This window comes from Plantibacter elymi (nom. nud.) (genome assembly GCF_900177795.1).
GTDB lineage: Bacteria > Actinomycetota > Actinomycetes > Actinomycetales > Microbacteriaceae > Plantibacter > Plantibacter elymi.
In genome coordinates this window covers 114,552-172,222 of record NZ_FXWJ01000002.1, presented here as the reverse complement: position 1 = coordinate 172,222, position 57,671 = coordinate 114,552, and the positions used below count along the sequence as shown (strand labels likewise).

Sequence of the window (57,671 nt, the reverse complement as noted above, 5' to 3'; positions counted from 1 at the left end):
CGGCGCCGTGCGAGAGTTCGTGCGTGCTGGGCATCAACCAGCCCGCAGTGACCATCAAGCAGGTCGAGGTCTCGATCATCGATCAGGCGTTCGCCAACGGATGGGTCGAGTCCCACCCGCCGGAGCGACTGACCGGCAAGACGGTCGCCGTCGTCGGTTCCGGTCCGGCCGGTCTCGCCGCAGCCCAGCAGCTGACGCGTGCGGGACACACGGTCGCGGTCTACGAGCGTGACGACCGCATCGGCGGCCTGCTGCGCTACGGCATCCCCGATTTCAAGATGGAGAAGAAGCACCTCGACATCCGGCTGAAGCAGATGCAGGACGAGGGCACCCGGTTCCGCGCCGGCGTGAACATCGGGGTCGACATCAGCTGGGACGAGCTCCGCGCCCGCTACGACGCCGTCGTCATCGCCACCGGCGCCATGGTGCCGCGCGACCTCCCGATCCCCGGTCGTGACTTCTCCGGGGTCCACTTCGCGATGGAGTACCTCGTGCAGGCCAACCGCGTCGGCGCCGGAGACACGGTCGCCGATCAGATCACGGCGGAGGACAAGCACGTGGTGGTCCTCGGCGGCGGCGACACCGGTGCCGACTGCATCGGCACGGCGCACCGGCAGGGTGCCGCCTCCGTCACGAACCTCGCCATCGGCACGCAGCCGGCGGGGGAGCGACCCGAGCACCAGCCGTGGCCCATGATGCCGACGCTCTTCGAAGTCGCGAGTGCGCACGAAGAGGGCGGCAACCGCGAGTACCTCGTGTCGACCGTCGAGTTCCTCTCCAACGAGGCCGGCGAGGTGCGGGCGATCCGCGTCGCCGAGACGGAGTTCGTCGACGGCCGTCGCGTGCCGAAGAGCGGGACCGAGCGGGAGATCCCGGCCGACCTCGTCCTCCTCGCGCTCGGATTCACGGGCCCGGAGGGCGAGACCCTCGAGTCGCAGTTCCAGCTCCCCTTCACCGGGCGCGGCAACGTGGCACGGGAGCACGATTACCAGACCAACCAGCCCGGCGTGTTCGTCGCGGGCGACGCCGGTCGTGGCCAGTCCCTCATCGTGTGGGCGATCGCCGAGGGCCGCGCTGCGGCGTCGGCCGTCGACCAGTACCTCGAGGGCGAGACCCAGCTTCCCTTCCCGGTCCGTCCCACGGACCAGCCCATCTCCCTCTAGGCTTTCAGGCGGACGACAAGCGTCGGACGCATCATGCCGAGCAGTGAGTACCGAAGCGCCTCGTGCGCAGAAACCATGGAGAACACACACACATGAGACGAGCCAAGATCGTCGCAACGCTGGGGCCTGCAGTCTCCAGCTATGAGAACATCCGGGCCATCATCGATGCGGGGGTCGATGTCACCCGGATGAACCTGAGCCACGGCAGCTACGACGTGCACGATGCCATCTACGCCAACGTGCGCAAGGCCACCGAGGACTCCGGCCGTGCCGTCGCCGTCCTGGTCGACCTGCAGGGCCCGAAGATCCGCCTCGGCAAGTTCGAGGGCGGCCCGTACGACCTCGCCGTCGGCGACATCTTCAAGATCACCATCGAGGACATCCTCGGTACCAAGGAGATCTCCTCGACGACGTTCAAGGGCCTGCCCCAGGACGTCAAGCCGGGCGACTTCCTCCTGATCGACGACGGCAAGGTCAAGGTCGAGGTCGTTGAAGCGGACGACACCGTCGTGACCACTCGCGTCATCGTCGCCGGCCCCGTGTCGAACAACAAGGGCATCAACCTCCCCGGTGTCGCCGTCAACGTCCCCGCGCTCAGCGAGAAGGACGAAGCGGACCTCCGCTGGGGGCTGCGTCTCGGCGCCGACCTCATCGCCCTGTCCTTCGTGCGCGACGCGGCCGACATCGACCGCGTCCACGAGATCATGGCGGAGGAGGGCCGGAAGGTCCCCGTGATCGCCAAGATCGAGAAGCCGCAGGCCGTCGAGAACCTCGAGAGCATCGTCGAGGCGTTCGACGCGATCATGGTCGCCCGTGGCGACCTCGGTGTCGAGCTCCCGCTCGAGGCCGTCCCGATCGTGCAGAAGCGCGCGGTGGAGCTCGCCCGTCGTATGGCGAAGCCGGTCATCGTCGCGACGCAGATGCTCGAGTCGATGATCTCCAGCCCCATCCCGACCCGCGCGGAGACCTCCGACGTCGCGAACGCGGTGCTCGACGGTGCTGACGCGGTCATGCTCAGCGGCGAGACGAGTGTCGGCGCCTACCCCGTCATCACGGTCCAGACCATGGCCCGGATCGTCGAGTCCACCGAGATCCACGGCCTCGACCGCGTTCCGCCGCTCGGCACGAAGCCGCGCACCCAGGCCGGAGCGATCACGCTGGCCGCCGTCGAGGTGGCGGACTTCGTCGAGGCGAAGTTCCTCTGCGTCTTCACGGAATCGGGGGAGTCGGTCCGCCGCATGGCCCGTCTCCGCAACCGGATCCCGATCCTGGCGTTCACGCCCGACCCGGCCATCCGTCGTCGGATGGCGCTGAACTGGGGCGTCGAGTCCTTCGTCGTCGAGCGCGTGACGCACACCGACCAGATGGTCGCCCAGGTGGACGAGGTCCTCGTCGCCACGGGCAAGGCCGCCGTCGGTGAGCCGGTCATCATCATCTCCGGTTCCCCTCCCGGAATCCCCGGGACGACGAACGACATCCGCGTCCACAAGGTGGGCGACGTCCTCTAGTCGTCGACAGCAGCGAAGGCCGTGGTCCTCCCGTACGAGGACCACGGCCTTCGTCGTCCGCCGGGTGTGCGGTGGCACCGCGATTCCGGACGTCGTGGGTCTAGCCTGATGCCCATGAATCGTTCCGTCCTCGTCGACGACACCCTCCGCAGCGCCGTGGGCCTGGACCCGGGAGGAATCGACCGTGAGGCGACCGGGTCGGCGGGACTCCTGGCCTCCCGATTCGCTGTCCTGGAGCTCGCCGCGGTCGCCGTCGGCGCCGTGGAGGATGCCGCCGACCGACTCCGCATCGCCCTCGGATACGAGCCGATGCACACGGCTCTCGGCCTCGAGCGGATCGCCGCGGCCTACCAGAGCGACCGCCTGTTGCGGATCGACGGAGCAGCCGTGGACGCGTTCGCGCCACTGTCCGGCTTCTTCGCCGCGGCCGACGGCTGGGTGCGCACGCACGCGAACTACCCCCACCATCGTCGCCGCCTGAGCGCCATGCTCGGGATCGGCGACGAGGCCACCCGCGCAGAGCTCGCCTCGGCGATCGTCTCCCGCTCGGCTCTCGACCTGGAATCGGAGGCCGCCGGGGTTGGCGCACTGCTCGTCGCCGTCCGGAGCGCTGCCGAGTGGTCGTCCACACCGCAGGCCTCGGTCGGTGACGGACCGCTCGTCAGGCGCCACGGTGGCTCCGCCGGCTCGAGGATCGCCTCGTGGGTGCGGCCGACGCGCCGGCAACCCTTGCGCGGCCTCCGCGTCCTCGACCTGACGCGGGTGATCGCCGGTCCGGTGTCCACGAGGACCCTCGCGCTCCTCGGCGCGGACGTCCTGCGTGTGGATCCACCGCAGGTCCCCGAGATCCCGTGGCAGCACACCGACAGCGGCCAAGGGAAGCGGACGGCGATCCTCGACGCGTCGACACCGCGGGGCCTCGCGACACTGCAGACGCTGAGCGACGAGGCCGACATCCTGGTGACGGGGTACCGCCCACACGCCCTCGAGCGCCTCGGGCTGCGACGTCGCGACGGTCTGGTCACGGGCTCCGTCGACGCCTGGGGTACGACGGGGCCCTGGGGTGATCGACGCGGTTTCGACAGCCTGGTCCAGGCCGCCACGGGCATCGCGCTGGTCGAGGGCGAGGACGGTGCCCCGGGTGCCCTGCCGGCTCAGGCGCTCGACCACAGCGCGGGATACCTGCTGGCGGCGGCCATCGTCGACGACGTGGCGAGGGTCGTCGGCGGCGGTGATGCCGGCCGGTCGTCGGTGTCGCTCGCGCGCGTCGGTGCGGCGCTGCAGCGGTTACCGCGAACCGAAGATCGTCAACCGCCCGACCTCCCGGGAGCACGGTGCCTGGTCACCCACGGTGTGGTGGTGACGGCCCGCCCCGCGCTCAGCGCCTTCGACGACCACGCGTCCCCGGCGGCGGTCCTGGGGAGTGCCGAACCGCAGTGGACCCCGCGCAGCTGATCCCGGCACACTCCGCGCCGGGAGATGACCGCCGTCCGGTCGCTCGCCTACCCTGGAGGTATGCGCCTCATCCTCATCAGACACGGTCAGACCTCGTCCAACGTCGCCGGCCTGCTCGACACCGCGATCCCCGGGGCCGTCCTCACCGAACTCGGCGAGACGCAGGCGGCCGCCCTCCCCAAAGCGCTCGTGGGGGAGCGCATCGACGCGGTCTACGCCTCCACCGCGGTGCGGGCGCAACAGACCGCCGCACCTGTCGCCGAAGTCAGCGGGCTTCCCGTGATCGTCCGTGACGGACTCCGGGAGATCAGCGCCGGCGACAACGAGATGCTCGGGTCGCCCGAGGCCGTCCAGGTCTACATCGACACCATCGTGGCGTGGGCGATGGGCGACCTCGACACCCGGATGCCGGGCGGCGAGAACGGCCACGAGGTGTTCGCGCGCTTCGACGCCGTGATCGAGGAGCTCGAGGGCTCCGGACTGGAGAGCGTGGTGATCGTGAGCCACGGAGCGATGCTCCGGTCCTGGCTCGGGCTGCGCGGGGCGAACGTCGACGGACACTTCATCGGCACGCACCCCATCACGAACACGGGCGTCATCATCGTCGACGGGGACACGACGACCGGTTGGCGGGTCGACACGTGGACGGGCGACGCCGTCGGCGGACCGGAGCTGACGACGGAGGCCGACGGTCCGGCCGCCGCAGTCGAGCGCGGCTTCTGATCAGTTCGCGTCGTCGGCCGAGGTCGCGTCGTCCGTGAGGAACGGTCCGGGCTCCTCGCCGGGCTGACCCGGCAGTGACCCGACGAGACGGTCGAGCTCCGCGGCGTCGACGTCGATGCCCTGGTCGCTGAGACGGTCCGCCAGCGCTGACCGGACGTCGAGGTCCGGGGTGAGGGACCGGTCTGCTGCGACCTGCACGAGGATGCCCTGGAGCCGGTCGTCGGTGCTGGCGTCGTGGACGTCCTGGCGCGGGTCGGTGTGCTCTGCGGTCATGGTGTCGGGTCCCATCGTGTCGGACGACGTGAGGTACGCCGTGCTCTCGACGGTACGCTACGGCGTCGCCGACATCTCCCGCAGGGGCTTGACGATCGAGGGCGGTTCACGAGTCTTCGGAGCCTGGACGGGCTGAAGGGAGTACCGGTGGTGGGACTCGAACCCACACGTCTTTCGACAAAGCATGTTGAGTGCGCCCGGAGGGCTTTCTCACTCATCGCGGTACCGGTGGTGGGACTCGAACCCACACGTCTTTCGACAAAGCATTTTGAGTGCTCCGCGTCTGCCATTCCGCCACACCGGCGCGTCCGCCGCACGGCGAACAGCAACCTGCATCAGAGTACCGTAGGATTTGAGGGTGACCGAGCAAGAGACCCCTCCCGCAGCCCCACGGCGCGTCGTCGTCGCTGAGGACGAATCCCTCATCCGCCTCGACATCGTCGAGATCCTCCGCGACAACGGTTTCGAGGTCGTCGGCGAGGCCGGCGACGGCGAGACCGCTGTCGCACTCGCGACGGAACTCCGTCCGGATCTCGTGATCATGGACGTCAAGATGCCTCAGCTCGACGGCATCTCCGCGGCCGAGCGCATCGGCAAGGCGCACATCGCCCCGGTGGTCCTCCTCACGGCCTTCAGCCAGAAGGAGCTCGTCGAGCGGGCGAGCGAGGCAGGCGCCCTCGCCTACGTCGTGAAGCCGTTCACGCCGAACGACCTCCTTCCCGCGATCGAGATCGCCCTCTCGCGCTACCAGCAGATCATCACCCTCGAGGCCGAGGTCGCCGACATGGTCGAGCGCTTCGAGACCCGCAAGCTCGTCGACCGGGCGAAGGGCCTCCTCAACGAGAAGATGGGCCTCACCGAGCCCGAGGCGTTCCGCTGGATCCAGAAGGCCTCCATGGACCGTCGCCTCACCATGCACGATGTCGCGCAGGCCATCATCGAGCAGCTCAGCGCCAAGAAGTAGCGCTCCTCCCTCGTCGCAAGAGCGGCCCGTCCCCTCGGGGGCGGGCCGCTCTGCTCTGTCCGGTGCCGGGCTCGTCAGCCGGTCGACGCGTCCTTGATGAGGTTCGTGATGCGGATCGTGGAACACCGTCGTCCCTGCTCGTCGGTGACGGCGATCTCGTGCACGGTGAGCGAGCGACCGAGGTGGATCGGGGTGCAGACACCCGTCACGATGCCCTCGGTGGCGGACCTGGTGTGCGTCGCGTTGATGTCGATGCCGACCGCGAGTTTGCCCGGGCCCGCGAAGAGGTTGGCGGCCATCGAGCCGAGGGACTCGCCGAGCACGACGTACGCCCCGCCGTGCAGCAGCATCGCGGGTTGGGTGTTGCCTTCGACAGGCATGGTGGCGACGGATCGCTGCACCGTGAACTCGGTGAACTCGATGCCCATCTTGGCGGCGAGTGCGCCGCTGCCCCTCGTCCGCAGGAACTCGAGTGCGTCGTCGGTCTCGTTCGTCATGTCCACCTTCGGATCGGGCCTGAGCCGTGTCGGCACCGGCTTGTAGGCTGGGCGCGTGTCGGAATCAGAAAAGCCTACCCTCCTCGTCGTCGACGGCCACTCGCTCGCATTCCGGGCGTTCTACGCCCTGCCGGTCGACAGCTTCCAAACCCGCGACGGTCAGCACACGAACGCCATCCACGGCTTCATCTCCATGCTGATCAGCCTGCTCAAGAACGAGAACCCGAGCCACATCGCCGTGGCCTTCGACATCTCGCGTCGTTCCTTCCGCACCCGCGAGTACCCCGAGTACAAGGGCACCCGCGGTGAGACCCCGCCGGAGTTCAAAGGGCAGGTGCCGCTGCTCGAAGAAGCGCTCAAGGCGATGAACATCACGACGATCAGCAAAGAGGACTACGAGGCCGACGACATCCTCGCCACCCTCGCCAAGCAGGGCGCTGAGGAGGGCTTCCGGGTCCTCGTGGTCTCCGGCGACCGCGACACCATCCAGCTCGTCACCGACGACGTCACCCTGTTGTACCCGTCGAGCCAGGGCGTCTCCGCGCTCACCCGGTACGACGGCGCGAAGGTCTTCGAGCGGTACGGCATCCGGCCCGAGCAGTATCCGGAGATCGCGGCCCTCGTCGGCGAGACGAGCGACAACCTCCCGGGTATCCCGAAGGTCGGCGAGAAGACCGCCGTGAAGTGGCTCAACCAGTTCGGTTCCCTCGAGCAGATCCTCGAGCGCGCCGACGAGATCACCGGCAAGGTGGGGGAGAGCCTCCGCGAGCACAAGGAGAACGCGGTCCGCAACCGCCGACTCAACCGGCTCCTCACCGACGTCGAACTGCCCGTCGGACCGAAGGACCTCGAACGCCGACCGATCGACGCGGACGCCGTGGCGGCCGTCTTCGGGCGGCTCGAGTTCCGCACGCTGCTCGATCGGGTCCTCAAACTCGACGGACTCGAGGCCAACACGGATGTGTCCGCGCCGCAGGCGGGCGGCGTGGTCATGCCCCCGCAGAAGGAGCTGCTCGACGAAGAGCTCGAGGCGTGGATCACCCGTGCCGTCGCCGCACATCCCGCCGGGATCGGTCTCCACCTCGACCTCGACGGAGGCCTCCCGGTCGCAGCCGGCCTCGCGACCCCCACGGAGATCGTCTCGCTCGCCTGGCGTCCCGGTGAAGCCGACTACGCCCCGCTCGAAGCGTGGTTGGCGAGCGACGCCCCGAAGATCATGCACGACGCCAAGCCACAGCTCCAGGCGGTCACGCGCGCCGGCCTGACGGTCGAGGGACTCGGCTACGACACCGCGGTCGCCGGTTGGCTCCTGCGTCCGAGCGGCGGCGACAAGACCATCGCCGACCTCATCACGCGCTATCTCGACGAGACGATGCCCGTCGCCGATCCGAACCAGCTCGTCCCCGAGACCGACCCCGTGGGTGCCGGCGGCACCGCCTGGTACGCCCTCCGTGTCGCCGAGGCGACCCGCACGGCACTCGACGCCGGGTCGCTCGGCGTGCTGCTCGACATGGAACTGCCGGTCCTCCAGGTGCTGGCCCACATGGAGCTGACCGGCGTGACGGTCGACCACGACATCCTGAGCGGCCTGTCCGAGCAACTCGGCAACCGGGCGGCGGAGCTCGCGAGCAACGCGTATGAGCAGATCGGCCGCGAGGTCAACCTCGGCTCACCGAAGCAGCTGCAGGAGGTCCTCTTCGACCAGCTCGCCATGCCGAAGACACGCGCCAACAAGACGGGCTTCTCGACGGACGCCGGCGCCCTGGCCGATCTCCAGGAGAAGAGCCCGCACCCGTTCCTGGGGCTCCTCCTCGAGCACCGTGATGCGACGAAGCTCCGCCAGATCGTGGAGACGCTCGACAAGGCGATCACGCCCGACGGCCGTATCCACACGACGTACGTGCAGATCGGGACCAGCACCGGTCGGATCTCCTCGACCGACCCGAACCTGCAGAACATCCCCGTGCGGACCGAGGAGGGACGCCGCATCCGTGCCGCCTTCCAAGCCGGCTCCGGGTACGAGACCCTGCTGACCGCCGACTACTCGCAGATCGAGATGCGGATCATGGCGCACCTCTCCGGCGATGCCGGCCTCATCGAGGCGTTCAAGTCCGGCGAGGACCTCCACCGCTTCGTCGGTGCGCGCATCTTCGGCGTCGCCGCCGAGGACGTGACCCCCGCGATGCGGAACAAGGTCAAGGCGATGTCCTACGGACTCGCCTACGGTCTGAGCGCGTTCGGGCTCTCGAAGCAGCTGCGGATCTCGAGCGCCGAGGCGAAGCAGCTCATGGTCGACTACTTCGAGCGCTTCGGTGCGGTCCGCGACTACCTGCGCAACGTCGTCGAGCAGGCGAAACTCGACGGCTACACCGAGACGATCTTCGGTCGTCGCAGACTCTTCCCCGAGCTCTCGAGCCCCAACCGACTGGTCCGGGAGAACGCCGAACGCCAGGCGCTGAACGCTCCGATCCAGGGTTCGGCCGCCGACATCATGAAGCGCGCCATGATCGGCATCGAGTCCGAGCTGCGGTCCGAGTCCCTCAGCTCGCAGATGATGCTGCAGGTGCACGACGAACTGATCTTCGAGGTCGCCGAGGGCGAGTGGGACGCCCTGGAGCGCATCGTCCGAGCACAGATGGCGGGTGCCGCCGAGCTGTCGGTACCGCTGGAGGTCCAGATCGGCCGTGGGCACGATTGGGACGCCGCAGCACACTGAGCGCCCCGCACGTCCGCACCCCGGCGCCGGACGGGCGCGGACTAGGCTCGACGTCATGTCCCACGAAGAACCTCGTCAGAGCACACCGATCGACGCCATCGCCGAAAGCTGGGTGGAGACCCTCGTCCAGCTGAAGCCGGAGGTCGGTACCTACATCGGCCGCACGGACGTCGGCGGACGGTACGGCGACTACTCGCCGGCCGGGCACGAGGCGTACATCGAAGCCGCGTCGCGCACGCTTCGCGAGCTGCGGTCGGCCGCTCCGGTCGACGCCGTCGACCGCGTCACCCAGACCGACCTCTCGGCGGAGCTGGAGCTCGACCTCGCCTCGTCGGAGGCTGGTCTCCAGTACCGCGACCTCAACGTGATCGCGTCGCCGTCGCAGGAGCTGCGCGACGTGTTCGACCTGATGCCGACCGCGACGGTCGAGGACTGGAGCACCATCCGGACCCGCCTCGGCGCGTTGCCGGACGCGGTCGACGGGTACATCGAGACCCTGCGCGAGGGCATCGCCCGGGGGATCACCCCGGCACGCCGCCAGGTGGCCGAGGTGTACGAGCAGGTCCTCCGCACCGGCGCCGACGACGGGTTCTTCATCGGCTTCGCCGCCAACGCCGGTCCGGCGGACGGCCAGCTCCCGGCGTCCCTCGCCGCCGAACTCTCGACGGGCGCCGGCGCCGCAGCCGTCGCCTACAACCGTCTGGCGGACTTCCTCGCGCACGAACTGCTGCCTGCTGCAACCCAGGAGGACGCCATCGGCCGCGAACTCTATGCGCTGCAGTCCCGCCGCTTCCTCGGCGCGACGGTCGACCTCGACGAGAGCTACGAGTGGGGCATCGAGGAACTGGCGCGCATGGTGTCGGAGCAGGAGGCGATCGCGAACGAGATCCTCCCCGGCGCGTCCGTCGAGGAGGCCGTGGCCTTCCTCGAACAGGATCCGGCGCGCAAGCTGCACGGCACCGACGCACTCCAGCGGTGGATGCAGGAGACGAGCGACCGCGCGGTCGAGGAGCTGGGGCGCACGCACTTCGACATCCCGCAGGAGATCCGCGCGCTCGAGTGCATGATCGCGCCGACGCAGGAGGGTGGGATCTACTACACCGGCCCGACGGACGACTTCTCTCGCCCTGGCCGCATGTGGTGGTCCGTCCCCGCCGGCGTCACCGAGTTCGACACGTGGCGCGAGCTCACGACCGTCTACCACGAGGGTGTGCCAGGACATCACCTGCAGATCGGGCAGGCCGTCGTCAACCGGAAGACGCTCAACCTCTGGCGTCGACAGCTCGCCGGCACCTCCGGCCACGCCGAGGGCTGGGCGCTCTACGCCGAGCGCCTGATGGAGCAGCTCGGATACCTCGACGACCCGGCGGACCGTCTGGGCATGCTCGACGGTCAGCGGATGCGCGCGGCTCGCGTCGTCCTCGACATCGGCGTGCACCTCGGCAAGCCGCTTCCGGACGGCAGCGGGACCTGGACCGCCGAGTACGCCTTCGACTTCATGGGTCGCAACGTCAACATGTCGCCGGAGTTCGTCCGGTTCGAGGTCAACCGGTACCTCGGTTGGCCCGGCCAGGCGCCGTCGTACAAGATCGGCCAGCGCATCTGGGAACAGCTCCGTGACGACGCGGCCCGCCGCGCCGGGGACGCCTTCGACATCAAGGACTTCCACCGTCGGGCATTGGACCTCGGTGGCGTCGGGCTCGACACACTGCGGTCGGCGATGCTCGGATGACGCCCGAACGGATCGTCGTCGCCGGTGCCTCCGGGTTCATCGGGCGTCGTCTGGTCGAGTCGTTCCGGGCCGAAGGCGCCACCGTCTCCGTCATCGGGCGCGGTGCCGCCGACGCGCGGTGGGGTGATCACGCGGGCATCGCCCGGCTGGTCGACGGCGCGGACCTCCTCGTCAACCTCGCCGGGAAGAGCGTGAACTGTCGGTACAGCCCGTCGAACCGCGCCGAGATCCTCCGGTCCCGTGTGGACACGACGACGGAGCTGGCGCGGGCGGTGCGTGCAGCCGCCTCGCCTCCACCGCTCTGGATCAATTCGTCGACCGCCACGATCTACCGCCATGCCGACGACCGCCCGATGACGGAGGCCGACGGCGAGATCGGTTCCGGGTTCTCCGTCGACGTCGCAACCGCCTGGGAGCGGGCGTTCTTCGCGGACGAGCTCCCCGGGACACGACGGGTCGCCCTCCGCATCGCGATCGTCCTGGGCGACGGCGGAGCGCTCACCCCGCTCCGGTGGTTGGCGCGTCTCGGTCTCGGGGGACCGCAACTGGACGGTCACTGGCCCCGTTCCCGATCGCGTCGTGCCGCCGGGACGGATCACCGGTTCGGGACGCCGGGCGGGCGGCAGCGGTTCAGCTGGATCCATCTGGACGACGTCGTCGGCATCGTCCGGTTCCTCCGTGGCCGTCCCGAACTCGACGGCGTCGTCAACGTGACGTCCCCGAATCCCACCGACAACCGCGGCTTCATGCGGACCGTGCGGTACGCGCTCGGGATGCCGGTCGGCCTCCCCGCACCCCGCTGGTTGCTGGAGATCGGGATGTTCGTCCTGCGGACCGAGAGCGAGCTGGTCCTGAAGAGTCGCTGGGCGATGCCGGAGCGGTTGCTGCAGGCAGGCTACCGGTTCGAACACCCGACGCTCGATCCAGCATTGCGGGACATCCTCTCCGACCGCGGCTTGCCTGCACACCCGGAAAATCGCTAGACTGGACTGTCACAATTGTGACGTCCTATCCGCCTGCCCGTCTCGCAGAGCGACACCGATCCCCGGATCGGTTCACACAACAGCATCGCTTCGATCAACGTCCGTGGTCATCCACGGGTCCGGAGCCGTGCGCGAGGCCGGCCTGAATCATTGTCCACCTGGAGCAATTACTACATGACAAGCGCAACGACCGCCCCCAAGCAGGTCGCAATCAACGACATCGGATCTGCTGAGGACTTCCTCGCAGCGGTCGAAAAGACTCTGAAGTTCTTCAACGACGGCGACCTCATCGAGGGCACCGTCGTGAAGATCGACCGCGACGAGGTCCTCCTCGACGTCGGCTACAAGACCGAGGGTGTCATCCCCTCGCGTGAACTCTCCATCAAGCACGACGTCGACCCCTCCGAGGTCGTCAACGTCGGCGACACGATCGAGGCTCTCGTTCTCCAGAAGGAGGACAAGGAAGGCCGTCTGATCCTGTCGAAGAAGCGCGCGCAGTACGAGCGTGCTTGGGGCGACGTGGAGAAGATCAAGGAATCCGACGGCGTCGTCACCGGTTCGGTCATCGAGGTCGTCAAGGGCGGCCTCATCGTCGACATCGGCCTCCGTGGCTTCCTCCCGGCTTCGCTCATCGAGCTGCGCCGCGTCCGCGACCTCACGCCGTACCTCGGCCAGGAGATCGAGGCGAAGATCCTCGAGCTCGACAAGAACCGCAACAACGTGGTCCTGTCGCGCCGTGCGCTCCTCGAGCAGACGCAGTCCGAGAGCCGCACCACCTTCCTCAACAACCTCCAGAAGGGACAGGTCCGCAAGGGCGTCGTCTCCTCGATCGTCAACTTCGGCGCGTTCGTCGACCTCGGCGGCGTCGACGGTCTCGTCCACGTCTCCGAGCTCAGCTGGAAGCACATCGAGCACGCCAGCGAGGTCGTCGAGGTCGGTCAGGAAGTCACCGTCGAGATCCTCGAGGTCGACCTGGACCGCGAGCGCGTCTCGCTGTCGCTCAAGGCGACCCAGGAGGACCCGTGGCAGGTCTTCGCCCGCACCCACGCCATCGGCCAGGTTGCACCGGGTAAGGTCACCAAGCTCGTCCCGTTCGGTGCGTTCGTCCGCGTCGCAGACGGCATCGAGGGCCTCGTGCACATCTCGGAGCTCTCCGGCAAGCACGTCGAGCTCGCCGAGCAGGTCGTGTCGGTCGGCGAAGAGGTCTTCGTCAAGGTCATCGACATCGACCTCGAGCGTCGCCGCATCTCGCTGAGCCTCAAGCAGGCCAACGAGGGTGTCGACCCCGAGGGCACCGAGTTCGACCCGGCCCTTTACGGCATGCTCACGGAGTACGACGAGCTCGGGAACTACAAGTACCCCGAGGGCTTCGACGCCGAGACGCAGGAGTGGAAGGAAGGCTTCGACGCCGAGCGCGAGAAGTGGGAGCAGGACTACGCTGCCGCCCAGGCTCGTTGGGAAGCGCACAAGAAGCAGGTCGCTGCCGCAGCCGTCGAAGAGGCCAACCAGGCTTCCTCGTCGACCGCGTCCTCGTCGGCCGGTTCCTCGTTCTCGAGCGACTCCGCCGGCGGCGGCACGCTCGCTGACGACGAGTCCCTCGCGGCCCTCCGCGAGAAGCTCTCGAGCAACTAGTCCCACCAGCACCGACCAGCGTCGGTGTCCAGCAGGGGGTCGCCTTCGGGCGGCCCCCTGCTGCGTTGTGCGGGGGGGGGGCGCTCGTCGAAGGCGCTGCGCGCTCCGCGGGTACGCTGGCTGACATGTACCTCATCGGCCTCACCGGCGGGATCGCCTCCGGCAAATCGACCATCGCGGCCCGGCTCGCTGAACACGGCGCCGTCGTCATCGACGCGGACGTCCTCTCACGAGAGGCCGTCGAGCCGGGCACCCCGGGATTGGCCGCCATCGCGGAGCGCTTCGGTGCCGACGTGATCGGGCCCGACGGAGCACTCGACCGCGCTGCGCTCGGCTCCATCGTCTTCGCCGACGACCAGGCGCGGGCCGACCTCAACGCCATCGTGCACCCGGAGGTCAAGCGGCGTTCACAGGCCCGGATCGCCGAAGCCTCGAGCGACCCCGGTGCCGTCGTCGTCTACGACGTCCCGCTGCTCGTCGAGACCGGCCGCGCAGACGAGTTCGACCTCGTGGTCGTCGCCGCAGCTCCGGAGGGGGAGCGCGCCCGTCGGCTCGTCGACCTCCGGGGGCTCGACCGGGTCGAGGCGGAACGACGGATCGCGGCCCAGGCGACCGAGGAGCAGCGCACCGCCGTCGCCGACGTGGTGATCGACACCGCCGGCTCGCTCGAGCACACGCTCAGCCAGGTCGACGCGGTCTGGCACCGCGCCGCCGCGGCGGCTGTGCCGGCGTCCGACCGCCAGGACGGCGTCTGAGCGCGTCGCCCGCTCCGCTGTGGGCGAAGCGGGGCAGTGGTGTCGGTGGTCCTCCGTAGACTCGGAGCATGGAACCAACACGCGCCGTCCGCCCCTTCGAGGTGATCAGCGAGTACGAGCCGAGCGGCGATCAGCCCGCCGCCATCGAGCAGCTGTCCGGGCGCATCAACGCCGGCGAGACCGACGTCGTCCTGTTGGGCGCCACGGGTACCGGTAAGTCCGCGACGACCGCCTGGCTCATCGAAGCCGTCCAGCGCCCGACGCTCGTCCTGGCGCACAACAAGACGCTCGCGGCCCAGCTGGCGAACGAGTTCCGCGAGCTCATGCCGAACAACGCGGTCGAGTACTTCGTCTCCTACTACGACTACTACCAGCCCGAGGCGTACGTCCCACAGACCGACACCTTCATCGAGAAGGACTCGTCGATCAACGCCGAGGTGGAGCGGCTGCGGCACTCGACCACCAACTCGCTGCTGAGCCGTCGCGACGTCATCGTCGTGTCGACCGTGTCGTGCATCTACGGTCTCGGTGCGGCGGAGGAGTACCTGGAGGCGATGGCGGCGCTGCAGGTCGGGCAGAACATCGGGCGCGACCGCCTCATCCGCAAGTTCGTCGGTATGCAGTACAACCGCAACGACGTCGACTTCTCGCGCGGCAACTTCCGTGTGCGCGGCGACACCATCGAGATCATCCCGGTCTACGAGGAGCTCGCGATCCGCATCGAGTTCTTCGGCGACGAGATCGAGGCCCTCTACGCCCTGCACCCGCTCACCGGCGACGTCGTGAAGAAGCTCGACGCGGTGTCGGTGTTCCCGGCCTCCCACTACGCCGCCAGCCCGCAGACGATCCAGCGCGCCATCGGCACCATCCAGGAGGAGCTGGCGGAGCGGCTCCAGTCGCTCGAACGCGAGGGCAAGCTCCTCGAGGCCCAGCGGCTCCGCATGCGCACCACCTTCGACCTCGAGATGATGCAGCAGATCGGCTTCTGCTCCGGCATCGAGAACTACTCGCGCCACATCGACGGCCGCTCGGCCGGCGAGGCACCGAACTGCCTCCTCGACTACTTCCCCGACGACTTCCTCACCGTCATCGACGAGTCGCATGTCACCGTCCCGCAGATCGGCGCGATGTTCGAAGGCGACGCCTCCCGCAAGCGCACCCTCGTCGAGCACGGGTTCCGACTCCCGAGTGCGATGGACAACCGCCCGCTCCGGTGGGACGAGTTCAAGAACCGCGTCGGCCAGACGGTGTACCTCTCGGCGACGCCGGGCAAGTACGAGATGGGCATCGCGGACGGCATCGTCGAGCAGATCATCCGCCCGACCGGCCTCGTCGACCCGGCGATCATCGTGAAGCCCTCCAACGGCCAGATCGACGACCTCCTCGAAGAGATCCGGGTCCGCGCCGAGCGCGACGAACGTGTTCTCGTGACCACCCTCACCAAGAAGATGGCGGAGGAGCTCACCGACTTCCTGACGGAGGCCGGCGTGCGCGTCCGCTACCTGCACTCCGACGTCGACACCCTGCGTCGGGTCGAGCTGTTGAGCGAACTCCGGCAGGGCGTCTACGACGTCCTCATCGGCATCAACCTCCTGCGCGAGGGGCTCGACCTGCCGGAGGTCTCGCTCGTGGCGATCCTCGACGCCGACAAGGAGGGCTTCCTCCGCTCGTCGACCTCGCTCATCCAGACCATCGGCCGTGCCGCCCGCAACGTGTCCGGCGAGGTCCACATGTACGCCGACGTCCTGACCGACTCGATGAAGCGCGCGATCGAGGAGACGGACCGTCGCCGCGAGAAGCAGGTCGCCTACAACGAGGAGCGCGGGATCGATCCACAGCCGCTGCGCAAGCGGATCGCCGACATCACCGAGGCGCTCGCCCGGGAAGGCGCCGACACCGCGGCACTGCTCGCCGGACGCGACAACGGCAAGAAGAAGAGCCCGACGCCGAACCTGCGTCGGGAGGGCATCGCCGCCGAGGGCGCGAACGACCTCGAGTCGATCATCGCCGACCTCAACGCCCAGATGCTGGCCGCTGCGGCGGAGCTCAAGTTCGAACTCGCCGGCCGTCTCCGCGACGAGGTCTCCGAACTCAAGCAGGAACTGCGACAGATGGCCAAGGCCGGGCACATCTAGTCCGCCGCTTCGCTGAGAGCGCAGTACCACAGACGCCGCTCGGGAGTCCGGTGTCGGTGGTGCTGCGTAGACTCGAAGGGTGTCAATTGCCAAGGTAGATCACCACTCCACGCTCAGCGTCCGCGGTGCCCGCGTTCACAATCTTCAGAACGTCGACCTCGAGATCCCTCGCGACTCGCTCGTCGTCTTCACGGGTCTCTCGGGCTCGGGGAAGTCCTCACTCGCCTTCGACACGATCTTCGCCGAGGGCCAGCGACGCTACGTCGAGTCGCTCTCGGCGTACGCCCGCCAGTTCCTCGGTCAGGTGGACCGCCCGGACGTCGACTTCATCGAGGGCCTGAGCCCCGCGGTCTCGATCGACCAGAAGTCCACGAACCGCAACCCCAGGTCGACCGTCGGGACGATCACCGAGGTCTACGACTACATGCGGCTGCTCTGGGCGCGCATCGGCGTCCCGCACTGCCCGGTCTGCGGCGAGGTCATCCAGCGCCAGACGGTGCAGCAGATCGCCGACCAGCTGATGGAGCTCGAGGAGCGACGCCGCTACCAGATCGTCGCCCCCGTCGTGAGCCAGAAGAAGGGCGAGTTCGTCGACCTCTTCAAGGAGCTCTCGGCCAAGGGCTTCGCGCGTGCCATCGTCGACGGCGAGGCGATCCAGCTCGCGGAACCGCCGACCCTCAAGAAGCAGGTCAAGCACGACATCGCGGTCGTCGTCGACCGCCTCGTCGCCGGGCCCGAGATCCTCGGTCGCCTGACCGACTCCCTCGAGACGGCACTGCAGCTCACCGACGGCCTCGTGACGATCAACTTCGTCGACGAGGAGGGCGACGACGCCTGGCGCACCTTCTCCGAGAAGCTCTCCTGCCCGAACAACCACCCGCTGCAGCTGACCGAGATCGAGCCGCGGACGTTCTCGTTCAACGCCCCGTTCGGCGCCTGCCCGGAGTGCTCGGGCCTCGGCACGCGCATGTCGGTCGATGCGGAACTGCTCCTCGGCGACGAGGAGCTCAGCATCAACGAGGGCGTCATCGTCCCGTGGACCACCCAGGGCAAGGGGCTCTACCAGTACTACGAGAAGCTGCTCGACGGGCTGGCCCGCGACCTCGACTTCTCGCTCGACACCCCCTGGCGCGACCTGCCTTCCACGGTCCAGGAGGCGGTGCTCCGCGGCGACAACTTCAAGGTCAAGGTCAAGTGGAAGAACCGCTTCGGCCGCGAGATGAGCTACTCCTCGGGCTTCGAGGGCGTCATCCCGTACATCGAGCGTCAGTACCTCCAAGCCGACACCGACAGCCAGCGCGTGCGCTGGTCCGAATACCTGCGCGAAGTCCCGTGCCAGGTCTGCGGCGGTCGTCGCCTGAAGCCGGAGGTCCTCTCCGTCCTGATCCACGACCACAACATCGCCGAGGTCGCCGAGCTGAGCCTCTCCGACGCCCGCGCGTTCATGGACCGCCTCGAGCTGAGCGACCGCGAGGCCCACATCGCCGCGCAGGTGCTCCGCGAGATCAAGGTCCGACTCGACTTCCTGATCCAGGTCGGACTCAACTACCTCGATCTGGCCCGGACCGCCGGCTCCCTCTCGGGCGGCGAGGCGCAGCGCATCCGCCTCGCGACGCAGATCGGCTCGGGACTCACCGGCGTGCTCTACGTCCTCGACGAACCGAGCATCGGCCTGCACCAGCGCGACAACCGCCGCCTCATCGAGACCCTCGTGGCCCTGCGCGACCTCGGCAACACGCTGATCGTGGTCGAACACGACGAAGACACCATCCGCACCGCCGACTGGATCGTCGACATCGGTCCCGGCGCGGGCGTCAACGGCGGCCGTGTCGTGCACTCCGGGTCGTACGAGGCGCTCGAGGCCAACACCGAGTCCCTCACCGGTGACTACCTCTCCGGCCGCAAGGCCATCGAGATCCCGGCGAAGCGTCGTCCGATCGACACGAAGCGTCAGATCCAGGTGATCGGAGCGCAGGCCAACAACCTGAAGAAGGTCAGCGCGGACTTCCCGCTCGGGGTCCTCACCGCCGTCACCGGCGTGAGCGGCTCCGGGAAGTCCTCGCTCGTCAACGACGTCCTGTACCGGGTCCTGGCGAACAAGCTGAACGGCGCGCGCAAGCTGCCCGGCAAGCACACCAGGGTCACGGGTCTGGAGCACCTCGACAAGGTGGTCCACGTCGACCAGGCGCCAATCGGCCGCACCCCGCGCTCGAACCCCGCCACGTACACGGGCGTCTTCGACAAGATCCGCAACCTCTTCGCGGAGACGCAGGAGGCCAAGGTCCGCGGCTACCTCGCCGGACGGTTCAGCTTCAACGTCAAGGGCGGCCGCTGTGAGGCCTGCTCGGGCGACGGCACGATCAAGATCGAGATGAACTTCCTGCCCGACGTCTACGTCGCCTGCGAGGTGTGCGGGGGAGCGCGGTACAACCGCGACACCCTGACCATCCACTACAAAGGCAAGAACATCGCCGAGGTCCTCGACATGCCGATCGCCGAGGCCGCCGACTTCTTCGAGCCGATCTCCTCGATCCACCGGTTCCTGAAGACGCTCGTCGAGGTCGGCCTGGGCTACGTCCGTCTCGGCCAGAGCGCCACGACGCTGTCCGGCGGCGAGGCCCAGCGCGTCAAGCTCGCGACGGAGTTGCAGCGGCGGAGCAACGGGCGCAGTGTCTACGTCCTCGACGAGCCGACCACGGGTCTGCACTTCGAAGACGTCCGGAAGCTGCTGCTCGTCCTCGGCGGGCTCGTCGACAAGGGCAACACGGTCATCGTGATCGAGCACAACCTCGACGTCATCAAGTCCGCCGACTGGCTCATCGATATGGGCCCCGAGGGTGGAGCCGGTGGCGGGACGGTCCTCGCCACCGGAACACCCGAGCACCTCGCGACGGTCCCCGGCAGCCACACGGGCTTCTTCCTGAACGAACTGTTCGAGGCAGAGGCCGGCGGCAGCCGCAAGGCGGGCTGACGTGGTGGCCGTCCGCGGCGGAAGTGGTCTGGCGTACCGGCCGAAGGCGGGGGAGATCCCCACCATGCCCGGCGTGTATCGCTTCAGCGACGACTCGGGCCGGGTGCTCTACGTCGGCAAGGCGATGAACCTCCGCGCGAGGCTCAGCAACTACTTCGCGCCCCTGCACACGCTGCACGAGCGAACGCGCCGCATGGTGACGACCGCGACCGGGGTCACCTGGACGACGGTCGGCAGCGACGTCGAGGCGCTGCAGCTCGAGTACACGTGGATCAAGGAGTACGACCCGCCGTTCAACGTCAAGTTCCGCGACGACAAGTCGTATCCGTACCTCGCGGTCACCCTCGGTGACGAGGCGCCGCGCGTCATGGTCACCCGGAACACCCGGATCCCGGGGGCCAAGTACTTCGGTCCGTACCCGAAGATCTGGGCCGTCCACGACACGGTCGACCTCATGATCAAGGTCTTCCCGATCCGCACCTGCTCCGACTCGGCGTACAAGCGGGCCATGGCCTCGGGGAAGCCCTGTTTCCCCGGTCAGATCGGGCGGTGCGGCGGCCCCTGCTCCGGCAAGGTCACCATCGAGGAGCACCGCGCGATCGTCGACGACTTCGTCTCGTTCATGGTCGGCAACGACCGCCGCTTCACGACGCGCATCACCGCCGACATGAAGGCCGCCGCGGCCCGCCAGGACTACGAGTCCGCCGCCGTCTACCGGGATCAGCTCCAGGCGCTCGACCAGGTGCTCGCGAAGAGCGCGGTCGTCCTGCGCGACGCCGTGGACGCCGACCTGTTCGGCATCGACCACGACGAGCTCGCCGCGTCGGTGCAGCAGTTCATCGTCCGTGGCGGCCGCATCCGCGGTGTGCGGTCGTGGACCGTCGACAAGGAGCTCGACATGTCGACCGCCGAGCTCGTCGACAGCGTCGTCCAGCGGGTGTACGCCGCCGCGAGCGGGACCGAGGTCCCGCGGGAGGTACTCGTCCCGGAACTGCCGGACGACGCCGAGAGCCTCGAGGACTGGCTTGCCGAACGCCGCGGCTCGAAGGTCGCCCTCCGCGTCGCCCAGCGTGGCGAGAAGGCGACGCTCATGGAGACCGCGGTCGTCAACGCCAAGCAGGCCCTCATGCTCTACAAGACCCGGCGCAGCTCCGACTTCGTCGCCAGGACCCAGGCGCTCGAGGACATCCGCGACGCGCTCGGGATGCCCGAGGCACCGCTGCGGATCGAGTGCTTCGACGTGTCGCACCTGAGCGGTACCAACATCGTGGCGTCGATGGTGGTCTTCGAGGACGGGCTGTCCCGCAAGGACGAGTACCGTCGCTTCGGCGTCGCCGAGTCCACCGACGACACCGACTCGATCTACCAGGTCGTCTCTCGGCGACTCGCACACCTCACGTCGTCCGAGCCCGTCGAGACGGTCGACGAGACCACGGGGGAGCGCAAGCGCCGGAAGTTCACCTATCCGCCGCAGCTCCTCATCGTCGACGGCGGGCAACCGCAGGTCGCCGCTGCCGCACGTGCTCTGGAGGAGTCCGGCCTGACCGGGATCACCCTGTGCGGACTGGCGAAGCGACTGGAGGAGATCTGGTTGCCCGACGACCCGTATCCGGTGATCCTGCCGCGGGGGAGCGAAGCGCTGTTCCTCCTCCAACGTGTCCGCGATGAGGCGCACCGGTTCGCCATCAGCTTCCAGCGACAGAAGCGGAAGCGCGACATCTCGACCGTCCTCGGCGAGATCCCGGGGCTCGGTCCGGCGAAGGTCCGCGAGCTGCTCAAGCACTTCGGATCCGTCGCCCGCCTGAAGACCGCGACGCCGGCCGAGATCACCGAGGTCAAGGGCATCGGCGACAAACTGGCGGCCACGGTGCACGAGGCGTTGACCTCCGGCTCCGCACAGCCCTCGCAGGCCTCGCGGAATGGGTAGGCTGGGACTTCAGACCTTCGAGGAAAGCGTGTCGATGACCCCGGGCCAGCCGCAGCACCAGCAGGAAGTCCTCATCGTCACGGGGATGTCCGGCGCCGGACGCTCCACCGTCGCGAACGCGCTCGAGGATCTCGGCTGGTACGTCGTCGACAACCTGCCCCCGCAGATGCTCCGTCCCCTCGTCGACCTCGCCGAGCGCGCCGGATCACGTCTGCCGCGGATCGCCGCGGTGGTCGATGTCCGCGGCCGCGACTTCTTCAGCGAGCTGCAGGAGATCGTGCCGGCGCTCCGGGGCGGGACACACCTCCGCATGATCTTCCTGGAGGCGACCGACGCGGCGCTCGTCCGCCGGTTTGAAGCCGTCCGCAGGCCGCACCCGCTGCAGGGCGAGGGAACGATCCTCGACGGCATCGTCGCGGAGCGTCACCGACTGAGCGAGATCCGTGAGTCGAGCGATGTCATCATCGACACGAGCGACCTCAACATCCACCAGCTCGCCACGACCACGCGCGAGCTCTTCGCCGGCGCGGAGACACCGGGTGTCCAGGTCACCGTGCTGAGCTTCGGGTTCAAGTACGGCCTGCCGCCCGACGCCGACCTCGTCGCCGACATGCGGTTCCTCCCGAACCCGTTCTGGGTTCCGGAGCTGCGTGCGTTGAGCGGTCAGGACCCCGAGGTCAGTGAGTACGTGCTCTCGCAGACCGGAGCCGCCGAGTTCCTCGAGGGCTACGCCCACGCCCTCGAACCCGTCCTCGCCGGATACCAGCGTGAGAATAAGCGTCACGTAACGATCGCCGTCGGCTGCACAGGGGGCAAGCACCGCTCGGTCGCGGTCGCCCTCGAGCTCGCCGACCGGCTGCGGAACCAGTCCGGCGTCGCCGTGCACGTCCGGCACCGAGACCTCGGGCGCGAATGACGCCCCTGGGCCCGACGCAGCCGCGGCGGAGCCCGAACGGTCCGAGGCACCACGCCTCCGGATCGCGAACATGCAGGATCGACGCCGCACTCCGACGGCGCGATCACGACAGATAGGAACCACCGTGGCCCTCACCGCCGACGTCAAGAACGAACTGGCGCTCGTCCGCGAGACCCGCAACTCGGTCCGAGCGGCCGAGCTCGCGTCCCTGCTCCGCTTCTCCGGCGGACTCCACACGATCTCCGGACGCGTGGCGATCGAAGCCGAACTCGACAGTCCGACCCTCGCCCAGCGGGTGCGTCGCGACATCGGCGAGCTCTACGGGATCCGCAGCGAGATCCTGGTGCAGAACCCCGGCAGCTCCGGCAAACCGAGCCTGTTCGTGGTGCGCGTCATCGAGGGCGGCGAGACCCTCGCCCGGCAGACCGGACTCCTCGACGCCCGACGGCGTGCGGTCCGCGGGCTACCGAACCGGCTGACCACCGGGTCGCGCGACGAACTCGCCGCTGTCTGGCGGGGGGCGTTCCTCGCGACGGGGTCCCTCACCGACCCCGGTCGATCCGCGTCACTCGACGTCGTGTGCCCCGGCAACGAGTCCGCGATGGCGCTCGTCGGTGCCGCCGGCCGCATCGGTGTCTCCGCGAAGGCACGTGAGGTGCGCGGCATCCATCGTGTCGTCATCCGCGAAGGCGACGCGATCAGCGGCATGCTGTCGCTCATGGGGGCCACCGGCACCGTCACCTCCTGGGAGGAGATGCGGCAGCGCAAGGAGGTCCGGGCGACCGCGAACCGCCTCGTCAACTTCGACGACGCCAACCTGCGCCGCTCCGCCCAGGCGGCCGTGGCGGCCTGCGCGCGCGTCGAACGCGCCCTCGAGATCCTCGGCGACGAGGTCCCCGACCACCTGCAGTACGCCGGTGCCCTGCGCCTCGACCACCGTGAGGCCAGCCTCGACGAACTAGGCCACTTCGCCGACCCTCCCATGACGAAGGACGCCATCGCCGGCCGCATCCGGCGCCTGCTCGCCATGGCGGACAAGCACGCGAGCGATCTCGGCATCCCCGGCACGGACGCCAACCTCCCAGCGGATTACGAGGACTGAAACAGCTCGTGAAGCCTCGCCGACCCGCCATCGTCGCGGTTCGTCATCCTGGGAACAAGCCCCGACTCCCGACGGTTGCCGCTCACTAGACTGGGTGATGACGCTCAGAGCCGTGTGCAGACAGCGCACGGGACAACACGAGGAGATCACGAAGAATGGCTGTTTACTCACTGCCCGAATTGCCGTACGACTACAGTGCGCTCGAGCCGCACATCAGTGCGACCATCACCGAGCTCCACCACGACAAGCACCACGCCACCTACGTGGCCGGTGCGAACACGGCCCTCGAGAAGCTCGCTGAGGCCCGCGACGCCAACGACTTCACGAACGTCAACAAGCTTGAGAAGGACCTCGCGTTCAACCTCGGCGGTCACGTCAACCACACCATCTGGTGGAACAACCTCTCCCCGGACGGCGGCGACAAGCCGACCGGCGAGCTCGAGTCGGCCGTCGACGAGTACTTCGGCAGCTTCGACAAGTTCCAGGCGCACTTCACCGCCGCGGCGCTCGGCGTGCAGGGTTCCGGATGGGCCGCGCTCACCTGGGACACCCTCGGTCAGCGCATCAACATCCAGCAGTTCTTCGACCAGCAGGGCAACTTCCCGGCCGGCACCGTCCCGCTGCTGCTGCTCGACGTCTGGGAGCACGCCTACTACCTCGACTACAAGAACGTCCGCGCCGACTACGTCAAGGCGTTCTGGAACATCGTCAACTGGGCCGACGTCCAGGCACGCTTCGAGGTCGCGCGCAAGCAGACCAACGGCCTGCTGGTACTGTCGTAGTTGACCGGTCCGTCCCGGTCCCACGGGCCGGGACGGACCACCTTCCTCCTCACTCGGGGAGGGCGCTCACTCCGAGCAGACCGTACAATCGCGCCGTCTGGCGCCTCAGTATCAGGAGTCATCTGTGTCCGTCAAGATCGGCATCAACGGCTTCGGCCGCATCGGCCGCAACTTCTTCCGCGCCGCCCTCGCCAAGGGCAGCGACCTCGAGATCGTCGCTGTCAACGACCTCACCGACAACAAGGCGCTCGCCCACCTCCTGAAGTACGACTCCATCACGGGTCGTCTGGACGCGACGGTCGAGCTCGACGGCGACAAGATCATCGTCAACGGCAAGCCCATCATCGTGCTCGCGGAGCGCGACCCCGCAGACCTCCCCTGGGGCGAGCTCGGCGTCGACATCGTCATCGAGTCGACCGGTCGCTTCACGAAGTCCGACGACGCCCGCAAGCACATCACCGCCGGCGCCAAGAAGGTCCTCGTGTCGGCTCCCGCCACGGGCAGCGACGTCGCCACGATCGTCCTCGGCGTCAACGAGGGCACCTACGACGCCGCGACGCACGACATCATCTCGAACGCGTCCTGCACGACGAACTGCCTCGCGCCGCTCGCGAAGGTCCTGCTCGACAACTTCGGCATCGAGCGTGGCCTCATGACCACGGTCCACGCCTACACCGCCGACCAGAACCTGCAGGACGGCCCGCACAGCGACCTCCGTCGTGCACGCGCCGCCGCCGTCAACATCATCCCGACCTCCACCGGTGCAGCCAAGGCACTCGGCCTGGTCATCCCGGAGCTCGTCGGCAAGCTCGACGGCTACGCTCTGCGCGTCCCGGTCCCGACCGGTTCGATCACCGACCTCACGGTCGAGCTGACCAACCCGGCCACCGTCGAGGAGATCAACGCCGCGTACAAGACTGCCGCAGAGGGCCCCCTCAAGGGCATCCTGAAGTACACCGAGGACCCGATCGTCTCGAGCGACATCGTGACCGACCCGCACTCCTCGATCTTCGACGCCGGCCTCACCAAGGTCATCGGCTCGCAGGTCAAGGTCGCCTCGTGGTACGACAACGAGTGGGGCTACTCGAACCGCCTCGTCGACCTCACCGAGTACGTCGCGGACCGCCTCTAACCGACCGGCTGTCTGCAGCACTCCTCACCCGAGCAGCCAGACGCCGCATGGTCCGAACGGGCGTCCTGAATCATCTTCAGGGCGCCCGTTCGGCTTCGTCGGTGGTCGTGGCTCAGCGCAGAGAAAGACCCTCCTCATGACCCTCCGCACCCTCGACTCGCTGGGCGACCTCAGCGGTCGCCGAGCCGTCGTCCGCCTCGACCTCAACGTTCCGCTCAAGGACGGCGTCATCACCGATGACGGCCGCATCCGCGCGGCACTCCCCACCCTCAACGCGCTCATCAACCAGGGTGCGCGTGTCGTCATCGTCTCGCACCTCGGCCGCCCAGACGGCACACCCGACGCGAAGTACAGCCTTGCGCCCGTGGCGCAGCGGTTGTCCGAACTCCTCGGCAAGCCCGTGACCTTCGCCGCCGACACCGTCGGCAGTGCCGCGACCGACGCCGTCGCCGCGCAGACCGACGGTGACGTCGTGCTGCTCGAAAACCTGCGCTTCAACTCGGCCGAGACCAGCAAGGACGCCGGCGAACGCGAGGCGTTCGCCGCCAAGCTCGCCGCGTTCGGCGACGTCGTCGTCTCCGACGGCTTCGGTGTCGTCCACCGGAAGCAGGCGAGCGTGTACGAGCTCGCGAAGCTGCTCCCGAGCGCTGCCGGGCTGCTCATCGCCGCCGAGCTCGAGGTCCTCGACCGTCTCACCGAGGGCCCGGAGCGCCCCTACACCGTCGTCCTGGGCGGCTCGAAGGTGTCCGACAAGCTGGGCGTCATCGGCCACCTGCTGCCGCGCGTCGACTCGCTGCTCATCGGCGGTGGCATGTTGTTCACCTTCCTCGCCGCCCAGGGGCACGCCGTCGGTTCGAGCCTGCTCGAAGCAGACCAGATCGAAACCGTCCGCGGGTACCTCGCGAAGGCCGACGAGCTCGGAGTGACGATCGTCCTGCCGACCGACGTCGTCGTCGCCTCGGCGTTCGGTGCCGACGCCGAGCACGTCGTGCGCCCGGCCGACGCCATCGAGGACACCCCGTTCGGTGCGTCAGGACTCGGACTCGACATCGGACCGGACACGGCTGCAGCGTTCGCCGAGATCGTCGCCGCGTCCAAGACGGTGTTCTGGAACGGCCCGATGGGCGTGTTCGAACTCGCGCCCTTCGCCGCCGGTACGCGCGCGGTCGCTGAAGCACTCACCCGCACGGACGGCCTGAGCGTCGTCGGTGGCGGTGACTCGGCCGCAGCGGTTCGTGCGCTCGGCTTCGATGATGACCAGTTCGGTCACATCTCAACTGGTGGCGGCGCCAGCCTCGAGTTCCTCGAGGGCAAGCGCCTGCCTGGACTGGAGGTCCTCGGATGGCAGCAGTAACCCCCGGGCGCACGCGTGTGCCCCTGATCGCCGGCAACTGGAAGCTCAACCTGGACCACCTCCAGGCGATCGCCCTCGTCCAGAAGCTCGATTGGACGCTGAAGGACGGCAAGCACGACTACGCCGACGCCGAGGTGGCCATCTTCCCGCCGTTCACGGACCTCCGCTCGGTCCAGACGATCGTCGCCGCCGACAAGCTCAAGCTGGCCTACGGCGCGCAGGACCTGTCGCAGCACGACTCGGGCGCTTACACCGGTGAGATCTCCGGAGCCTTCCTCGCGAAGCTCGACTGCCGCTACGTGCTCGTCGGACACTCCGAGCGCCGCACCCTGCACAACGAGACCGACGAGGTCGTCCAGGCGAAGACGGCGGCAGCCGTGCGACACGGCCTCGTCCCCGTCATCTGCATCGGTGAGACCGCCGAAGACCTCGAGGAACACGGCCCGTCGGCCGTCCCCGTGGCGCAGCTCAAGGCGGCCATCGAAGGACTCGCACCGGACGCGGACATCGTCGTGGCCTACGAGCCGGTGTGGGCCATCGGTTCCGGTCAGGCGGCGACGCCCGACCAGGCGCAGCAGGTCGCAGCCGCTCTACGCAGCACGCTCGCCGAGGTCCTCGGCGACGAAGCGGCGCAGCGCACGCGGATCCTGTACGGCGGTTCGGTGAAGGCCTCGAACATCGCTGGCTTCATGCGCGAACCCGACGTCGACGGTGCCCTCGTCGGCGGTGCGAGCCTGCTCGCCGAGGAGTTCGCCGGGATCGCCCGCTTCTCGCAGCACGTCGGACTCTGACCGACCTGCTGCACCAGCAGCACCGACACGGCTCGGCCCGCGGCACCAGCCGCGGGCCGAGCCGTGTCCGCTGAACCGTCGAGGTATACTGGACGGCGGTTCAGCCCCTCTGAACGCGAATGCGAAAGGTCTCACGTGGAGATTCTCCAGGTCATCCTGCAGGTGCTGCTCGGCATCACCAGCCTCCTGCTCACCTTCCTGATCCTGCTGCACAAGGGCCGCGGCGGCGGTCTGTCCGACATGTTCGGCGGCGGCTCCTCCAGCAACCTTGGTTCGTCAGGGGTCGCCGAGCGCAACCTCAACCGCTTCACCGTCATCCTCGGCCTGACCTGGGGTGCCTGCATCGTCGTGATCGGGCTCCTGACGAAGTTCGCCGCCGCCTAGACCGGCCGCGAAGCCCCGTTCCCGGGGACGCAACTCGACGCACCACACCCGAACCACTCTCGACAGTACGAGAAAGAGGAAACACCATGGCATCAGGCGGAAGCGCTATCAGGGGATCACGCGTCGGCGCCGGTCCCATGGGCGAGCAGGACCACGGCTACCACGCGGACCGCATCGCCATCTCCTACTGGGACGCCCTCGGCAACGAGACCGTCCGCCACTTCGCGGCGAACGTCCCCGACGAGGAGATCCCGGAGACGATCGACTGCCCGACGTCCGGCCTGCCGGCCGGTCGCGACAAGGCGAACCCGCCGGAGGTCGCGAAGCTCGAGCCGTACAAGACCCACCTCGCCTACGTGAAGGAACGACGCACGGAGGAAGAGGCCGAGCAGCTGCTCGAAGAGGCACTCCAGCAGCTCCGGGCACGCCGCGGTACGGCAGCGAAGTAGTCGGACAGCACCACCTATGCGGAAAGGCCGTTCCCCTCGGGGAACGGCCTTTCCGCATAGGTGGTGGCACCGGCTCGGCGACCGGCCTCCCGCTAGTACTCCGGGAGGATCAATGAATCCGGGACCTCTGCGGCAGCATCCTGGTCGACGAAGAACACCGTCCGTTTGCGTCCCTTGGCCCCGGCGGCGGGGACCTCGTTGTAGCTGGCACCAGCAAGGGCGAGGCCGAGTGCCGACGCCTTGTCGGCGCCGGCGAGGACGAGCCAGACCCGCACGGAGGAGTTGATCGCCGGCCGGGTCAGGCTGAGTCGTTCCGACGGCGGCTTGGGGGAGTTCCGCACCGGCACGACCGAGGTGTCGGTGACCGAGACCTCGGCCCGCTCCGGGAAGAGCGACGCGACGTGACCGTCGGGACCGACACCCAGGAACGTGATGTCGAACCGCGGGTGGTCCTCGCCGGGCCGCGCGAACCGACGGAGCTCGTCCGCGTAGCGCACCGCAGCGGCGTCGAGGTCGATGCCGTCCTCCGGCGCCGGGTATCCGTGCACGTGTTCGGCGACGAGGCCACGCTCCGGGAGTGCCAGCAGGGTCTCCAGCAAGGCCTCGCGTGCCTGCAGCTCGTTCCGATCGGCGTCGTCCCGAGCGACCCAGCGCTCGTCTCCCCACCAGAGGTGCACCCGGGACCAGTCCACCCGGTCGCGGTCCTTCGACGCGGCAACGGCGGCGAGCGTCCCCGTGCCGACCGTACCGCCCGTCAGGACGACGTGGACCGTCTCCTGCGACTCGAGCAGTTCACGGGTTCGGGACAGGAACCGCTTGGCGACCGAGGTCGTCAGCTGGTCGCGGTCCTGGTAGACGAGGACGCGTCGCTCGGTCGGCATCAGCTGGTCCGAGCGCGGAGCGTGACCGGCTCGCCGAGGCCGGGGAGGCCCACGGTGATGACTTGTCCGTACAGGACGTCCGGGTCGAGCGTGCGCAGCTCCTCGGCGAGGCAGTCGCGCAGACTGCGACGGGGAGCGAGAGGTCGTGCGTCGGCTGCCCGGGCTGGATCAGCGTCGCGATGTCGGGAACGGGACGCTCGAGGACGACGTTGCCGGACGCCCGCGTGAGGCGGACACCGTGGATGCCGCTCGACCCGTGCGCCATGCTGAGCTCGTGGGTCACGTCGACCTGCAACTGCAGCTGGAGCCAGGCGGCGAGCAGCTCGGTCGACGGAGAGTCCGAAGCTCCGGACACCTCGATCGCCGTGACGGGCTCGTACGGCGGCTGGTCGAGCACCGCGGCGAGCTGTGCACGCCAGAGTGTGAGCCTGGTCCACGCGAAGTCCGTGTCTCCGGGGGCGTAGTTCTCAGCGCGACCGCGGAGGGCGGCGTGGGTGTCCGCCGCCGCGGACGCGTCGGTGATGCGACGCTGGGCGATGCGGCCGATCGGTGACGTCGAGACGCGTTCCGGCGCCTCACCGGGCCACCAGGCGACCACGGGCGCATCGGGCAGGAGCAGACCGGTCACGAGGCTCTCCTCGTTCTCGGCGACCGCACCGTAGGCGCGGAGGATGACGACCTCGCTCGCTCCGGCGTCGCCGCCGACGCGGATCTGGGCGTCGAGCCGGTCCCCGATGGAGGAGTGCTGGTCGTCGTGCTCGGTGGAGAGGACGATGACCCGCATGGGGTGCTCGCGGGAGGCCTCGTTGGCGGCCTCGATGGCCTCCTCCTCGGCTCCGAGCCGCGTCGAGATCACCAGGGTGAGCACGCGACCCAGGGCGACGGCGCCGCCGTCCTCGCGGATGGTCACGAGCGCTTTCGAGAGCTTGCTCGTGGTCGTGTCTGGCAGGTCTACGATCATGGTCGTCTCCAGGTGCGTCCGTCGCGGTTCATGAGGTCGTCGGCCGAGGACGGGCCCCAGGTGCCGGGAGCGTACTGCTCGAGCGGCGTGTCCTGAGCGGCCCAGTACTCCTCGATCGGGTCGAGGATCTTCCAGGAGAGCTCGACCTCCTCGTGACGGGGGAAGAGGGGCGGGTCGCCCAACAGGACGTCGAGGATGAGACGTTCGTACGCCTCGGGGCTCGCCTCGGTGAAGGCGTGGCCGTAGCCGAAGTCCATCGTGACGTCGCGGACCTGGGTGCCGGCACCCGGGACCTTCGAACCGAAGCGGATGGTGACACCCTCGTCGGGCTGGACGCGGATGACCAAGGCGTTCTGGCCGAGCGCCGAGGTCTGGCTCTCCGCGAACAGGTACTGCGGAGCACGCTTGAAGACGACCGCGATCTCGGTGACGCGGCGTCCGAGGCGCTTCCCGGCACGCAGGTAGAACGGCACACCGGCCCACCGACGCGTGTTGATGTCGAGCCGCATGGCCGCGTAGGTCTCGGTCGTCGACTCCGGGTTCATCCCGTCCTCGTCGAGGAAGCCCAGTACGTGCTCGCCGCCCTGCCAACCGCCGGCGTACTGCCCACGGGCCGTCGCAGCCCCGAGGTCGTCGGGGAGGCGGACGGCCGCGAGGACCTTCTCCTTCTCCGCGCGCAGGTCTGCGGCGTTGAAGGAGATCGGCTCCTCCATCGCCGTGAGGGCGAGGAGCTGCAGCAGGTGGTTCTGGATGACGTCGCGCGCCGCTCCGATGCCGTCGTAGTACCCGGCCCGACCTCCGACGCCGATGTCCTCGGCCATGGTGATCTGCACGTGGTCGACGTGGTTGGCGTTCCAGATGGGCTCGTACAGCTGGTTCGCGAACCGGAGCGCCAGGATGTTCTGGACGGTCTCCTTGCCGAGGTAGTGGTCGATCCGGAAGATCGAGTCCGACGGGAAGACCGACTGCACGATGTCGTTCAGCTCGCGAGCCGTCTTGAGGTCGCTGCCGAACGGCTTCTCGATGACCACCCGGCGCCACTGACCGTCAGCCGGTTCCGCGAGTCCCGAGCGACGGAGCTGCTCGGTGACCTGCGGGAACGCCTTCGGGGGGATCGAGAGGTAGAACGCGTGGTTTCCCATCGTCCCGCGATCCGCATCGAGCTCCTCGATGGTCTCCTTCAGCTTCTCGAACGCCGCGTCGTCGCCGAATTCACCGGGGACGAACCGGATGCCCTGGGCGAGCTGGTTCCAGACGTCCTCGCGGAACTCGGTCCGGGCGTACTGCTTGACGGATTCGTGGACGACCTCCATGAAGTCCTGGTCCTCCCAGTCCCGTCGGGCGAACCCGACGAGTGAGAAGCCAGGGGGCAGGAGGCCCCGGTTCGCCAGGTCGTACACGGCCGGCATCAGCTTCTTGCGGGACAGGTCGCCTGTCACGCCGAAGATGATGAGGCCGCTCGGACCGGCGATCCGATTGAGGCGTCGATCGGTGTCCACCCGCAGCGGGTTGGACTCCGGGGTGATTTCCACCGGGGACATGAAGCTCCTTGTGCAGTGACGCGCTAGTCGTTGACGGCGTCGAAGAGGGTGACGATGTTCTGGTCCGGCGACGTGAGGGTCAGCGTGAGGACCGGACGACCGTGCTCGGCGAGGACGCGGGCGTCGCCGCCTGCCTGGGCCTCGATGAGCTGGCCGAAGGTGAACGGGCGCTCGGGGATCTCCAGGTCGACGGGGGCCGTCTCGGTGATCTGCAGGAACACGCCGTTCGCGGGGCCGCCCTTGTGGTACTGACCCGTCGAGTGCAGGAAGCGCGGACCCCACCCGAAGGTCGTGGGTCGTGCCGCCTTCGCCGCGACGAGGTCGCGGATGCTCTCGAGCTGCGGGGAGGCGAGGCGGTCGACGTAGCCCTGGATCGCGACGTAGCCGTCGGAGGGGAGCTGCGCGAGCAGTGCCTCGACGGCGCCGGACAGGGTGGTCACGCCGTCGAGCAGACCGGCCGAACCGCGGACCTCGACACCATCGGCGACGAAGGCGGGTGCCTCGGGCTCCGGACGGTTGTCGAGCAGACCACGGGTGGCGACCTTCGCGGACTCGACGTCCGGCTGGTCGAACGGATCGATGCCGATGAGGCGCCCGGCGACGACGGTCGCGTACTCCCACACAAGCATCATCGCGCCGAGGCTGCCGCTGACGAGGATCTCGCCCTCGTGGCGGTCGTGGCGCAGCAGGTGGAACTCGTGGGCGTCGTCGACGATGCGGACGATCTGGAGGTCGGCCGGCTTCGACTCGAGCTCGGGAGCGAGCGGGTTGAGCACGACGGGCAGCAGGCCACGACCGGACTTGCCGGTCGATTCGGCGATGAGCTGTTCGGCCCAGTCCGGGAATCCGACGATGTGCGTCCCGTCGGTGATGAGACCGAGCTTGTCACGCAGCGGAACGGTGCCGCCGATCGCCGCACCCAGGATGAGTCCCGGGTTCGACGCGTCGTCGATCGCGAGTTCGCCGAGCACCGCGTCGGCCTCGTCGAGCAGTGCGCCGATGTCGACACCGGCGAGACCGGACGGCACGAGACCGAAGGCGGTGAGCGCGCTGTAGCGGCCACCGACGTTGGGGTCGGCGTTGAAGACCCGGTAGCCGGCCTCGTTCGCCGCCGCCTCGAGCGGGGAGCCCGGGTCGGTGACGATGACGATCCGGCCGGCGGGGTCGATCCCCGTAGCCGTGAACGCGGCCTCGTAGGCGCGTCGCTGGCTGTCGGTCTCGACCGTGGAGCCGGACTTCGAGGAGACGACGAGCACCGAGGTCTCGAGGCGGTCCGCCAGGGCCGCGAGGACCTGACCGGGAGCGGTCGAGTCGAGGACGGTGAGGTTGCCACCGAGCGTGTTCGTGATGACCTCGGGTGCGAGCGAGGAACCGCCCATGCCCGCGAGCACGATGTGGTCGATGCCCTCGTCGTTGAACTGCTCACGGAGCGCGAGGATGGGCTCGACCAGCGGGCGGGAGATGGAGACCGCCTGGACCCAGCCGAGGCGTTTGGACGCCTCGGCCTCGGCCGCAGGACCCCACAGCGTGGGGTCCTGGTCCGTGATGCGCGACGCGACGAGGTCGCTGACGAGCGTCGGGACCACCGATGCGACAGCGGCTTCCGCCGCGCCGCTCACGCGGATCTTGAAGCTCACTTGGAGGCCTCCAGAGCCGTCTTCACGGTCTCGAGCAGCTCGTCCCAGGACACGATGAACTTCTCGACACCCTCGCGCTCGAGCAGCGCCGTCACCTCGTCGTACGACACGCCGAGTGCGGCGATGGCGTCGAGGACCTCGTTCGCAGCCGCGTAGGAGCCGGTGACGGTGTCGCCGGTGATCACACCGTGGTCGAAGGTCGCCTCGAGGGTCTTCTCCGGCATGGTGTTGACGACGCCGTCCGCGACGAGCTCGGTCACGTAGAGCGTGTCGGGGAGATCGGCGGACTTGACGCCCGTCGAGGCCCAGAGCGGACGCTGCTTGTTGGCGCCGGCCTCGAGGAGCGCGGTGGCGCGCTCGCTCGCGAACTCCTGCTCGAAGACCTGGTAGGCGAGCTGGGCGTTCGCGACGCCGGCCTTGCTCTTCAGCGCGGTCGCCTCGGGGCTGCCGATCGCGTCGAGACGCTTGTCGATCTCGGTGTCGACCCGCGACACGAAGAACGAGGCGACCGAGTGGATCGTCGAGAGGTCGTGGCCCGCGGCCTTGGCCTGCTCGAGACCGGTGAGGAACGCGTTGATGACCTCGCGGTAGCGGGTGAGGCTGAAGATCAACGTGACGTTGACGCTGATGCCGGCGCCGATGACCGCGGTGATGGCCTCGAGGCCCTCGACCGTCGCGGGGATCTTGATCATCGCGTTGGGCTGGTTGACCTTGGCCCAGAGCTGCTTGGCCTGGTCGATCGTCGAGGCTGCGTCGTGCGCGAAGCCCGGCTCGACCTCGATCGACACGCGGCCGTCGTACCCGTTCGAGGAGTCGTAGACCCCACGGAAGATCTTCGATGCCGCGGCCACGTCGTCGGTGGTGATCTCGAAGACCGCCTCGGTGACGTCCTTGCCGTCGGCGGCGAGCTGGGCGACCTGCTCGGCGTAGACGTCGCCGTTGCTGAGCGCGGACGCGAAGATCGTCGGGTTCGTCGTGACACCGACGACGTTGCGGTCGGCGATGAGCTGCTCCAGCCCACCGGACTGGATGCGTCCGCGGGAGAGGTCGTCGAGCCAGATGCTGACGCCGGCGGCGGACAGCTGGGCGGTTGGGGTTTCAGTCATGTTCTTCTGTCTCCTTCGCCCGGGCTACTTGCCGAGCGTCTCGTGTGCTGCGGAGACGACTGCCTCCGTGGTGATGCCGAACTCACGGAACAGCGTCTTGTAGTCGGCGGACGCACCGAAGTGCTCGATCGACACGGTCCGGCCGGCGTCGCCGACGATGCTCTTCCAGGTCAGGCCGAGACCCGCCTCGACGGACACGCGTGCGGTGACGGCCTTCGGGAGGACGGACTCGCGGTACTCGGCGGACTGCTCCTCGAACCACTCGAGTGCGGGCACCGAGACGACGCGGGCGTTGACGCCCTCGCCGCGCAGGACCTCGCGGGCCTCGACGGCGAGCTGGAGCTCGGAGCCCGTCGCGATGAGGATGACGTCCGGCGTGCCGCCGGGCGCCTCGGCGAGGATGTACGCACCCTTGGCGACGTTCGACGCTGCAGCGAAGGTCTCGCTGGTGGCGTCGCCCGTGCCGCGCTCGAACACCGGGATGTTCTGACGGGTCAGCGCGATGCCGGTCGGGCCGCCGCGACGCTTGAGGATCTCGAGCCAGGCGTAGGCCACCTCGTTCGCGTCACCCGGTCGCACGACGGCGAGGTTCGGGATGGCGCGGAGCGAGGCGAGCTGCTCGATCGGCTGGTGCGTGGGGCCGTCCTCGCCGAGGGCGACGGAGTCGTGGGTCCACACGAAGATGGACGGCACGTTCATGAGCGCGGCGAGACGGACGGCCGGACGCATGTAGTCGCTGAAGATGAGGAAGGTGCCACCGAACGCGCGGGTCGGGCCGTGCAGGACGATGCCGTTGAGGATCGCTGCCATGGCGTGCTCGCGGATGCCGAAGTGCAGGACGCGACCGTAGGGGTTCCCGGTCCACTCGTGGGTGGAGTGCTCGCTCGGGATGAACGACGCACCGCCCTCGATCGTCGTGTTGTTCGACTCGGCGAGGTCGGCCGAACCGCCCCAGAGCTCCGGGATGACCGGGCCGAGGGCGTTGAGCACCTTGCCGGATGCGGCGCGGGTCGAGACGTCCTTGCCGGCCTCGAACACGGGCAGCGCCGACTCGACACCCTCGGGGAGTTCGCCGGCCTCGAGACGCTCGAGCAGCGCAGCGCGCTCCGGGTTGGCCGCGGCCCAGGCGTCGAACGTCTGCTGCCACTCGGCGCGTGCCTCGGCACCGCGGTCGATCGCCTTGCGAGTGTGCTCGATGACCTCGTCGGCGACGAAGAAGTTCTGCTCGGGGTCGAAGCCGAGCACCTCCTTGACGGCCGCGAGCTCCTCGGCGCCCAGCGCCGAACCGTGGATCTTGCCGGAGTTCTGCTTCTTGGGAGCCGGCCAACCGATGATGGTCTTGAGGATGATGAGCGACGGCTTGTCGGTCTCGGCCTTCGCGGCCTCGATCGCGTCGTTGAGCGCGTGGACGTCCTCGACGTACTCGCCCGTCTTCTTCCAGTCGACGACCTGGACGTGCCAGTGGTAGGCCTCGTAGCGGGCCTTGACGTCCTCGGTGAAGGCGATGTTGGTGTCGTCCTCGATCGAGATCTGGTTGGAGTCGTAGATCGCGATGAGGTTGCCGAGCTGCTGGTGACCGGCGAGCGAGGAGGCCTCGCTCGTGACGCCTTCCTGCAGGTCGCCGTCGCCGGCGATGACGTAGACGAAGTGGTCGAACGGGCTCGTGCCGGCCTCGGCCTCGGGGTCGAACAGGCCACGCTCGAAGCGGGACGCGTACGCGAAGCCCACGGCGGAGGCGAGCCCCTGGCCGAGGGGACCGGTGGTGATCTCGACGCCGTCGGTGTGGCCGTACTCCGGGTGACCCGGCGTGAGCGAGCCCCAGGTGCGGAGCGCCTCGAGGTCGGAGAGTTCCAGACCGTAGCCGCCCAGGTAGAGCTGGACATACTGGGTCAGGGAGCTGTGCCCGACCGACAGGACGAAGCGGTCGCGTCCGAGCCAGTCCTGGTCCTTCGGATCGCGTCGCATGACCTTCTGGAACAGCAGGTAGGCGGCGGGGGCGAGACTCATCGCCGTTCCCGGGTGGCCGTTGCCGACCTTCTCCACCGCGTCGGCGGCGAGGATGCGCGCCGTGTCGACTGCTTTGCTGTCAATGCTTTCCCACTGCAGATCTGCCACTGAATACTGACCCTTCTCATCGGAACAGGAGGCCGACGAGCGGTCGAGCCTTCTTCTGTGCGTTCGCGGCCCACGTCGTCTTCGGCGTCCGAGCACACGACACCGCTCTTCGAACTGGGTGAAGGGGGGCGCACGCGTGCACAGTGGCTGGCGAGCACTTCCCAGCATAGCGAACCCCTGCAGCCGAGGGTCGATGTTCGACGAGCGCGAACACGCGACGTCACGGATCGTCGCAGAGCTTGCAGGACAGGCGTCACCCGGTGAGGGACCGCGCGCCTGCGCACCGTGAGTAGGGAGCCGCCCGCGCGTGTCGTAGAATCGTCTGCGGACCGCGCACCGGGCGAGCAGTGCGTGGTGAACCGAACGTTAGAGGAGCAATGGACGTCGCTGTAGCAGAACGTGTGTCGAGCCCCAAGCTCGGTTTCCGACGCAAGGCGAAGGCGTACATCGCCCTCACCAAGCCGCGGGTCATGGAACTGCTGCTCGTGACGACGATCCCCGTCATGATCCTCGCGAAGGGCGGTCTGCCCGACTGGTGGCTCGTCATCGCGACCGTCATCGGCGGCTCCTTGAGCGCCGGCTCCGCGGCGGCGTTCAACTGCTACATCGACCGCGACATCGACGCGGTCATGGACCGCACGAAGAAGCGGCCCCTCGTGACCGGCGAGCTCACCCCGCGCGAGGCACTCGTGTTCGCGTGGACGCTCGGCGTCGTCTCGACGGTCTGGCTCCTCGCCACCACCAACTGGCTCGCGGCGGCGCTGTCCGTCGGCGCGATCCTCTTCTACGTCTTCGTGTACACGCTATGGCTGAAGCGACGCACCCAGCAGAACATCATCTGGGGTGGGATCGCGGGCTGCTTCCCCGTCGTCATCGGCTGGGCCGCCGTCACCGGTTCACTCACGTGGGCACCGATCATCCTCTTCGCGGTCGTGTTCCTCTGGACGCCCCCGCACTACTGGCCGCTGTCCATGAAGTACCGCAGCGACTACCAGGCCGTCGGCGTGCCGATGCTCGCCGTCGTCCGCGGTCGCGCGCAAGTCGGCCTCCAGGTCATCCTGTACGCGTGGGCGACGGTCGTCTGCTCACTTCTGCTCATCCCGGTGGCCGACATGGGGCTGTTGTACAGCGCCGTCGCTCTCCTGTCCGGCGGCTGGTTCGTCTACGAGACCCACCGCCTCTACAACCTCGCGATCCGCCACGAGCACGTCTCGCCGATGCGCGTCTTCCACGGGTCGATCACCTACCTGACCCTCCTGTTCCTCGCCGTCGGCATCGACCCGCTGCTCCCGTTCTGACCCGGTGGCTGACGCAGCGGAACGCGGCCGGCTGATCGCTGCGACGGGGGAGAGCCCCGACATCGTCTTCGATCGGTTCGTCTCCTGGGCCGAGGCCGGGGGACTCAGCCTGTACCCGGCGCAGGAGGAGGCGCTCATCGGCATCGTCGACGGCGCCAACGTCATCCTCTCCACGCCGACGGGCACCGGCAAGAGCCTCGTCGCCGCCGGCGCACATTTCGCGGCGCTGAGCTCCGGTCGCCGCAGCTACTACACGGCGCCCATCAAGGCGCTCGTGAGCGAGAAGTTCTTCGCGCTCGTCGAGATGTTCGGCGCGGAGAACGTCGGGATGGTCACCGGGGACTCCTCGGTGAACGCCGACGCACCGATCGTCTGCTGCACCGCGGAGATCGTCGCCAACCTGGCGCTCCGGCACGGCGAGGACGCCGGCATCGACCAGGTCGTGATGGACGAGTTCCACTTCTACGCCGACCCCGACCGCGGGTGGGCGTGGCAGGTGCCGCTCCTCACCCTCCCGGACACACAGTTCATCCTCATGTCCGCGACCCTCGGCGACGTCGGCGACCTCGCGCGCGACCTCGAGCGCCGGACCGGCCGTGAGACCGCCATCGTGACCGGCGTCGAACGACCGGTGCCGCTCCACTTCTCCTACGCGACCACACCGATCCACGAGACCGTGGAAGACCTCCTCCACACGGGACAGGCTCCGATCTACATCGTCCACTTCGCGCAGGCGGCGGCACTCGAGCGGGCACAGGCGTTGACCAGCCTCAAGGTCGTCACCCGCGAGCAACGCGACGAGATCGCCGACGCCATCGGCGACTTCCGGTTCAGCACCGCGTTCGGCGCGACGCTGTCCCGGCTCGTCCGCAGCGGGATCGGCGTGCACCACGCCGGCATGCTGCCGAAGTACCGACGCCTCGTGGAGCAGCTGGCCCAACGTGGTCTCCTCCGCGTCATCTGCGGGACGGACACCCTCGGCGTCGGGATCAACGTCCCGATCCGCACGGTCCTGTTCACGGCGCTCACGAAGTACGACGGCACGAAGATGCGCCAGGTGAACGCCCGGGAGTTCCACCAGATCGCCGGTCGTGCGGGTCGGGCCGGCTACGACACCGCGGGCACCGTCGTCGTCCAGGCCCCCGAGCACGAGACCGAGAACCTCAAGCTCATCGAGAAGGCCGGCGACGACCCGAAGAAGCGCCGGAAGATCATCCGGAAGAAGGCGCCGGAGGGGTTCGTGTCCTGGGGGGAGCCGAGCTTCCAGCGCCTCGTCGCGGCCGAGCCTGAGACGCTGACCAGCCACATGCAGCTCACCCACGCGATGATGCTCAGCGTCATCGCACGCGGCGGCGACAGCTTCGGCACCATCCGCTCCCTCGTCTTCGACAACCACGAGCCTCGGGCGAGACGCTTCGCCCTGGCCAGGCGCGCGCTCGAGATCTACCGCACCCTCCGTACGGCAGGGGTGATCACCCAGACGATCGACCCCGCGACGGGTGAGGTCGTCATCGGCCTCACGGTCGAACTGCAGCCGAACTTCGCGCTCAACGCTCCGCTGTCGCCCTTCGCCCTCGCCGCGTTCGAGCTGTTGGACCCCGCGGAGCCTGGCTTCGCCCTCGACGTCATCTCGGTCGTCGAGTCGACGCTCGACGATCCCCGCCAGATCGTCATGGCCCAACAGCACCTCGCCAGGGGCGAGGCCGTGCAGGCGATGAAGGCCGAGGGGATCGAGTACGACCAGCGCATGGAGCTCCTCGAGGCGGTCACCCATCCGAGACCGCTGGCGGAACTCCTCGAGGCGGCGTTCACGAGCTACACCGCCGCGCAGCCGTGGGCACTCGACCTCGAGCTCCGTCCGAAGGCGGTCGTCCGCGACTTCATCGAGCGCGCACTGAACTTCAGCGAGTTCGTCTCGTTCTACAGCCTCTCGAGGTCCGAGGGGCTCGTCCTGCGGTACCTCTCCGACGCTTTCCGGGCGATCCGGCAGAGCGTGCCGGACGAGTTCAAGGACGAGGAGCTCCAGGACCTCATCGAGTGGCTCGGAGAACTCGTCCGACAGGTCGACTCGAGTCTGCTCGACGAATGGGAGGAACTGTCCCACCCGGACCCCGAACGCCATGCGGAGGCGAGTCGGTCACTCCCACCCGCGCCACGGAGCGTCCTCGCCAACCGCCGGGCGTTCACCGTCCTCGTCCGGAACGAACTCTTCCGCCGGGTCCAGCTCGCGTCGCTGGAGCGCTACGACGCGCTCGGCGAGCTCGACTCGTCGGCTGGATTCGACGCCGACACTTGGGCGGACGCCATGGATCCGTACTTCGAGGAGCACGGTGAACTCCCGACCGGCGCTGCAGCACGGAGCCCGGCGCTGCTGGTCGTCGACGACGAGGACGAGCGCCCCGTCGGCGACACGGGCGGTGTCTGGCGGGTGCGTCAGGTGTTCGCCGATCCGGCCGGCGACCATGACTGGGGGATCAGCGCGGTCATCGATCTCGACGCCTCCGACGAGACCGGGACCGCGGTCGTCCGGGTGACCGCTGTCGGGATGCTCTGAGCCGTCAGCAGTCGCAGTGAGCCCTCAGCAGGCGCGCTGAGCCGTCAGCGGGAGAGCGTCTGAGCCGTCAGCGCGAGACGCTGAGCGATGCCGACTCCTCGACGCGTGACGCGGTCCGGACCGGGATCCGCTGCTGCAGCACGACCCAGGTCATCGCGGCGACGAGCAGCCCGGCGAGCACCATGTGCAGCCCCACGAGCACCTCGGGGAGTCCGAGGCGGGCCTGGGTGAGCCCCACGATGATCTGCACCACTTCGACCGCCAGCAGGGTGGAGACCGCGGCGCGCACCCCGCGCGACCCGCGGCGGGCACCGAGCGCGATCGCGCCGACGAGCAGCACGATGGTGCCAGCGAGCGTCGCGTAGGCGGGCCAGCTGTGGAGATGCTGGAGGAACTCGGGGTCGAACCCGTTGCGCGGCGCCGGCACCTCCTTCGAGTTGTCGCCGGCGTGCGGGCCCGAGCCCGTCGTCAGGATGCCGAACACGACGGTGACGGCGACGAAGAGGCTCGTCAGGTGGACGACGCCGAGGTACCAGCCGGGCATGACCTTCACCGCACCACGGGGGCCGCGGTAGACCCGATGGACGAGCATCGTCGCGAGGGCGACCAGGACGATCGAGATGACGAAGTGGAGCCCGACCACGTACGGGTTCAGCCCGGTGAGGACGGTGATGCCGCCGAGGACCGCCTGCGCGGGGATCGACAGGCCCTGGAGCAGGGTCAGCCGGAAGAGGTCGGGGCGCTGCCGACGCATGCGGATCACCGCGAGGAACGCGGCGATCACGATGGCCGCGAGGACGAAGGTGAGGAGTCGGTTGCCGAACTCGATGAACCCGTGGATGCCCATCTCCGGCGTGTTGACGAAGGAGTCGTCCGTGCAGCGCGGCCACGTCGGGCACCCGAGCCCGGAGGCCGTCAGACGCACGGCGCCCCCGGTCCCGATGAGGACGAGCTGGAAGGCGAACGAGAGCCAGGCGACGACCCGTACGCGCTTGTCGATCGTCGTCGGCAACCACTGCCAGAACCGGGTGGCCCGCACCCGGTCGGGAAGGGACGGTGCCGGCGTCGGTCGACCGGCGGTCTTGGAGTGGTGTGACACGGGGTCGATCCTTCGGTTCGCGGTGGCCACGGCTGCCGTATCCACCGTCCTCACCCACAACCCACAGGAAGCTGTAGGATTATGAGGTTCACGGTGCGCGCGAGAAGCGCCATGGTTCATGAACATTGTAGGTTCGCGAAGAAGCCGCCCGCACATCCCCTCCCCAATCCGCTCCGATCAGGCGCGTGCCATGGGAGGGAATGACGACCTCCAGCCGGTGGTTGTCTCCAGGGAGGAAAGAGGGACACATGTCAGACATCCTGATCGATCGCCCGGAGCTCGCCGGACTCGGCCAATACGAGTTCGGATGGCACGACGGCGACGTCGCCGGCGCTTCAGCGCGCCGCGGCATCTCCACCGAGGTCGTGGCCGACATCTCCGCACTGAAGAACGAACCGGACTGGATGCTGCAGCGCCGCCTCAAGGCCCTGCAGCTGTTCGAGCGCAAGCCCATGCCGACGTGGGGCGCCGACCTCTCCGAGATCGACTTCGAGAACATCAAGTACTTCGTCCGCTCCACCGAGAAGCAGGCTCAGACCTGGGAGGACCTGCCGGACGACATCAAGAACACCTACGAGAAGCTCGGCATCCCCGAGGCGGAGCGCCAGCGCCTCGTCTCCGGCGTCGCCGCGCAGTACGAGTCCGAGGTGGTCTACCACCAGATCAACGAGGAGCTCGAAGCGCAGGGTGTCATCTTCATGGACACCGACACCGCGTTGCGCGAGCACCCCGAGTTCTTCGAGGAGTACTTCGGCACGGTCATCCCGTCCGGCGACAACAAGTTCGCCGCGCTGAACACCGCCGTGTGGTCGGGTGGCTCCTTCGTCTACGTGCCGCCCGGCGTGCACGTCGAGATCCCGCTGCAGGCCTACTTCCGGATCAACACCGAGAACATGGGTCAGTTCGAGCGCACGCTGATCATCGCCGACGAGGGCAGCTACGTGCACTACATCGAGGGCTGCACCGCGCCGATCTACAAGTCCGACTCGCTGCACTCCGCGGTCGTCGAGATCATCGTCAAGAAGAACGCCCGCGTCCGCTACACGACGATCCAGAACTGGTCGAACAACGTCTACAACCTGGTCACGAAGCGCGCCACGGCCGCCGAAGGCGCGACCATGGAGTGGATCGACGGCAACATCGGATCCAAGGTCACGATGAAGTACCCGTCCATCTACCTCATGGGCGAGCACGCCAAGGGCGAGACCCTGTCCGTCGCGTTCGCCGGTCCCGGCCAGCACCAGGACGCCGGCGCGAAGATGATCCACATGGCTCCGTACACGCAGTCGTCCATCGTCTCCAAGTCGATCGCCCGAGGCGGCGGACGCGCAGGGTACCGCGGCGAGGTCCGGGTGGACGCCAACGCCCATCACTCGGCCAACACCGTGCGCTGCGACGCGCTCCTGGTCGACACCATCTCCCGCAGCGACACGTACCCGGCGATCGACATCCGTGTGGACGACGTCCAGCTCGGACACGAGGCGACGGTCTCCAAGGTCAGCGAGGAGCAGCTCTTCTACCTCATGAGCCGCGGCATGCCGGAAGACGAGGCCATGGCGATGATCGTCCGCGGCTTCATCGAGCCGATCGCCCGCGAACTGCCCATGGAGTACGCACTCGAACTCAACAAGCTCATCGAGATGGGCATGGAAGGATCCGTCGGTTAATGACGACTGCAGCACCGACTCAGACCGAAGGACAGCACGGCATCACGGCACACAGCGACGGCGCAGGACGCGTCATCCCGGTGCAGACCCGATCGGAGCGCTTCAGCTCCTATGATGTCGCCGACTTCCCAGCGGTGACGGGACGCGAGGCGGTCTGGAAGCTCAGCCCGGTCGCGCAGTTCACCAACCTCACCGCGGGGGAGCTCGACGGCTCGCCCACCCCGATCGCGCACGACGACGTCGACGGATTCAGCGTCGAGTGGATCAGTCGCGACGACGCCCGCGTCGGCTCCGCCGGCGTGCCGGAGGAGCGCGCCTCCGCGAACGCCTGGTCGAGCTTCGACCAGGCGCTGGCGATCTCGGTCACGGGTGAGGAGTCCAAGACCCTGCGCCTCGAGCGGAGCGGGCTCGGCGACGGCGCCCGCGCTGCGCACACCGTCATCACCGCCGCGCCTTTCAGCCGCGGCCTCATCATCATCGAGAACGCGGGCGACGCCCGCCTCACCGAGAACGTCGAGATCATCGTCGGCGAACAGGCCGACGTGACCGTCGTGACCGTGCAGTGGTGGGACGACGACGCCGTGCACCTCGCCAGCCACTTCGCGTCCATCGGTCGCGACGCCCACCTCAAGCACGTCGTGGTGTCGCTCGGCGGCAAGGTCGTCCGGGTGAACCCGACCCTGCACCTCGCCGGTCAGGGCTCGGACCTCGACTCGCTCGGCGTGTACTTCTCCGACGCGGGTCAGCACCTCGAGCAGCAGGTCTACATGCACCACGACGCACCGAACACCCGCGGGCGCGTGACCTACAAGGGCGCACTGCAGGGCGAGGGTGCGCGGTCCGTGTGGATCGGCGACGTCCTCATCAGCAACCGTGCCGTCGGCACCGACAGCTACGAGCAGAACCGCAACCTGGTCCTCTCCGACGGCACCCGTGCCGACTCCGTGCCGAACCTCGAGATCGAGACCGGCGACATCGCCGGTGCCGGTCACGCGAGCGCGACCGGACGCTTCGACGACGAGCAGCTCTTCTACCTGCAGGCTCGAGGCATCCCTGAGGACGAGGCACGACGGCTCGTCGTCCGCGGCTTCCTCGTGGAGATCATCCAGCAGATCGGCGACACCGAGCTGCAGGAGCGACTCTCGGCGGCCATCGAGGCCGAACTGCTCGGTGCCGACGGACAGGGCACCGGCGGAGCGCAGCACTGATGGCGACGAAGGTGTGCTCGTTCGACGAGCTCGCCGTCAACCAGGCCAAGCGGGTCGTGGTGGACGGCGTGCCGATCGCCCTCGTGCGCGACGCGTCGGACGAACTGTTCGCGATCGGCGACGTCTGCACCCACGGCGACATCTCGCTGTCCGAAGGCTTCGTCGAGGACGGCAACCTCGAATGCTGGGCACACGGCTCGCAGTTCTCGCTCACGACGGGCAAGCCGCTCACCCTTCCGGCCTACGAGCCGGTCCCCGTCTACACCGTCGAGCTCATCGACGGCGACATCTACATCGACCCGACCGCAACGAAAGAGATCTAGCACCATGTCAGTCCTCGAAATCCGCGACCTGCACGTCAGCGTCGAAACCGAGCAGGGCACCAAGCCGATCCTGCGTGGCGTCGACCTCACCATCCGCACGGGCGAAACGCACGCGATCATGGGTCCGAACGGTTCGGGCAAGTCCACGCTCGCGTACACGATCGCCGGCCACCCGAAGTACACCGTCGACAGCGGATCCATCACGCTGGACGGTGAGGACGTCCTCGCGATGAGCGTCGACGAGCGCGCCCGTGCCGGACTCTTCCTCGCGATGCAGTACCCCGTCGAGATCCCCGGTGTCACGGTCACGAACTTCCTCCGTACGGCGAAGACCGCCGTCGACGGCGAGGCGCCCGCGATCCGCGGCTGGATCAAGGACGTCCGCGATTCGATGAAGAACCTGCGCATGGAGCCTGCCTTCGCCGAGCGCAACGTCAACGAGGGCTTCTCCGGTGGCGAGAAGAAGCGTCACGAGATCCTCCAGCTCGAACTGCTGAAGCCGCAGTTCGCAGTCCTCGACGAGACCGACTCCGGCCTCGACGTCGACGCCCTCAAGATCGTGTCCGAGGGCGTCAACCGCGCCAAGGAGAACACGGGCCTCGGCGTCCTGCTCATCACGCACTACACGCGGATCCTCCGCTACATCAAGCCCGACTTCGTGCACGTCTTCGTCGCCGGCAAGATCGCTGAGCAGGGCGGTCCCGAGCTCGCCGACCGACTCGAGAACGAAGGCTACGACCGTTTCCTCGTCGACGCCGTCGTCGCCCCGGAAGGTGCCTGAAGCCGCGCGAGCGGTCTAAGATAACGACATGGTAACAACGCTCAGTCCGCAACGATTCGACGAGGTCGAAGAGGCGCTCAAGGACGTCATGGACCCCGAGCTCGGGGTGAACGTGGTCGACCTCGGTCTCATCTACGACCTGGGTTGGGATGACGAGAACGACGCGCTCATCATCCACATGACCCTGACCTCCGCCGGATGTCCGCTCACGGACGTCCTCGAGGAGCAGACGGGTCAAGCGCTCGACGGCATCGTCGACGCCTTCCGCATCAACTGGGTGTGGATGCCGCCGTGGGGCCCGGAGCGCATCACCGACGACGGGCGCGACATGATGCGTGCCCTCGGCTTCTCGATCTGATCGAACCTCCACGACGACGGACGGCTGCAGTGCAGCCGTCCGTCGTCCTGTTCCCGGCAGCGTCGTCCGGCTGATCCCGGATAGGGTCGAGGCATGACCGAGATCGTGTCCGCTGACCCCCTCGACGTCCTGCGCAGCCGGACGAGCGAGAAGTGGTCCGAGTACCCCGACGACGTCCTGCCCATGTTCGTGGCCGAGATGGACGTCCCGCTGGCACCCGTGATCCGCGATGCCCTGCACGCGGCGATCGATCGCGGTGACGCCGGGTATGTCGCGAGCCGCACACGGCTCCCACAGGCGTTCGCCGGCTTCGCAGCGCGACGATGGGGATGGGACGTGGATCCCGGCTCCGTGTTCACCACCGCCGACGTCAGCATGGGCATCGTCGAGATCCTGCGGCGCGTCATCTCGCCCGGCGAGGGCGTCGTGATCACCTCGCCGGTCTACCCGCCGTTCTTCGACCTCGTCAGCGAGGCCGGGGGAGTCGTGGTGGACGTCCCCTTGCTCGGGTCCAGCCGCGCCGACGATCCCGCCGGAGGCTGGCGGCTCGACCTGGACGGTCTCGAAGCCGCCTTCCGCAACGGCGCGAAGGCGTTCCTGCTCTGCAACCCGCACAACCCGATCGGTCGGCCGCACGCGGTCGACGAACTCCGCTCGGTCGCCGCACTGGCCACGCGGTACGGAGTCGCCGTCGTGAGCGATGAGATCCACGCTCCACTCACCCAGCCGGGCGAGCGGTTCGTCCCCTATCTCAGCGTGTCCGACGAGGCCGCCGAACACGGGTACGCCGTCCTGTCGGCGAGCAAGGCCTGGAACCTCGCCGGCCTGAAGTGCGCGGTGATGGTCACCGCCGGCCCCGGGCCGCGGAGCGTGGTCGCTGGGATGCCGGTCGAGGTGTTCTGGCGGACGGGCCAGTTCGGTGTGCTGGCTTCGGTCGCCGCCTTCGAGGCCGGAGAGCCCTGGTTGGACGGGCTCCTCGGGTTGCTCGACGGCAACCGGCGGCTGCTCGGTGAGCTGCTGGGCGCCGAGCTGCCCGAGGTCGGCTACCGACCGCCTGCCGCCGGGTACCTCGCCTGGCTGGACTGCACCGCGCTCGGTTGGACCGAACCCCCGGCACGGCGCATCCTGCGCGAGGCGCGCGTGGCCCTGCAGGAGGGCGCCCCGTTCGGGCCCGGAGGCGTCGGCCACGCACGACTCAACCTGGCCTGCTCACCCGAGCTCCTCACCGAGGCGGTCGGACGGATCTCCGCCCTGCGTTGACGCCCGTCCGGCCGCGCCGGAACCCTGCCGGAACGGCCGCGGTGCTGAGCATCGGATTCACGATTTATACTGGGAGGCTGACCCCCACCCTCCGCGTTGTCGAAACGCACCCGAAGAAATGGACTATGCCTGTGCTGAGTGTGCACGACCTCGAGATCCGCGTGGGGGCACGCGTGCTCATGGAGCACGTGAACTTCCGCGTGTCCGCCGGCGACAAGATCGGCCTCGTCGGCCGTAACGGTGCCGGGAAGACGACCCTGACCAAGACGCTGGCGGGCGAGACCCTCCCGACGAACGGCAGGATCGATCGCGGTGGCGAGATCGGGTACCTGCCGCAGGACCCGCGCTACGGCAACCCGGAGGACCTCGCCCGCACCCGCATCCTCGATGCGCGTGGTCTCGGCCAGCTCGCGCTCGGCATGCACGAGTCGAGCATGGCCATGGCGAGCGACGACCCGAAGGTGGCGGAGGCCGCCATGAAGAAGTACGGCAACCTCACCGACCGGTTCAACGCGCTCGGCGGGTACGCCGCGGAGGCCGAGGCGGCCTCCATCGCATCGAACCTGAACCTGCCCGACCGCATCCTCGATCAGCAGCTGAAGACGCTCTCGGGCGGACAGCGCCGCCGCATCGAACTCGCGCGCATCCTCTTCTCCGACGCCGAGACGCTCATCCTCGACGAGCCGACCAACCACCTCGACGCCGACTCCGTCGTCTGGCTGCGTGAGTTCCTCAAGCAGTACAAGGGCGGGTTCATCGTGATCTCGCACGACATCGAGCTCGTCGGCGAGACGGTCAACCGGGTCTTCTACCTCGATGCGAACCGCACCGTCATCGACATCTACAACATGAACTGGAAGAACTACCAGCGTCAGCGCGAGGCCGATGAGGAGCGCCGGAAGAAGGAGCGCACCAACGTCGAGAAGAAGGCGACGGCGCTCCAGCTCCAGGCGGCCAAGTTCGGCGCGAAGGCCAGCAAGGCGGCCGCAGCCCACCAGATGGTTGCTCGCGCCGAGCGGATGCTCTCCGGGCTCGAGGAGGTCCGCGCGCAGGACCGCGTGGCCAAGCTGCGGTTCCCGACCCCGGCGCCCTGTGGCCGGACGCCGCTCATGGCGAGCAACCTGTCGAAGAGCTACGGCTCGCTCGAGATCTTTACGGCCGTCGACCTCGCGATCGACCGTGGCTCGAAGGTCGTCATCCTCGGATTCAACGGTGCGGGCAAGACGACCCTGCTGCGGATCCTCGCCGGAGTGGACCAGCCCGACACCGGGCAGCTCGAACCCGGGCACGGCCTGCGGATCGGCTACTACGCGCAGGAGCACGAGACGATCGACGTGAAGCGCAGCGTGCTCGAGAACATGGTCTCCTCATCGCCGAACATCACCGAGATGGAGGCGCGCAAGGTCCTCGGCTCGTTCCTGTTCACCGGCGACGACTCCAACAAGCTCGCGGGCGTGCTGTCCGGTGGCGAGAAGACGAGACTCGCTCTCGCGATGATCGTCGTCTCGGGCGCGAACATGCTCCTTCTGGACGAACCGACCAACAACCTCGACCCGGCCAGCCGTCTGGAGATCCTCGACGCGCTCGCCCACTACGAGGGTGCCGTCGTGCTCGTGAGTCACGATGAGGGCGCCGTCGAGGCGCTCAACCCCGAGCGGGTGCTCATCCTGCCCGACGGGGTCGAGGACCACTGGAACAAGGACTACCAGGACCTCGTCAGCCTGGCCTAGCGCCAACGGGTGAGCGTACCCGGCCTGTGGGCTTCACGGGCCGGGTACGCCCCGTCCGTAGACAGCTCGGGCCAGTCGGGTCAGCGACTCGCTTCGAGGATCTCATCCTCGATGTCGGCGTCGGACCGCGCTTTCGCGGCGAGCCGTTCGGCGCGCGCAGCCGCACGCCGCTGCTCCTTCGGGTCGTCGGAGTTCAGGATGCGGTACTCCTGACGGATGGCATAGGCGAGGAAGATGAAGCCCATCAGCGCGAAGACCACCCATTGCAGCGCGTACGAGAGGTGCATCCCCTCGTTCGGCTCGGGCTTGATCGGACCGAGCGGTGCCGCCTCGGCAGGCGCCGGGCTCTCCGAGAGGAGCATGCCGTACGCACCGGAGTAGAGCGTCTCGCCGCGGAGTTCGGCGATCTGCGGGAGGTTGATCGTGGCCACCTGGCCGTCGGCGGCCCCGCGGCCCGGGAGCGTCGGTTCGCCGGGTCGGATGCGGACGACGACCGAGACCTCTCCGCTCGGAGGCGCCGGGACCGACTCGGGTGCTTCGAGTGAATCGTTCGCGGCGACCCAGCCACGGTCGACGATGAACACGTCTCCGTTGGCAAGTCGGAGCGGCGTGAGGACGTTGAAACCCGCCTGGTTGTTCCGGGGACGGTTCCGCACCAGCAGCTGCTCGTCAGGCAGGTAGGTACCGCTCATCGACACCGGGTGCCATTCGTCGGCCACGCTGAAGGAGTCGAGCGACGGCAGCGCTTCGTCGAGCGGGATCGGGGTCGCGTCCCAGTTGGTCTCGATGCGCTGGACCTCCTCCTCCTTCTCGCTCGCCCGGGCGAGCTGCCAGTTGGAGAGGAGGACGCACACGATCGCGAACACGATCGCGACGCCGAGGTAGCCGAGCCAACGGCGGCTGAAGGCGAACCGCCACCCCGCGCTCATGAGCCGACCGCCGACGCCAGCGGACGCCGCTCGAGCGGGAAGGAGCGGGCTTCGAGGAAGGCCTCCAAGAAATCGACGTGTTCGTCGCAGGCGGTCCAGACCTTCACGCGGTCCTCCGCGTGGATCTTCGGATTGCGCCACTCGATCCGCCAGCTCGCCGCCGCGCGGCAGCCGGCCCGGGAGCAGATCACGCCGTCGGGCTCGGCACCGAACCCGATCATGCCTGGTCGGCCGGACGAGGCGGCACCGAGTCGTCGACGATGATCGGCCGCTGGGACACGACGACACCGGTGGGGCGCTCGATGGCCCCCTGCGACGGCAGCGACCCGGCGTTCGCGATGATCACGGCGACGTACGGCAGGAAGATGGCACCGGCTGCGACCGCGAACATCCAACCGCCCTGGACGAACGGGAGCGCAGCGAGGCAAAGCAACCGGACACCCATGGTGATCGAGTACTTGATGAGCCGCTGCCGGCGCTCTTGTTCGGGAGCCGGTGGGAGGGAGGTGATGCTCTGCTGCTTCATGCCAGGACCAGCCTACGCGCTCGGCGGGTGGGCGAAGCCCCCAAATCACCGGGAGAACCGGAGGACCCCCATATGCTGGTACGGGTCCGCGGCCGGAACGCCGCGCGCCCCGACGGCCGCCGCACGAGTCGGCCGGTATCGCCGCAGGAGAGGAATCGACCATGACCGCACCACGCACCGTACTCGTCACCGGAGGCAACCGGGGGATCGGCTTCGCCATCGCCGAGGAGTTCGTCGCGCAGGGTCACCGCGTCGCCGTCACCGCACGATCCGGCGAGGGCCCGGCGGGCACGTTGACGGTCCGCGCGGACGTCACCGACGCCGCCTCCGTCGACGCGGCGTTCACCGAGATCGAGTCGGAGCTCGGGCCGGTCGAGGTGCTCGTCGCGAATGCGGGCATCACGAAGGACACCCTGCTCATGCGGATGAGCGAAGACGACTTCGACCAAGTGGTCGACACGAACCTCGGCGGCTCCTTCCGCGTCGTCAAGCGCGCGTCCAAGGGCATGCTCAAGGCACGCTTCGGACGCATCGTGCTCATCTCCAGCGTCGTGGGTCTCTACGGGTCCGCCGGCCAGGTCAACTATGCGGCCTCGAAGAGCGGCCTCATCGGCATGGCGCGATCCATCACCCGCGAACTCGGTGCGCGCGGGATCACGGCGAACGTGATCGCCCCGGGGTTCATCGAGACCGACATGACCGCCGAACTGCCCGCCGAGACCCAGGCCGAGTACAAGAAGAGCATCCCCGCAGCGCGTTTCGCGAGTGCGAACGAGGTCGCGAAGGTCGTCACGTGGATCGCCGGTGACGACGCGGGCTACATCTCCGGTGCCGTGATCCCGGTCGACGGCGGCCTCGGCATGGGTCACTGACCCGGCCGGCACCGCACCGAGCAGAACCCGACCTCGGACGCTGACCGCGACGCGCGGATCAGAGCCCGAGGAGCGGCAGGACGCCGGCGAGGTCGACCCGCCCGGCGACGACGTCGGCATGGCGGCGGACGATCGGCTTCGCGTTGAACGCGACCGAGAGCCCGGCGACGGCCATCATCTCGAGGTCGTTGGCTCCGTCGCCGATCGCGATCGTCCGTGCCAACGGCACGCCGTCCTCGTCGGCCCACTCCTGCAGTGCGGCCGCCTTCGCCGCCGCGTCGATGATGGGACCGCTGAGGCCTCCCGTCAACCGACCGTCGGCGGTCTCGAGGCGGTTCGCCCGCACATGGTCGAGGCCGAGTGCCTCGGCGAGCGGGTCGAGCAGTTCATGGAACCCGCCGGACACGACACCGATCCGCGATCCGTGCGCATGCAGCCGACCGATCAGCGTCTCCAGGCCGGTCGTCGTCCGGATCCGTTCGGCGATCACCGGGATCCGGTCGACGCGGAGGCCCGCGAGCGTCGCGACCCGGGCCCGGAGGCTGTCGGCGAAGTCGAGGTCACCGCGCATGGCGCGCTCGGTGATGGCGGCGACCTCGGGGAGGCTGCCGACCTCCTCGGCGAGCAGCTCGATCACCTCGTTCTCGATGAGCGTCGAGTCGGCGTCGAGGACCGCGAGGAACCGGACGCCTCGTCCGGCCTGTGGGGGGAGTGCTGCCTCGGGATCCGCCACTGCCGAACGCTCGGTACTCATGGAACGACGCGTACTCCCTTGCCAACCACGGTGAGACCGGATTCGGTGACGGTGAAGCCGCGAGCGCGGTCACGGTCGTGGTCGACACCGACGCTCGCGCCGGAGGTGACCACCACATCCTTGTCCAGGATAGCCCGCTTGACGACGGCGTCCGGTTCGATGTGGACCTTGTCGAACACGACCGAGTCGGAGACGTGGGCGCCGGATTCCACGAGCGCCCAGGGCCCGAGGACACTGCGCTCGATGTGGGCACCGGACAGCAGCGAACCGAGGGAGACGATCGAGTCGATGGTCTGGCCGAGGTTGCCCTTCGCGTCCCGCACGAACTTCGCCGGCGGCGAGTTCAGCTGAGAACTGAAAATCGGCCAGTCGCGGTTGTACAGGTTGAAGATCGGGAGCGTCGAGATGAGGTCCTGGTGGGCCTCGTAGAACGACTCGATCGTCCCCACGTCGCGCCAGTAGTAACGGTCGCGATCCGTCGAGCCGGGCACGTCGTTCCGCTGGAGGTCGTAGACGCCGGCCTCGCCGCGATCGACGAAGTACGGGACGATGTCGCCACCCATGTCGTGGTTCGAGCTCGTCACCTCGCCGTCGTCGATGACCGCCTGCATGAGTGCGTCGGCGTCGAAGACGTAGTTGCCCATCGAGGCGAGCACCTCGCCGGGGGAGTCGGGCAGGCCCGGTGCGTCGAGCGGCTTCTCGAGGAAGCGGGCGATGGTCGTCGGGTCGTCCGCGTCGACGTCGATGACGCCGAACTGGTCGGCGAGGGAGATGGGCTGACGGATCGCGGCGACCGTCGCCTTCTTGCCCGAGGCGATGTGCGCCTCGATCATCTGCGCGAAATCCATGCGGTAGACGTGGTCGGCGCCGACGACCACGACGATGTCGGGCTTCTCGTCGCGGATCAGGTTGAGGCTCTGCAGGATCGCGTCGGCGGATCCGCTGAACCAGCGCTTCCCGAGACGCTGCTGCGCCGGCACGGACGCGACATAGGAGTCGAGCAGGCCGGACAACCGCCAGGTCTGCGAGACGTGGCGGTCGAGGCTGTGGGACTTGTACTGGGTGAGGACGACGATCTGGGTGAGTCCGGAGTTGATGAGGTTCGACAGCGCGAAATCGATCAGGCGGTACTGCCCGCCGAACGGTACGGCCGGTTTCGCGCGGTCTGCGGTCAGCGGCATCAACCGCTTCCCTTCCCCACCAGCGAGGACGATTCCGAAGATCTTCTTTGAGGCGGCCATGGCTTCACAATAGATGCCGGACGAGACCTGTACTAGCGTCTAGACATGCGAGTTGATCTTGTGACAAAGGAGTACCCGCCGGAGATCTACGGCGGCGCAGGCGTCCACGTGTCGGAGCTGGTGAAATCCCTCCGTAGCGACATCGACGTGACCGTGCGCTGCTTCGGCGCGCCACGCGACGAGGCCGACACCGTCGCGTACGGTGTCCCGGCCGAGCTCCAGGGTGCGAACGGCGCTCTCACGACCCTCGGGACGGACCTCCTGATCGCCCAGGACGTCGCCGGAGCCGACCTCGTGCACTCGCACACCTGGTACGCGAACGGTGCCGGTCACCTCGCGTCGCTGCTGCACGGCATCCCGCACGTCGTGACCGCGCACAGTCTGGAGCCGCTCCGCCCGTGGAAGGCCGAGCAGCTCGGCGGTGGGTACCGCGTGTCCAGCTGGATCGAGCAGTCCGCCTACGAAGGCGCCGCGGCCGTCGTGGCGGTCAGCGACGGCATGCGTCGCGACATCCTGCGGTCCTACCCGAGCCTCGACCCGGCCAAGGTGCAGGTCATCTACAACGGCATCGACCTCACCGACTGGCAGCCACGCGTGGACGACGAGCTGCTGCGGTCCCTCGGCATCGACCCGTCCCGTCCCTCCGTCGTCTTCGTCGGACGGATCACCCGTCAGAAGGGGCTGCCGTACCTGCTCCGCGCGGCCCGACTGCTGCCGCCCGACGTGCAGCTCATCCTGTGCGCCGGCGCTCCCGACACCCCCGAGATCCTCGCCGAGGTCAAGGGGCTCGTCGAGGAGCTGCAGCGCGAGCGCACCGGGGTCGTGTGGATCGAACGACTGCTCCCGCGTCACGAGTTGTGCACCGTCCTCACCGCCGCCACGACCTTCGTGTGCCCGTCGATCTACGAGCCACTCGGCATCGTCAACCTCGAGGCGATGGCCTGCGGTGCCGCCGTGGTCGGGACGGGGACCGGCGGCATCCCGGAGGTCGTGCAGGACGGTGTGACCGGCAGGATCGTCCCGCTCGCGCAGGCGTCCGACGGCACCGGCACTCCGCTCGACCCGGAGCGTTTCGTCGCCGACCTCGCCGCCACCCTCACCGAGGTCGTCCAGGATCCCGCCCAGGCGAGGGCCTACGGGGCCGCTGGTCGCCGACGCGCGGAGTCCGACTTCAGCTGGTCGCGCATCGCCACCCAGACGGCGGAGCTCTACCGCAGCCTGGTCTGAACCGCCTGCGGACACCTCGGAGGACGGCGACGCGCGACGAGTCTTGGCGGATAGGCTAGGACCATGCCGAGCGTGTTGCAGTTCTCCGATGTGTCCGTCGTCCGTAATCTCAACCCCATCCTCGATGGCGTCGACTGGACGGTGACGGGCGACCAGCGATGGATCGTCCTCGGCCCGAACGGCGCCGGCAAGACGACGCTCCTGCAGCTCGCGGCGACGCTCATCCACCCCTCGAAGGGCACGGTGTCCGTGCTCGACGAGACGCTCGGCCGGGTCGACGTCTTCGAACTGCGCCCGCGCATCGGCTTCGCGTCCTCCGCACTCGCGAAGCGGGTGCCGCCGGAGGAGACCGTCCTGGACGTCGTGCTCACGGCGGCCTACTCGGTCACCGGCCGCTGGGTCGAGCAGTACGAGGACATCGACGTGAAGCGTGCGTCGCGGGTCCTCGCGGAATGGAAGCTCGACCACCTCGCCGACCGCCGGTTCGGCACGCTCAGCGACGGCGAGCAGAAGCGCGTGCAGATCGCGCGGGCCATCATGACCGACCCCGAACTCCTCCTGCTCGACGAGCCGGCCGCGAGCCTCGACCTCGGCACGCGCGAGGAGCTCGTCGAGCTGCTGGGCGGCTACGCGAGCGCCGACGACTCACCGGCGATCATCATGGTGACCCACCACGTCGAGGAGATCCCCGTCGGCTTCACCCACGTCCTGCTCGTTCGCGACGGTGGCATCGTCGCCGCCGGCCCGATCGCCGAGACACTCACGGCCGAGCACCTCAGCGAGACCTTCGACCTCCCGATCGAGCTGAGTGAGGAGGACGGTCGGTTCCACGCCCGCTCCGTCCGCGCCGGACGCTCGGCCGTCGCCCCCTCCTGACCGCCACGCCTCGGCGAGTCGTCCTGGGCTGGCGAGCAGACGCGCGCCGAGTCTGGTAAAGTCGACCTTTGGCTCGCGGAGCCAAGAGCTTTCTGCCTCGTGCCTGGAGTTCCGAGCGCGGGTACTACCCACACCATCCACTCAACAAGGACTGCTGATGAAATCTGACATCCACCCCACGTACGAAGCCGTCGTCTTCCGCGACCTCGCCTCCGGCGCGACGTTCCTCACGCGCTCGACGGTCTCGTCGGGCAAGACGATCGACCTCGACGGCGTCACCTACCCGGTGATCGACGTGGAGATCTCGTCCGAGTCGCACCCGTTCTACACGGGCAAGCAGCGCATCATGGACTCCGCCGGTCGCGTCGAGAAGTTCAACCAGCGCTTCAAGGGCTTCGGCAAGTAGTCCTTCCGCTGGAATACACGAACGCCCCGATCCTCGGATCGGGGCGTTCGTCGTCGTGGGGAGCCGTGCGACTCAGATACCGATGGGCAGCTGGTCCGCTGGGACGATGACCGGCGCTTCAGGTCGAGCGGCGGGGCGTCCGGTGCGGATGGGCCAAGCGCCTTCGGCGACGAACTCGGGATCGCGCACGCGGCGCATGTAGGACTGGAAGCTCTCCGCCTGCTCGAGCGACCAGGACCGCTGGGCCTCGTGCAACTCGTCGACGCTCGTCGGCAGGGCGTCGGCGTGACGCCGGCCGATGGCCTGAGCGACGCGTCCGGCGGCGACGGCGTCCACGCCCGCGTCGTGCGCACCCTCCAGAGGAACACCGTGCAGGGCGGCGACGACCTCGAGCGTCCGCTTGCCGCGCCGGAACGTGTCGAGCCGTCGGTCGAGGATCAGCGGGTCGACGACGGGGGACGGGTCGGTGATCGACGTCACCCCGTGCCGCTCCGCCTCGAAGTGCAAGAGGGAGAAGTCGTAGGGCGCGTTGTAGGCGACCACCGGGGTCCGTGCGGCGAACAGCTCGGTGAGGACGGCGACGATCTCTCCGACGACGGCCGGTGCCGGACGCCCCTCAGCCCGGGCCCGCTCCGTCGTGACGCCGTGGATCTCGGCTGCCCGAGCGGGGATCTCGACCCCGGGGTCGGCCATCCACGACCACGAGCGTTCGACCGAACCGTCCGCAGTGATGACACCGACGAAGGCGGTCACGATGCGACTCGTCTCCACCTCGATGCCCGTCGTCTCGAGATCGAAGACCGCCAGGCGGTCCGTCCAGTGGGGATTCGCATCGACCGTGTTCACGCCTTCACCCTATGACGCACCTCCGACAGGGGCCTGTGCCACGCCGGGGCAGCACGGTCCGCGTCGTCGGGTGAACGCGGAGCCGGACTCCCTAGACTGAGTGGATGCCCGTCGAATCACCGTACGCCGACCAGCTCGACCGCATCCCCGTCCGGGAGCGCTCGCTCATCGTGGACGGAGCCGAGACCCGGTTCTGGGACTACGGCGACCAGGAGGCGTCGACGACGATCGTCATGGTGCACGGGTTCCGCGGCGACCACCACGGCCTCGAACCGGTCGTCGCGCAGCTCTCCGGATTCCGGATCATCGCTCCGGACCTCCCCGGCTTCGGCAGCTCGGCACCCTTCCCCGAGGCCACCCACTCCGTCGAGGGGTACGCCGCCTGGCTGGGACGGTTCATCGAGGAGCTGCACCTGACCGGCCGTGTCGTCCTGCTCGGGCACTCGTTCGGCTCGATCGTGTCGAGCGCCGCCGTCGCCGGGGGACTCCGACCGGACGACCTCATCCTCGTGAACCCGATCGCCGCCCCGGCGCTCCAGGGCCCCCGCGGCGTCCTGACGAGGCTCGCGGTCTTCTACTACTGGTCGTCCGCGAAGCTCCCGAAACGCCTGGGATTCGCGTTCCTCCGCAACAAGGGCGTCGTGCGCATCATGAGCGTCGCGATGTCGAAGACGAAGGACCCGACGCTCCGTCGGTGGATCCACGCCCAGCACGACCAGTACTTCAGCGCCTTCGCCGACCGGGAGGTCGTCCTCGAGTCGTTCACCGCCTCGGTCAGCCACGATGTCAGCGAGTACGCCGACCGGATCCCGAGCCGGACGCTGCTCATCGCCGCCGAGCGTGACGACATCACGCCCGTCGCCGCGCAGTACGCGCTCGCGAAGCGGTTCGCCGACGCGCAGCTGCACGTCATCCCGGGCGTCGGACACCTCATCCACTACGAGGAGCCGCACGACGCGGCGCAGCGCCTCACTGCGTTCCTCGCGGACGACCGCACCGACGCCTGAGGCGTCAGGCGTCGGTCGCCTCCTGCGAGACGACGCTCGTGAAGGCGGACGGGACCAGGCGAGCGGCGATCCCGGTGAGCGTCTCACTGGCCCCCGCGTCGAGCTTCACGTCCGCGCGGCCGTC

The 57,671-nt window shown here is 68.5% G+C and carries 50 protein-coding genes, 1 tRNA gene and 1 pseudogene (2 of these 52 cut by a window edge); 35 read left to right on the top strand and 17 right to left on the bottom strand.

Annotated features, from left to right (window positions below; translation table 11 throughout):
- From CCK91_RS05725 to CCK91_RS05710, 4 genes are all read left to right on the top strand, one after another.
- A protein-coding gene (locus tag CCK91_RS05725; protein ID WP_086473280.1) for a glutamate synthase subunit beta crosses the window boundary here: on the top strand, positions 1 to 1,163 show its 3' portion. 295 nt of this gene lie to the left of the window's left edge; only the last 1,163 of its 1,458 coding nucleotides appear in the window; the start codon falls outside the window, past its left edge; the stop codon is at positions 1,161 to 1,163.
- A 92-nt stretch (positions 1,164 to 1,255) separates the two neighbouring features.
- A complete protein-coding gene (gene pyk / locus CCK91_RS05720; RefSeq protein WP_086473279.1) occupies positions 1,256 to 2,671 on the top strand; it encodes a pyruvate kinase in 1,416 nt (471 codons plus the stop codon).
- A 114-nt stretch (positions 2,672 to 2,785) separates the two neighbouring features.
- The gene (locus CCK91_RS05715; RefSeq protein WP_086473278.1) at positions 2,786 to 4,126 is read left to right on the top strand and encodes a CoA transferase; all 1,341 of its coding nucleotides are present in this window, start codon (positions 2,786 to 2,788) and stop codon (positions 4,124 to 4,126) included.
- 60 nt (positions 4,127 to 4,186) lie between these two features.
- Entirely contained in the window at positions 4,187 to 4,849 is a 663-nt protein-coding gene (locus tag CCK91_RS05710; RefSeq protein ID WP_086473277.1) for a histidine phosphatase family protein, read from the top strand.
- Here the strand turns inward: CCK91_RS05710 and CCK91_RS05705 are convergent, their stop codons facing one another.
- Positions 4,850 to 5,122: a hypothetical protein gene (locus CCK91_RS05705; protein WP_086473276.1), complete on the bottom strand. Its 273-nt coding sequence runs from the start codon at positions 5,120 to 5,122 to the stop codon at positions 4,850 to 4,852.
- Positions 5,123 to 5,345: 223 nt separating this feature from the next.
- Positions 5,346 to 5,426: transfer RNA gene (locus CCK91_RS05700), tRNA-Leu, on the bottom strand.
- 54 nt (positions 5,427 to 5,480) lie between these two features.
- Between CCK91_RS05700 and CCK91_RS05695 the strand changes: the two genes are divergently transcribed.
- Positions 5,481 to 6,086 (top strand): ANTAR domain-containing response regulator, encoded by a 606-nt coding sequence (locus tag CCK91_RS05695; protein ID WP_064296913.1) that lies wholly within the window; start codon positions 5,481 to 5,483, stop codon positions 6,084 to 6,086.
- Between the two features lie 74 nt (positions 6,087 to 6,160).
- On the opposite strand, the gene CCK91_RS05690 is transcribed toward CCK91_RS05695, so the two are convergent.
- Positions 6,161 to 6,583: a hotdog fold thioesterase gene (locus CCK91_RS05690; RefSeq protein ID WP_086473275.1), complete on the bottom strand. Its 423-nt coding sequence runs from the start codon at positions 6,581 to 6,583 to the stop codon at positions 6,161 to 6,163.
- A gap of 55 nt (positions 6,584 to 6,638) precedes the next feature.
- Here CCK91_RS05690 and polA point away from each other — a divergent pair, with 55 nt between their 5' ends.
- The 16 genes from polA (at position 6,639) to CCK91_RS05610 (ending at position 28,344) form a co-directional block, all read left to right on the top strand.
- Positions 6,639 to 9,299, top strand: coding sequence for a DNA polymerase I (polA, locus tag CCK91_RS05685; RefSeq protein ID WP_086473274.1), 2,661 nt, complete (start codon positions 6,639 to 6,641; stop codon positions 9,297 to 9,299).
- A gap of 55 nt (positions 9,300 to 9,354) precedes the next feature.
- A complete protein-coding gene (locus CCK91_RS05680) occupies positions 9,355 to 11,031 on the top strand; it encodes a DUF885 domain-containing protein (protein ID WP_086473273.1) in 1,677 nt (558 codons plus the stop codon).
- Positions 11,028 to 12,014, top strand: a complete 987-nt coding sequence (locus tag CCK91_RS05675; protein ID WP_086473272.1) for an epimerase — start codon at positions 11,028 to 11,030, stop codon at positions 12,012 to 12,014. Before CCK91_RS05680 ends, CCK91_RS05675 begins: the two co-directional genes overlap by 4 nt.
- Before the next feature lie 174 nt (positions 12,015 to 12,188).
- The gene (gene rpsA, locus CCK91_RS05670; RefSeq protein ID WP_056005690.1) at positions 12,189 to 13,646 is read left to right on the top strand and encodes a 30S ribosomal protein S1; all 1,458 of its coding nucleotides are present in this window, start codon (positions 12,189 to 12,191) and stop codon (positions 13,644 to 13,646) included.
- Positions 13,647 to 13,771: 125 nt separating this feature from the next.
- Positions 13,772 to 14,401 carry a dephospho-CoA kinase gene (gene coaE / locus CCK91_RS05665; protein WP_086473271.1) on the top strand — a complete coding sequence of 210 codons (630 nt, stop codon included), beginning with the start codon at positions 13,772 to 13,774 and terminating at the stop codon, positions 14,399 to 14,401.
- A gap of 68 nt (positions 14,402 to 14,469) precedes the next feature.
- Positions 14,470 to 16,536 carry an excinuclease ABC subunit UvrB gene (gene uvrB / locus CCK91_RS05660; RefSeq protein WP_056777426.1) on the top strand — a complete coding sequence of 689 codons (2,067 nt, stop codon included), beginning with the start codon at positions 14,470 to 14,472 and terminating at the stop codon, positions 16,534 to 16,536.
- 79 nt (positions 16,537 to 16,615) lie between these two features.
- Complete coding sequence (gene uvrA / locus CCK91_RS05655; RefSeq protein ID WP_086473270.1) at positions 16,616 to 19,507, top strand: excinuclease ABC subunit UvrA; 2,892 nt, start codon at positions 16,616 to 16,618, stop codon at positions 19,505 to 19,507.
- A gap of 1 nt (position 19,508) precedes the next feature.
- Positions 19,509 to 21,434, top strand: a complete 1,926-nt coding sequence (uvrC, locus tag CCK91_RS05650) for an excinuclease ABC subunit UvrC (protein ID WP_255377986.1) — start codon at positions 19,509 to 19,511, stop codon at positions 21,432 to 21,434.
- Positions 21,435 to 21,468: 34 nt separating this feature from the next.
- On the top strand, positions 21,469 to 22,350 hold the full coding sequence (rapZ, locus tag CCK91_RS05645; RefSeq protein WP_086473269.1) for an RNase adapter RapZ: 882 nt from the start codon (positions 21,469 to 21,471) through the stop codon (positions 22,348 to 22,350).
- 124 nt (positions 22,351 to 22,474) lie between these two features.
- A complete protein-coding gene (gene whiA, locus CCK91_RS05640) occupies positions 22,475 to 23,452 on the top strand; it encodes a DNA-binding protein WhiA (protein WP_064296921.1) in 978 nt (325 codons plus the stop codon).
- A gap of 155 nt (positions 23,453 to 23,607) precedes the next feature.
- The gene (locus CCK91_RS05635) at positions 23,608 to 24,234 is read left to right on the top strand and encodes a superoxide dismutase (protein WP_064296922.1); all 627 of its coding nucleotides are present in this window, start codon (positions 23,608 to 23,610) and stop codon (positions 24,232 to 24,234) included.
- Between the two features lie 124 nt (positions 24,235 to 24,358).
- Positions 24,359 to 25,366 carry a type I glyceraldehyde-3-phosphate dehydrogenase gene (gap, locus tag CCK91_RS05630; RefSeq protein ID WP_086473268.1) on the top strand — a complete coding sequence of 336 codons (1,008 nt, stop codon included), beginning with the start codon at positions 24,359 to 24,361 and terminating at the stop codon, positions 25,364 to 25,366.
- Positions 25,367 to 25,502: 136 nt separating this feature from the next.
- Positions 25,503 to 26,720, top strand: coding sequence for a phosphoglycerate kinase (locus CCK91_RS05625; protein WP_086473267.1), 1,218 nt, complete (start codon positions 25,503 to 25,505; stop codon positions 26,718 to 26,720).
- Positions 26,708 to 27,511 carry a triose-phosphate isomerase gene (gene tpiA, locus CCK91_RS05620; RefSeq protein WP_086473266.1) on the top strand — a complete coding sequence of 268 codons (804 nt, stop codon included), beginning with the start codon at positions 26,708 to 26,710 and terminating at the stop codon, positions 27,509 to 27,511. Before CCK91_RS05625 ends, tpiA begins: the two co-directional genes overlap by 13 nt.
- 135 nt (positions 27,512 to 27,646) lie before the next feature.
- Positions 27,647 to 27,895: a preprotein translocase subunit SecG gene (secG, locus tag CCK91_RS05615; protein ID WP_056005661.1), complete on the top strand. Its 249-nt coding sequence runs from the start codon at positions 27,647 to 27,649 to the stop codon at positions 27,893 to 27,895.
- An 86-nt stretch (positions 27,896 to 27,981) separates the two neighbouring features.
- A complete protein-coding gene (locus CCK91_RS05610) occupies positions 27,982 to 28,344 on the top strand; it encodes an RNA polymerase-binding protein RbpA (protein WP_064296926.1) in 363 nt (120 codons plus the stop codon).
- Positions 28,345 to 28,436: 92 nt separating this feature from the next.
- Here the strand turns inward: CCK91_RS05610 and pgl are convergent, their stop codons facing one another.
- The 6 genes and pseudogenes from pgl to tkt all read right to left on the bottom strand — a co-directional run bounded on the left by pgl (position 28,437) and on the right by tkt (position 36,585).
- Positions 28,437 to 29,225 (bottom strand): 6-phosphogluconolactonase, encoded by a 789-nt coding sequence (gene pgl, locus CCK91_RS05605; protein ID WP_086473265.1) that lies wholly within the window; start codon positions 29,223 to 29,225, stop codon positions 28,437 to 28,439.
- Positions 29,225 to 30,186, bottom strand: a pseudogene (locus tag CCK91_RS05600) (glucose-6-phosphate dehydrogenase assembly protein OpcA). The gene pgl and the pseudogene CCK91_RS05600 overlap by 1 nt, the downstream one beginning before the upstream one ends.
- Complete coding sequence (gene zwf, locus CCK91_RS05595; protein ID WP_086473264.1) at positions 30,183 to 31,727, bottom strand: glucose-6-phosphate dehydrogenase; 1,545 nt, start codon at positions 31,725 to 31,727, stop codon at positions 30,183 to 30,185. Before zwf ends, CCK91_RS05600 begins: the two are co-directional and overlap by 4 nt.
- A 23-nt stretch (positions 31,728 to 31,750) precedes the next feature.
- Positions 31,751 to 33,364 carry a glucose-6-phosphate isomerase gene (locus tag CCK91_RS05590; protein ID WP_086473263.1) on the bottom strand — a complete coding sequence of 538 codons (1,614 nt, stop codon included), beginning with the start codon at positions 33,362 to 33,364 and terminating at the stop codon, positions 31,751 to 31,753.
- Positions 33,361 to 34,470, bottom strand: a complete 1,110-nt coding sequence (tal, locus tag CCK91_RS05585) for a transaldolase (RefSeq protein WP_079705961.1) — start codon at positions 34,468 to 34,470, stop codon at positions 33,361 to 33,363. Before tal ends, CCK91_RS05590 begins: the two co-directional genes overlap by 4 nt.
- A gap of 24 nt (positions 34,471 to 34,494) precedes the next feature.
- Positions 34,495 to 36,585, bottom strand: a complete 2,091-nt coding sequence (gene tkt, locus CCK91_RS05580) for a transketolase (protein ID WP_086473262.1) — start codon at positions 36,583 to 36,585, stop codon at positions 34,495 to 34,497.
- A gap of 377 nt (positions 36,586 to 36,962) precedes the next feature.
- On the opposite strand from tkt, the gene CCK91_RS05575 reads away from it, so the two are divergent.
- Together CCK91_RS05575 and CCK91_RS05570 are read left to right on the top strand one after the other, a co-directional pair.
- Positions 36,963 to 37,883 carry a heme o synthase gene (locus tag CCK91_RS05575; protein ID WP_085510913.1) on the top strand — a complete coding sequence of 307 codons (921 nt, stop codon included), beginning with the start codon at positions 36,963 to 36,965 and terminating at the stop codon, positions 37,881 to 37,883.
- 4 nt (positions 37,884 to 37,887) lie between these two features.
- Complete coding sequence (locus CCK91_RS05570; protein ID WP_086473261.1) at positions 37,888 to 40,437, top strand: DEAD/DEAH box helicase; 2,550 nt, start codon at positions 37,888 to 37,890, stop codon at positions 40,435 to 40,437.
- A gap of 67 nt (positions 40,438 to 40,504) precedes the next feature.
- Here the strand turns inward: CCK91_RS05570 and CCK91_RS05565 are convergent, their stop codons facing one another.
- A complete protein-coding gene (locus CCK91_RS05565; protein ID WP_369821883.1) occupies positions 40,505 to 41,476 on the bottom strand; it encodes a COX15/CtaA family protein in 972 nt (323 codons plus the stop codon).
- 308 nt (positions 41,477 to 41,784) lie between these two features.
- Between CCK91_RS05565 and sufB the strand changes: the two genes are divergently transcribed.
- The 7 genes from sufB (at position 41,785) to CCK91_RS05530 (ending at position 48,863) form a co-directional block, all read left to right on the top strand.
- A complete protein-coding gene (sufB, locus tag CCK91_RS05560) occupies positions 41,785 to 43,203 on the top strand; it encodes a Fe-S cluster assembly protein SufB (RefSeq protein ID WP_079705963.1) in 1,419 nt (472 codons plus the stop codon).
- Entirely contained in the window at positions 43,203 to 44,411 is a 1,209-nt protein-coding gene (sufD, locus tag CCK91_RS05555) for a Fe-S cluster assembly protein SufD (RefSeq protein ID WP_086473260.1), read from the top strand. Before sufB ends, sufD begins: the two co-directional genes overlap by 1 nt.
- A complete protein-coding gene (locus CCK91_RS05550; protein ID WP_064296937.1) occupies positions 44,411 to 44,734 on the top strand; it encodes a non-heme iron oxygenase ferredoxin subunit in 324 nt (107 codons plus the stop codon). The genes sufD and CCK91_RS05550 overlap by 1 nt, the downstream gene beginning before the upstream one ends.
- Before the next feature lie 4 nt (positions 44,735 to 44,738).
- The gene (gene sufC, locus CCK91_RS05545) at positions 44,739 to 45,515 is read left to right on the top strand and encodes a Fe-S cluster assembly ATPase SufC (RefSeq protein ID WP_086473258.1); all 777 of its coding nucleotides are present in this window, start codon (positions 44,739 to 44,741) and stop codon (positions 45,513 to 45,515) included.
- Between the two features lie 28 nt (positions 45,516 to 45,543).
- Positions 45,544 to 45,873: a metal-sulfur cluster assembly factor gene (locus CCK91_RS05540; protein WP_056005622.1), complete on the top strand. Its 330-nt coding sequence runs from the start codon at positions 45,544 to 45,546 to the stop codon at positions 45,871 to 45,873.
- A gap of 93 nt (positions 45,874 to 45,966) precedes the next feature.
- The gene (locus tag CCK91_RS05535) at positions 45,967 to 47,133 is read left to right on the top strand and encodes a MalY/PatB family protein (RefSeq protein WP_086473257.1); all 1,167 of its coding nucleotides are present in this window, start codon (positions 45,967 to 45,969) and stop codon (positions 47,131 to 47,133) included.
- Positions 47,134 to 47,264: 131 nt separating this feature from the next.
- Positions 47,265 to 48,863 (top strand): ABC-F family ATP-binding cassette domain-containing protein, encoded by a 1,599-nt coding sequence (locus CCK91_RS05530; RefSeq protein WP_086473256.1) that lies wholly within the window; start codon positions 47,265 to 47,267, stop codon positions 48,861 to 48,863.
- Between the two features lie 80 nt (positions 48,864 to 48,943).
- On the opposite strand, the gene CCK91_RS05525 is transcribed toward CCK91_RS05530, so the two are convergent.
- From CCK91_RS05525 to CCK91_RS05515, 3 genes are read right to left on the bottom strand one after another with little or no spacing between them, the layout of a single operon-like run.
- The gene (locus CCK91_RS05525) at positions 48,944 to 49,792 is read right to left on the bottom strand and encodes an SURF1 family cytochrome oxidase biogenesis protein (RefSeq protein ID WP_085510918.1); all 849 of its coding nucleotides are present in this window, start codon (positions 49,790 to 49,792) and stop codon (positions 48,944 to 48,946) included.
- Complete coding sequence (locus tag CCK91_RS05520; RefSeq protein WP_079705968.1) at positions 49,789 to 50,013, bottom strand: hypothetical protein; 225 nt, start codon at positions 50,011 to 50,013, stop codon at positions 49,789 to 49,791. Before CCK91_RS05520 ends, CCK91_RS05525 begins: the two co-directional genes overlap by 4 nt.
- Complete coding sequence (locus CCK91_RS05515) at positions 50,010 to 50,318, bottom strand: DUF3099 domain-containing protein (RefSeq protein ID WP_086473255.1); 309 nt, start codon at positions 50,316 to 50,318, stop codon at positions 50,010 to 50,012. The genes CCK91_RS05520 and CCK91_RS05515 overlap by 4 nt, the downstream gene beginning before the upstream one ends.
- A 161-nt stretch (positions 50,319 to 50,479) precedes the next feature.
- Between CCK91_RS05515 and fabG the strand changes: the two genes are divergently transcribed.
- Positions 50,480 to 51,190 (top strand): 3-oxoacyl-ACP reductase FabG, encoded by a 711-nt coding sequence (gene fabG / locus CCK91_RS05510; RefSeq protein WP_079705970.1) that lies wholly within the window; start codon positions 50,480 to 50,482, stop codon positions 51,188 to 51,190.
- A 58-nt stretch (positions 51,191 to 51,248) separates the two neighbouring features.
- Here fabG and serB read toward each other — a convergent pair whose 3' ends face one another.
- Both serB and CCK91_RS05500 read right to left on the bottom strand, forming a co-directional pair.
- On the bottom strand, positions 51,249 to 51,944 hold the full coding sequence (gene serB, locus CCK91_RS05505; RefSeq protein ID WP_086473254.1) for a phosphoserine phosphatase SerB: 696 nt from the start codon (positions 51,942 to 51,944) through the stop codon (positions 51,249 to 51,251).
- Entirely contained in the window at positions 51,941 to 53,185 is a 1,245-nt protein-coding gene (locus CCK91_RS05500; protein WP_064296946.1) for a glucose-1-phosphate adenylyltransferase, read from the bottom strand. The genes serB and CCK91_RS05500 overlap by 4 nt, the downstream gene beginning before the upstream one ends.
- 45 nt (positions 53,186 to 53,230) lie before the next feature.
- Between CCK91_RS05500 and glgA the strand changes: the two genes are divergently transcribed.
- The 3 genes from glgA to CCK91_RS05485 all read left to right on the top strand — a co-directional run bounded on the left by glgA (position 53,231) and on the right by CCK91_RS05485 (position 55,694).
- Entirely contained in the window at positions 53,231 to 54,412 is a 1,182-nt protein-coding gene (gene glgA, locus CCK91_RS05495) for a glycogen synthase (protein WP_086473253.1), read from the top strand.
- Between the two features lie 63 nt (positions 54,413 to 54,475).
- Positions 54,476 to 55,288 (top strand): ABC transporter ATP-binding protein, encoded by an 813-nt coding sequence (locus CCK91_RS05490; protein ID WP_085510924.1) that lies wholly within the window; start codon positions 54,476 to 54,478, stop codon positions 55,286 to 55,288.
- A 157-nt stretch (positions 55,289 to 55,445) separates the two neighbouring features.
- The gene (locus tag CCK91_RS05485) at positions 55,446 to 55,694 is read left to right on the top strand and encodes a type B 50S ribosomal protein L31 (RefSeq protein ID WP_056005588.1); all 249 of its coding nucleotides are present in this window, start codon (positions 55,446 to 55,448) and stop codon (positions 55,692 to 55,694) included.
- Positions 55,695 to 55,766: 72 nt separating this feature from the next.
- On the opposite strand, the gene CCK91_RS05480 is transcribed toward CCK91_RS05485, so the two are convergent.
- A complete protein-coding gene (locus tag CCK91_RS05480) occupies positions 55,767 to 56,540 on the bottom strand; it encodes a 3'-5' exonuclease (protein WP_086473252.1) in 774 nt (257 codons plus the stop codon).
- Between the two features lie 104 nt (positions 56,541 to 56,644).
- On the opposite strand from CCK91_RS05480, the gene CCK91_RS05475 reads away from it, so the two are divergent.
- The gene (locus tag CCK91_RS05475; RefSeq protein ID WP_086473251.1) at positions 56,645 to 57,547 is read left to right on the top strand and encodes an alpha/beta fold hydrolase; all 903 of its coding nucleotides are present in this window, start codon (positions 56,645 to 56,647) and stop codon (positions 57,545 to 57,547) included.
- A 4-nt stretch (positions 57,548 to 57,551) separates the two neighbouring features.
- Here the strand turns inward: CCK91_RS05475 and CCK91_RS05470 are convergent, their stop codons facing one another.
- A protein-coding gene (locus tag CCK91_RS05470; protein WP_086473250.1) for a Sir2 family NAD-dependent protein deacetylase crosses the window boundary here: on the bottom strand, positions 57,552 to 57,671 show its 3' end. Its footprint extends 783 nt past the window's final position; only the last 120 of its 903 coding nucleotides appear in the window; the start codon falls outside the window, past its right edge; its stop codon occupies positions 57,552 to 57,554.

Bases quoted from the DNA above. Each gene is read 5' to 3' on its own strand.
- pyk (WP_086473279.1), top strand. From the start codon at position 1,256: ATGAGACGAGCCAAGATCGTCGCAACGCTGGGGCCTGCAGTCTCCAGC.
- CCK91_RS05715 (WP_086473278.1), top strand. From the start codon at position 2,786: ATGAATCGTTCCGTCCTCGTCGACGACACCCTCCGCAGCGCCGTGGGC.
- CCK91_RS05710 (WP_086473277.1), top strand. From the start codon at position 4,187: ATGCGCCTCATCCTCATCAGACACGGTCAGACCTCGTCCAACGTCGCC.
- CCK91_RS05705 (WP_086473276.1), bottom strand. From the start codon at position 5,122: ATGACCGCAGAGCACACCGACCCGCGCCAGGACGTCCACGACGCCAGC.
- CCK91_RS05690 (WP_086473275.1), bottom strand. From the start codon at position 6,583: ATGACGAACGAGACCGACGACGCACTCGAGTTCCTGCGGACGAGGGGC.
- CCK91_RS05680 (WP_086473273.1), top strand. From the start codon at position 9,355: ATGTCCCACGAAGAACCTCGTCAGAGCACACCGATCGACGCCATCGCC.
- CCK91_RS05675 (WP_086473272.1), top strand. From the start codon at position 11,028: ATGACGCCCGAACGGATCGTCGTCGCCGGTGCCTCCGGGTTCATCGGG.
- rpsA (WP_056005690.1), top strand. From the start codon at position 12,189: ATGACAAGCGCAACGACCGCCCCCAAGCAGGTCGCAATCAACGACATC.
- coaE (WP_086473271.1), top strand. From the start codon at position 13,772: ATGTACCTCATCGGCCTCACCGGCGGGATCGCCTCCGGCAAATCGACC.
- uvrB (WP_056777426.1), top strand. From the start codon at position 14,470: ATGGAACCAACACGCGCCGTCCGCCCCTTCGAGGTGATCAGCGAGTAC.
- rapZ (WP_086473269.1), top strand. From the start codon at position 21,469: ATGACCCCGGGCCAGCCGCAGCACCAGCAGGAAGTCCTCATCGTCACG.
- CCK91_RS05635 (WP_064296922.1), top strand. From the start codon at position 23,608: ATGGCTGTTTACTCACTGCCCGAATTGCCGTACGACTACAGTGCGCTC.
- CCK91_RS05625 (WP_086473267.1), top strand. From the start codon at position 25,503: ATGACCCTCCGCACCCTCGACTCGCTGGGCGACCTCAGCGGTCGCCGA.
- tpiA (WP_086473266.1), top strand. From the start codon at position 26,708: ATGGCAGCAGTAACCCCCGGGCGCACGCGTGTGCCCCTGATCGCCGGC.
- CCK91_RS05610 (WP_064296926.1), top strand. From the start codon at position 27,982: ATGGCATCAGGCGGAAGCGCTATCAGGGGATCACGCGTCGGCGCCGGT.
- pgl (WP_086473265.1), bottom strand. From the start codon at position 29,225: ATGCCGACCGAGCGACGCGTCCTCGTCTACCAGGACCGCGACCAGCTG.
- zwf (WP_086473264.1), bottom strand. From the start codon at position 31,727: ATGTCCCCGGTGGAAATCACCCCGGAGTCCAACCCGCTGCGGGTGGAC.
- tal (WP_079705961.1), bottom strand. From the start codon at position 34,470: ATGACTGAAACCCCAACCGCCCAGCTGTCCGCCGCCGGCGTCAGCATC.
- CCK91_RS05575 (WP_085510913.1), top strand. From the start codon at position 36,963: ATGGACGTCGCTGTAGCAGAACGTGTGTCGAGCCCCAAGCTCGGTTTC.
- sufB (WP_079705963.1), top strand. From the start codon at position 41,785: ATGTCAGACATCCTGATCGATCGCCCGGAGCTCGCCGGACTCGGCCAA.
- sufD (WP_086473260.1), top strand. From the start codon at position 43,203: ATGACGACTGCAGCACCGACTCAGACCGAAGGACAGCACGGCATCACG.
- CCK91_RS05550 (WP_064296937.1), top strand. From the start codon at position 44,411: ATGGCGACGAAGGTGTGCTCGTTCGACGAGCTCGCCGTCAACCAGGCC.
- sufC (WP_086473258.1), top strand. From the start codon at position 44,739: ATGTCAGTCCTCGAAATCCGCGACCTGCACGTCAGCGTCGAAACCGAG.
- CCK91_RS05540 (WP_056005622.1), top strand. From the start codon at position 45,544: ATGGTAACAACGCTCAGTCCGCAACGATTCGACGAGGTCGAAGAGGCG.
- CCK91_RS05535 (WP_086473257.1), top strand. From the start codon at position 45,967: ATGACCGAGATCGTGTCCGCTGACCCCCTCGACGTCCTGCGCAGCCGG.
- CCK91_RS05525 (WP_085510918.1), bottom strand. From the start codon at position 49,792: ATGAGCGCGGGGTGGCGGTTCGCCTTCAGCCGCCGTTGGCTCGGCTAC.
- CCK91_RS05520 (WP_079705968.1), bottom strand. From the start codon at position 50,013: ATGATCGGGTTCGGTGCCGAGCCCGACGGCGTGATCTGCTCCCGGGCC.
- CCK91_RS05515 (WP_086473255.1), bottom strand. From the start codon at position 50,318: ATGAAGCAGCAGAGCATCACCTCCCTCCCACCGGCTCCCGAACAAGAG.
- fabG (WP_079705970.1), top strand. From the start codon at position 50,480: ATGACCGCACCACGCACCGTACTCGTCACCGGAGGCAACCGGGGGATC.
- serB (WP_086473254.1), bottom strand. From the start codon at position 51,944: ATGAGTACCGAGCGTTCGGCAGTGGCGGATCCCGAGGCAGCACTCCCC.
- CCK91_RS05500 (WP_064296946.1), bottom strand. From the start codon at position 53,185: ATGGCCGCCTCAAAGAAGATCTTCGGAATCGTCCTCGCTGGTGGGGAA.
- glgA (WP_086473253.1), top strand. From the start codon at position 53,231: ATGCGAGTTGATCTTGTGACAAAGGAGTACCCGCCGGAGATCTACGGC.
- CCK91_RS05490 (WP_085510924.1), top strand. From the start codon at position 54,476: ATGCCGAGCGTGTTGCAGTTCTCCGATGTGTCCGTCGTCCGTAATCTC.
- CCK91_RS05485 (WP_056005588.1), top strand. From the start codon at position 55,446: ATGAAATCTGACATCCACCCCACGTACGAAGCCGTCGTCTTCCGCGAC.
- CCK91_RS05475 (WP_086473251.1), top strand. From the start codon at position 56,645: ATGCCCGTCGAATCACCGTACGCCGACCAGCTCGACCGCATCCCCGTC.